The following is a 57671-nucleotide window of genomic DNA, read 5'->3' as shown; positions in this document are numbered from 1 at the left end:
TGCGGTTTTTTCCCACACATATTGGCGATTCTGTTCAACCCAGTGCCAGTGGCGCAGTTTACGCTCTGAACTGATGGTATCCACCACCAGAGTTTTGGCATCCTCAACTTTACCATTGCGGCTCACCAGTAAACGCACCTGGGTATCAGCTTTACCGGTCAGCAGGCGATAGATATTGTCATCAGCAGATAGGTTTTCACCGTCGATGGCATGCAGGGTGTCACCCTTCTGAATATCAATGCCGGGCACGGCCAGCGGGGCGTGAAGATCCGGATTCCAGCGCTCACCGCTATAGATTTTGCTGAACTGATACTGGCCATTTACTATGGCGAAGTCGGCGCCCAGCATGCCTACCTTGATTGGTTTCTCTTTATGACCGTCGCCACCGTAGACCACGTTATGGCCCACCTCCATTTCGGCGATCATCTCGCGGATCAGCCAGTTCAGGTCTTCGCGACGACCCACATGGCTAAGCAGTGGCAGGTATTTGTTATAGACCTTCTGCCAGTTCAGGCCATGCATATTGGGGTCGTAGAAATAGTCCCGTTCATTGCGCCAGGCTTCAGCAAATATCTGCGCCCATTCCTGTCTGGGGTCGATCAGCGCCTTCACCGCAGCGGTTTTCAGTGGCTCGGCTTTAATTTTCTCCGCCACCTTGGCAATGCTGAGTTTGTTGTCTTTTCCGGTTAACAGCAAATGTTTGCCGTCGGCCGAGGCGCTAACAGCAAAGACTTGCTTTTCAACGTCTTCAACCTTGCGCTTGTCCATATTAAAGCGTTTTAACTCGGCGTCGCGCTGGGGGCTGCCGTCACTGTCAATGGCGGCACCGGCCTGGCTGTGTTCGACAAAGTACAGATTGTTATCGTTACCCACCGTCAGGCCGGTATAAAAGCGCTGGTCCACCGGCAGGGCCACGATACGTTGCTGCACACCGGCCAGATCGACGGCCTTGTCAGCGCTTTTATCCTGCTTATCTTCGGGCTTATCGTCTTTACCTTTGTCGGCACTGGGATCCCGGGCGTCTTCATCCGCCAGCTTGGGCAACAGCGGCGATTTGCCTTGTTTGTCCAGTACCACCGCATATAAACCGAAGCGCTGCGGTTTTTCCTGGGTGCTCATATCCAGGAAAAAGGCCGTAGAGCCTGCATTGGTAGATGAGGCAAAGTACAGATATTGACCGTCTGGGCTAAAAGCGGGCAGGGCGTTATGGCTCATGCCGTCGGTGACTTTATGCTGCTTGCCAGTGGCAATTTCGTATATATACAGATCGGCAAAATAATTGGGATTACGCTTGGTGTAGGCAAGCAGACGACCGTCGTTAGACACCGCCGTGTCAAAGCCCAGCATGCTGATATCTTCCATCACTTCGGTGCGCTTGCCGCTGTCCAGGGCCATCAGCCAAAGCTTCTGGCGGGAATCGGAATACACCAGATGTTTACCGTCGCCACTGATATGGCGCAAGCTGACATCTGTCGGTGTGTCGGTGGCGGCAAAGCGACGACGTTCCTTGCCGAATTGGTCGGCCACCACAATCTGATAACGGCCATCCTCGTCGGTGATATACACCAGTTCATCACCTGTGGCTGACCACAGGCCGTCCCGCTCGTTATACTGGCTGCTGTTGGTTAAGTTTTTGGTGGCGCCATCTTCCACCGGCACGCTGAAGATCTCGCCCCTGGCGCTGATCAGTACCCGTTTGCCGGTGGCAGATAATACTGCCTGGGTCATCGACGGCATGGCGTCTTGCCACTGTGTGCGCCATTGCACCAGATCCGCATTAACACGGATATCCAGTTTACGGCTGCGACCTTTTTTGCCGTCCAGTACATATAACTCGCCGCCCATGGCATAGATAATGTCTGTACCGCTGGCGTCGGCGCTGGTGATATCCCAGTCCTGGTTGTCGGTAACCTGGTTTAGCTTGCCTTTATCAAAAGCGAATAACTGGCGGCTTTTATTGCGGTCAGACAGGAAATACACCTTGTCACCCACCCATAGAGGGTTAGTGTCACTGAAATTGCCGTGGGGAATTTCCTGGTAGCTATGGCTTTTCAGATCGTAAATCCACACCGGTGGTGTGGTGCCGCCGCGGTGATTGCGCCAGCCACTGCCGCCACGATGGGCCGGTTGATGGGGATTGTAGGCCAGATAACGGCCGTCTTCAGATAGATCTGCATCGCCCACGGTGGCACGCATGACCTGCTCAGGTAAACCGCCCGACACTTTCACCTGATAAAGTTGGCCGGTGCGGCCGTTGGCGGTTTCACGGTAAGAGGTGAACAGCACAGATTTACCGTCCTCTGACCAGCCCACCACGTCGTCTTTGCCGGCATGCCAGGTCAGGCGCTGTGGCTGCCCGCCCTGGGTGGGGATGATGTACACATCCTGGTTATCGTCATACGCGCCGGTATAGGCCAGCCATTTACCGTCCGGGGAAAAATGCGGATGGTCTTCGTCTGCCGCGTGGGATGTCAAACGGGTCACCCCCTGACCGTTTCGGTCTGCACGGTAAATATCACCGGCGTAAACAAAGGCGATATGCTCTTTACTCAGGGTGGGGGATTGCAGCATTTTGCTGCCGGATGCAGCCACTGTCGTGCTGGCAATCAGGGGCGACAGCGAGCCCAGCAACAGGGCCAGGGTAGTCTTTTTCATATTGTTATATCCTTTAGATCAAGGCGCTGTGAATACATCTGGTTTGTAACTTTATATCAGTCGATTAGTACTTGCTTGGCGAGCAAATTGCAACAGCCAGGGCATCCTGATTGGGTTACAAGGTGTTAATCTCAGCAGCCGCTGCGCCGCTGTTTACAGCCTTGACTGCAATACTGTACCTGCTCCCAACAGGCATGCCATTTTTTGCGCCAACGAAAGGGCCTGTGACATTGCGCACAGATTTTTACCGGTAAGTCGGTCTTTTTTACTGTTTTGCCATTACGTTTCATGAGCCTGGGCGCACATGGCGACGCAATATGCGGCTGGCCTGGCGCCTGACCTCCGGGCGTTTTCGCCAGGCCCACAGCAGCTCCCGGGCGGCTTTGGCGCTGTGCTGAATGTCCACCAATGGCAAGGGATAGTCCTGACCCAGTTGAACCTGATACATCTGCTGCTCCATGGCTGTCATCAGCCAGGGCTGGTGAATGAGTTCGTTGGGCAGGGCGGCCAGTACCGGCAGCCATTGACGGATAAACTGGCCGTCCGGGTCCTGCTCCTGCGACTGTTTTACCGGGTTGTAGATACGTATGGTGTTGGTGCCGGTCACCCCGGCCTGCATCTGAAACTGTGGGTAATGAATGCCAGGCTCAAAGTCCAGAAATAGCCTGGCCAGATGCTGTACGCCCAGTCGCCAGTCCAGCATCAGATGATGACACAGAAAGCTGACCAGCATGGCCCGCATACGGAAATTGATATAGCCGGTGTGATAAAGACAGCGCATGCAGGCGTCGACCAGCGGGTAACCGGTGTTACCCTGTTGCCAGGCTTTCAGGCGCACCGCTACGTCAGGCCCCTGCAGGTAGGGCAGATGCTGGTAGCCAGCGTTAATGTGTTCAAACTGCATGCTACATTCACTTTCAAATTTCTGGATAAAGTGGCAGTGCCAATGCAAGCGTGACGACAAAGCGCGAAGGGCATAACGCCAACCCGGTCGTTGCCAGTGCTTTAGCAAATGTTGGTAGCATTGGCGCAGACTGATATTGCCCCAGGCCAGATAGGGGGACAGCCTGGAACAACCTTCCCGGCTGCGCAGTGGGCTGGAGATCGCCTTGGCATAATCCTGACCACGTCCGGCAAAGAAGCTGTGCAGGGTTTGCCATGCCTGACTTTCACCACCGGATTGAAAATGTGCAGCGGCTGTTTGCCAGGCTGACGGGGCGCTGAAAAACGGCAGACTATGATGGGCTGGCTGCACCTGAGATAGCCAGGGTATAGGCTGCAGGTCAACGTCGGCCTGGGGTTGGCGCATCACTTGCTGCCAGGATTTGTCCCAGTCCTTGCGATGAGCAAGGCCTCGAATCACGCCGCCAGACTGAAATTGTTGCCATGTTATGTTGTTGTGCTGACACCAGCGGGCAAGGGCGTTGTCGCGGGCAAAGGTATTATTCAGGCCGGTTTCCTGGTAGCTCCAGATATGCCTGATTTGATAATGCTCCGCCAATTGCGCAAAGCAGTCCAGCGCGTCACCTTGCAATACCCAAAGTGCATCTTGTGGCAGGCGTCTGGCCATATCTGCCAGGGACTGATAGATAAAGCGCCAGTGGCGGATGTCATAATGGGGATCATCCAGCAGCATAGGTTCAACAATATACAGCAGCAGTACCGGACAGGGCGACGTCATCGCCTGTTTTAGCGGGGCATGGTCAGACAATCTCAGGTCGCGCTTCAGCCATACAATATTGATGGATGGTTTTGCTGCCGTCATTCGGATTCCCTGCCGGGCTGGTTGGCATCAGTGTCAGGTAAAGGCCAGTCTGCAGCATCCTGATGATCCAGTTGCGGATCACAATCCTCGCCGCCCCAGCGACGGATAAATTGCCCCTGTGGGTCATACAAACGGCCTTGTTTGTGTAAATCGAACCAGCGCCCACCACGGGGATCGGCGCCCACCCCCGCCAGATACTGCCAGTTACCCCAGTTGGCTGCCACATCATAATCGATTAACTGTTGCTGAAAATAGGCGGCGCCGTAGCGCCAGTCGCCCTGCAATTCATTGAGCCAGCAACTGGCGGCAATTTGCCTGGCGCGATTACTGATATAGCCGGTTTGGTTGAGCTGACGCATGACGGCATTCACCAGCGGGTAGGGCGTGTTGCCCATACACCATTTTGCGAAGCGCCCGGCGTGAAAACTGGTCAGCGGAGGCTGGCTATGGATACCGGCAAAGCGGAATACCTGGCTTTGGTAACGCTGCAGGTACCAGTGGAAATATTCCCGCCACAAAAGCTCGAATTTTATCCAGTAGGTAGACTGGTTAGCGCCCTTGTCCTGTTCAAATTGCCGCAGACGTTGCCAGATCTGACGCACAGATAAGCAACCAAAGGCCAGCCAGGGACTGAATCTGGTGGAAGATTGTGGACAGTCGAGGGCATTGCGGGTGTCTTTGTAGGTCAGCGGTGCATCGGTATTGAAATAAGTATGCAGATGGGCAGCGCCAGCCTGACAGCCGCCCTGAAACGCCAACGTATTGCCGGGCTTGCCAGCACTGCTCAGCGTCATTTTCTGCTCGGGCGCAGCAACTGGCGGCGGCAATAAGATCACCCTTTCCACTGGTGGCACAACAGAAAACAGCGGCTCCACAAGCTGACGAAATGGGGTGAAATGCTTTGGCAGGTCAGTCAGGTCAAACGGCAGTTGTGACCTGTCAAATAGCGTATGTTGCCAGCTGGTCTGAAAATCCACCCCCATTGCTGCCAGCTTCTGAGCCAGGCGGGCGGTCAGAGCTTGTTCATACACACCAAATGGCGCACTTTGCCCCACCAGGTTGATTTTTCTGGCCTGCACAAAACGGCAGACGGCTGTCAGGGGCTCTTCTTCCAGTACATGCAGATGCTGCCCAAAAAGTTGCAGTGTCTGCTGTAACTGGCTCAGGCTTTGCTGTAAAAATCGCCTGGCATGTATGCCTTGCCCACGGCAGGTATAGCGACCGGGTTGCTGGTCTTCAGGGTCTGCGATATACAGGCAGTCCAGCCGGTCCACCTGACGGGCAATGGCGGCAAGGGCCTGGTTGTCCTGCACACGAAGGTCGCGGGTAAAAACGAAAAGTCCATGTTTCATTGGCACTGGTATTCTCATTTATTGTTGCTAATACTGATACGCACAACAGCGCAAAACGATCGTTTCGTATGGATGGCAGTGAAAATGGATTTACCCGCAGATAAAAAAATCTTCTTATACAGTGGCTACCTGTTGTGGATTCTGATGCTGATTCTGGTATGCGGCTGGTTTATAAACCGTCATACCGATGAACATTGGAACTGTTACAGCGAAATTGTCCAACGCAACGTTTCACCACAAGGTAACAGGCTGGTGGAAATAGATTTGTTTGATTGTGGCGGCGCCACTACAGACTATGTGGGCCATGTCAGATTACGAACGACAAACGAGGATGAGGGGGTAAGCATACTCAAATTTGCGGGCAGACCCGATGAATCCGGGCTGACCCTGCAATGGCTTAGTAATGATAAGCTGTTAGTCAAGGTCAGCAGTATTCACAAACTTAAAGCGCTGACCCCGGAAAATAACCCTTTTTCGGGGCTGCATATTTGCTATGAAATTGACCCCGCCCCTCAGGTTTCACGTTGCAACTAGAAACTTACTCAGCGATCAGCACTTCCACCCCGGCTGTTTCCAGGGCAACGGCCAGCTCTCCTTCCGGTGCCTGATCACTGACCAGTAAATCAATGTCGGCAAAATCTGCCATATGCACGGCCCCGGCTTTATTAAATTTACTGCTGTCGGCCAGAATCACGGTTTTGCGGGCCAGTTTTAGCAGTGAACGCTTAAAGTCGGCCTCCTGCAAATTTAAATCCAGACAACCCCGCTGCGCGTCCAGTGCACTGATGGACAGAAACAGCAGGTCCGGGGCAAAGCGACGGGCCTGACTGATGGCTTCCTGATCCAGGGCGGCGCGGTAGTCAGTGTCCATCTGCCCGCCAACAAACACGCAGCGCCAGTCATTGCGGCCCAGCACTTCGCTGGTGATATCCAGGGAATTAGTGACTATCTGCAAGCCTTTGGGCTGATGCAATGCTCTGGCCAGCCAAAAGCTGGTGGAGCCGCAATCGATAAACACCGTCATGCCATCCTGCACCAGCCCGGCGGCCTGGCGGCCAATCTGCTGCTTTACCTGGGCATGCATATTGATGCGTTTTTTATAGCTGGGTTCCAGCAGCGCGTCGGGCAGGCGCACGCTGCCATGCATTTTTACCACATTGCCGTTTTTTTCCAGGTGGCGGATGTCCCGGCGGATGGTTTCCATTGTGACATTCAGACGTGACGCCAGCTCACTGACCGAGCTGGACTGTTGCTGGCGCAGAATATTCATCACTTCTATCAGGCGTTCGGCGGTGTTCACAGGGCTTTCCTTAGGTGTATTCCAGGCCAGTATATCGCGATATAAAAACAACTCAAAACAACATAAAACAAAATAAAACAACGTAAAGCAATAAAAATATAATTTTTTTGTCATCTTTGCTTGGTAAAACCTTGCCCCGTGATCTCACACAACACTTAAGGAACACAGATGCACAACAAACTTGCTCACTTTGCCTTGTCGGCGCTGGCCATGGGGTTAAGCCAGGCCGCCCTGGCTAATGACGATGCCGCCAGCGCGGCGGACAACGCCAGCATTGATGAAATTGTGGTGGTCGGGCAAAAACAAACTTTTGCCACCTCTCACGTTTCCCAGACCATGATTGAACGCCAGGCTGCGGTAGCGTCGGTGAACGATGTGCTGAATGAATTACCCGGCGTACTGGTGACCCAAGGGGATTACTTTGGTGCGTCGGACTGGCTGACGGCGATCTTTATGCGCGGTTTTAACACTGGTGGTGGCGCCAATCAGATAGGTACAACCATCGACGGTTTGCCTAACGGCGGTTCCAGCTATGGTGGTGGCAGTAAAGCCAACCGCTATATCGATGTACTGGAGCTGGAAACCGTGGAAGTTGGGCAGGGTACGGCTGACATCAGTTCCCGTTCCAATGAAGCCCTGGGCGGAACCCTGAACTTTATCACCCGCGACCCGCTCAACGAGCAGGCCATGCGTCTGGTGACGGCCTTTGGTGATCAGGATGCGCGTAAATACTACTTCCGCTACGATACCGGGGAAATCGCGGCCAATACCCATGCCTTTGTCAGTGCGTCTTCTTCCTCGGTGAAAGACTGGATTAATAATGCCTCTACCGTGACCCGTGATTATGGGCTGGCCAAGATCACGTCGGAAATTGACGGCTTTAAGCTAACGGGTTTTATCTCTTACAACGATGCCAATGAACACGAGTTTGAAACCATTTCTTTGCAGGATTACAACAACAATCCTCGCAATGATGCGCTGCATATGACCTGGACAGATATTCCAGCGGTTAATGAATATTATCGGGATGGCTGGCGCGCCCTGCGCGAAAACACCTTTGCGTATGCCAAAGTGGAAAAAGATTTCGGTGACTGGGATTTCCAGACATCGGTATACAAACACCGTATGAAAGGGCGGGGCGACTGGGTGCCACCTTATCTGGTCAACATCAAGGATGACGGTGAGGGGGCGCCGCAGTCAGAGTTTTTGGGCGGCGAAACCCAATACGGTGGTAAGCAGATTGACCGCTTTTACTTTGTTAATCCCGACGGCAGTGCGGCCATTGCGGATGAAAACTGTGTGCCTACTCATGGTTTCAGCAAAGACTACGACCCGGCTTGTTATGCCGACAATGTGTTGCCGGTTATGTCTTACCGCCATTCCCACTATACCAATGATCGCCTTGGCCTGACCGCTGACGTGGCGTATCACTTCAGCACCGGCAGTATTCACCATACAGTGCGTGGCGGTATCTGGTTCGAAGATGGCGAGTCATCCAGCACCCGCGACTGGCACAAAATCAGCAACGTACTGGTTGGCCCGGCGTTTGATGCCAAACCTTACTGGGTGCAGTACATCAGTGAGTACCAGATAGACGAATTTATGTATTACCTGGAAGAAGTGGCAGAAATAGGGGATGTTACTGCCCGTCTGGGGGTCAAGAAATTTAAGGTGGATACCGATTACCATCAGCCCATCGGCCAGGATCCTGCGGTTTCCAATTCTTCCAGCTCTGATCCGCTGATTTCATTTGGCCTTAATTACATAACTCCACTGCCTGGACTGGAAGTGTTTGCCGGCTATTCAGAAAACTTCTCAGCCATCAGCAAGGACAGGGTTGGTGGGTCTACCAGCGAAGAGCTGTCGCGGATTGAAGCCGAAACAGCCGAGAACATTGAAGTAGGGCTGCGTTATGAAGGGCGTGATCTGCAGTTTGCCATGACCTATTACGATATTGCCTTTGAGAACCGTATTGTATTTATCGAAGATGGCGCGGTCACCGGCATTGACTATCTGAGCCAGGTGGATGGGGTTTACTACAACCTGGGCGGTATCGACAGTAATGGTTTGGAAATGTTGGCGTCGTACAATCTGGGTAACGGTTTCAGTTTGTCGGGCTCGTACACCTACAACAAAGCAACCTTCGTTGGCACGGGCTCTGCGGCGCTGGACAAGGAAGCGAAAGTGGTACCAGGTAACCGTGTGCATGGTTCACCCAAGTCGCAATTTGTATTAGCCGCCGATTATATGGGCGAGATGATGAGTGCCGGTATGTCGCTGCGTTTCGTTGGTGACCGATACATCAATTACGACAATGCCGAAGTCGCGCCGTCCTATACCGTGTCTGATCTGTATGTTGGCGTGGATCTGGCCAACCTGTCGGACAACTTTAAGGGATTGTCGGCCAGATTAAACGTTAACAACCTGTTTGATCAGGAATTTATCAGTGGTGTATACAGTGGTGCGGTATTCCCGGCGGCACCGCGTACCGTGACTTTGTCACTGACTGCTGACTTCTAAGTAGGGTAACAAATAGGGCTGCGTTGCTGACGCACCAGCCCTGTGTGGTTTTTCGTTCACGCCGGATAGCGTGGCAAATGGAGTGAATTATGAGTGGTATCAGTCGTCGGCAGTTTCTGGCCGGCAGTGCAATGGCCGGGCTGGCAGCAACCTATCCGCAAATCGTCAGGGCGCTGAGTATTCCTGCCAAAGTACAAAGCGGGACAATCGAAGACGTGCAGCACGTGGTGATTTTGATGCAGGAAAACCGCTCATTTGATCATTACTTTGGCACCATGCCCGGCGTACGGGGTTTTTCTGATCCTTATCCGGCACCGGCCAAACCCCTGCCAGGCCAAAGTGAACGCAATGTGTTTACTCAGGTCAACTCCATGCACAAAGGCCCCGCCCAGCTTGGCCCCTTTGCCCTGAATACCCGCCAGACCTTTGCCCATATGCGTCTTGAGGGAACGCCGCATTCCTGGCCTGATGCGCAACATGCCTGGGATCATGGGCGCATGGATAAATGGCCCGACGCTAAGCACTTACATTCCATGGGATACTTCGAACGCGAGGATATTCCTTTTCAGTTTGCCCTGGCGGATGCTTTTACCTTGTGTGATGCCTATCACTGCGCTATGCACGCCGGTACCAATCCCAATCGTTTGTTTTTATGGACCGGGTGCAATGACGGGGGGGCCAGTGGCGGTGGCCCGGCGGTGGGCAACTCTCATGATAATCTGCCCGAACACGACGGGCCTGCGGCGTCCTATACCTGGATGACCTACCCTGAGCGCTTGCAGCAAGCGGGTATCGACTGGACCATTTATCAGGATATGGGGGATAACTTTACCGACAACCCGCTGGTGGGCTTTAAGGCATATCGTGACGCCTCCGCCGGGCAGCCGGATGCAGAGCCTGAATTGCTGAACCGGGCGCTGACCACCCGCGCTCTGGACAGATTAAAAGCCGATGTACTGGCAGACAAACTGCCAGCGGTGTCCTATGTGATTGCCACGGCCGAAGGTTCTGAGCACCCCGGCCCGTCCAGTCCGGCACAGGGCGCTGCCTATACTGCGGATATGCTGGATGCCCTGACGGCCAACCCAGAGGTCTGGGCTAAAACCGTGCTGTTTATTATGTTTGATGAAAACGACGGCTTTTTTGATCATGTGCCGCCTCCGGCTCCGCCATCGCCGGATCCAAGCGCTAAGGACGGCTATGCCGGTTATTCGCAAATTTCCACCCAGGGGGAATACCATCAGCATCCGGATAAACACAATGCCAAATTGGACAAGCCCGAACTAAGAGGGCGGCCTTATGGGCTGGGACCAAGGGTACCTGCCTATGTGGTATCGCCCTGGAGTCGCGGCGGTTATGTCTGTTCTGAGGTGTTGGATCACACCTCGGTTATCCGCTTTCTGGAAGCCCGCTTTGGGGTGATGGAGCCCAATATCACGCCGTGGCGGCGGGCGGTAAGTGGCGATTTTCTGAGCGCCTTTGACTTTGCTAACCCCAATAAAGACAGTTTTCCTGCCTTGCCTGCCCCCTATCAGGATGCCCTGCGCGCTGCGCAGTATAAGGAACGCACCTTACCGCCTATTCCTGAGCAAACAGCCGCCATCGCCCAGCAGCCTGGTCATAAGCCACACCGCCCTTGTGTTTATGCGCCGGAGGTAACAGAGCACCTGACGGCCGACAGCCTGGTCTTAACACTGACAAACAGCGGGTCCCGCGCGCTGGTGGTTCAGGTATATAACCGGCTGGATCTGGATGCCATTCCCAGACGCTATACCCTGGCAGCCAAAGGCAGCTTACAGGCCGACTGGCCGCTGCTGCACGGCAGGTACGATTTGCAGGTGATGGGGCCGGAAGGGTTTCACCGGCGCATCAAAGGGGGCACTGCGCATCCGTATCAGGTGCAATTGCACGCTGAGCGCCATACGCTGCGGCTTAACAGCAGTACTGAGGCCCTGCAATACCGGCTGGGTCAGCAGGGCGAGTTTAAAACCCTGGCTGCGAATAAGGCTCTGAGCATAAAAGCGGATGCAGACCGCCGCTATGATCTGAGCGTACAGGATACCGACGGGCATTTTATTCGTCAGTTTGCCGGGCGGTTACCGGGTTAGTGGCAAGCCCGGCCATGTAGAACGCAGCCATTCTGGCTGGGGAGTGGGCAACTGAAACGGGCTTTTGCTCAGGCTTGCTGCCGGGGGAAAACAGCGCTTGGGCCAGTTGCCTGCCCATGCGCTGAATCTCTGTGGTTTTACTCTGTCGCCGGGACTGAAAGTTGTTAAACAAAGTGGCAGTGCCTGGGCTGTCTTGCAGCAGTTCTGCCAAAATCCACGCATCTTCCAGGGCCTGACAGGCCCCTTGCCCTGACGTTGGCAGCGAGGCATGCGCGGCGTCACCAAGTAAAAGCACATTGTCGCGATGCCACAGTGTGAGCGGCTCAATATCGTGCACAAAAATAGGCTTAATACTGTCTGGCTGGGCGAAGTTCAATATCGTGCGTACGGTTTGCGGCCAGTGTGCAAAGCGTTTAGCTAAGCCGGATTGCTGTATGCTTAACGCGTCCTGGCAATCTAATGGGGTTGGCCAGGCTGCAGCCCAATAACACTGGTTGTTACTCACTGGCACTATGCCAAATCGCTGAGCATTGCCGCAAAAATCCACAATATCCGGCTGGTTTAGGGTTGCAGACGGGTACTGGCTGATGCCAATCACATTAACGAAGCCCTGATAAACTGCCCTGGCTGTGGGGGCCACATACTGACGTGCTATCGAATGCATACGTCCGTCTGCACCAATAACTAAATCATATTGCTGGCTCAACACTGCTAATCTGTCTGCATCTATTGCATGGCTGTCGGTAATCTCCACCGAGGTTTTCGCCAGTGCCCCGACTAATATACCCATTAAGTCCCGGCGCAGAATGGTCAGGCTGGGATAGCCAATAAGCTTATCCAGTTCTGTTACTGACAATTGGCCAATATCATCGCCCTGCGGGCTGAATCTGCGCAGCCAGTGTGGCTGGCAGGACGCTGTGCGGATCTGTGCTAACAAGCCCATTGCTTCCAACACAAAAGTGGCATTGGGCCATAAGGTCACACCCGCGCCCATTTGTTTGCCTAGTTGTCGGCGCTCAAAAATATGTACTGAATGGCCCTGGCGTGCTGCCAACAGCGCAAAAGCCAGGCCCGCGATCCCAGCACCGATAATGGCTATGTTGTTTTTAGCTCGCATTGTTTTGTGTTCCTGGTAGCTGATAGACAGGTGGGAGTATTAATCAGCCGCCAGGTGAGATAAATTGCGGTTAAATGGTTTGATAATCCCATTAGGTGGGCCAATTGCTGGAAAAATTGGAACTGGCCTGGCTGATAAGCTTTCGTCAGGTGTTTGAGGTAAAAAGTTTTAAGCAGGCGGCAAGTATCCTGAATCTGCCATCGTCGAATGTCAGCAGACATGTTGCCCAACTGGAGGATGCTGTTGGTCTGCGTCTGCTTGAACGCACTACCCGCAGAATGGCTGCGACCGAAGCCGGTGAGACATTATACCAACAAGTGGTGCCGCTTCTGGATAGTATGGACAGTGCACTGCTTGAAATGAGTGCGGCTGGCAAGACAGTGGCGGGACATCTCAAAGTGCTGATGCCGGATTTACCATTGTTGGGCAAATGGCTGGCTGAATTTTGCTGTCAGTACCCGCTGCTGAGCTTGAGTTGCGATACCAACCTGGCCCCCACACAGGGGTTGGAAGATGGTGTGGATCTGTTATTGCAATATGGCCGGGGGCCGCTGCAAAGTAGCGGCTGGGTGGCAAAAGAAATTGCACGCTGGCCAAGTATTGTGGTTGGCGCACCGCAGCTTTGTCAGCGCTACAGCGCGCAGCTTAGCCTGAATCAGCTTAAATTTTTGCCTTGTATTACCAGTTTGAGTGCACTGAATGGCACTCCCTGGGTGTTTAAACAAAACGACTCACAGGCCGTCACTGTGCCGGTGTATTCCACGTATCGGATCAACAGTGCCCATTTAGCCAAAGAGGCGGCGCTGGCGGGGCTGGGTTTTGTCATTTTGCCTGAATTGAGTTGTCAAACCGAGCTGCAGCAAGGTTTGTTGCAACGGGTTGTACTGGAAAAAGTACCAGAAGATTTAGTGCTCTATGCCATCTTTAACGGCCGGGACAAAACACCCAGAAAGGTCACGGCCTTGCTGGACTTCTTAATGCAGAAGTCAACCGGGTCGAACCAATCGGATTGGGTTGCCTGGTCCAAAGGCCAGCATCAGTCTGGAGCGGATTAAAAAATCAATAAGGAGATGAGATCTTATGTATAAGCGTACCCCTTTCAGGCCTTCCTGGCTGCTGCTGGTGGTGTGTTACATCTGTGCGGCCGGTTTGCCAGCCGCTCCACAAGCGCTTAACCCAGCACCTCTGAATATTGGCCAGAGTTTTATGTTGTCGTCCACTGTGCTGGGGGAGGAACGCCGGATAAATCTGTATTTTCCAAAGGCCTACTTCGAACAACCTGATCAACCGCTGCCGGTGTTGTATATGCCGGATGGCGGCGTGCATGAAGACTTTGTGCATATTGCCGGCCTGGTGCAAATTGGTTCGCTAAACTGGACTACCCGCCCGGTTATTCTGGTGGGAATTGAAAATACCGACAGAAAACGCGACCTGACCGGCCCCACAGAAGATGAAGAAGACAAGAAAATCTCCTCTGTGGTGGGCAAGTCTGCCGAATTCAGAACCTTTCTGCGTCAGGAGCTGATTCCCACTATTGAGCAACATTATCGAACCACCGCTGAGCGCGGCATTATCGGTGAATCCTTGGCAGGTTTGTTTGTGGTGGAAACCATGTTGCTTGAGCCGGACCTGTTTTCCAATTACATTGCGGTGGATCCAAGCCTGTGGTGGAACCAGGCGGCGCTGGTTAAACAGGCCGGGGAAAGGCTAAAAAATGGCGGCCACCAGGGCCTAAGAGTGCACCTGGCGGCCAGTAGCCAGCAGGGGATTGTTGAGCCAACCCGGCAGCTCGCTGGTATATTGCAACAAGCACCGGGTCTGGACGCATCCTTCACAGAGTTTCCTGATGAAACCCATTTGTCCGTTTATCATCCTGCCGCATTGAATGCGCTTCGACTGGTGTATGCCCGTGAATAAAAGGTCAACACCCTCTAATCACACAGAAAAGGAAAAACATGAAATATTTAAGCCTGGTAGTCAGTCTTGGCCTGGTTATGCAGCAGTCTGTACAGGCTGAGGAAGTAAGTCCGTGTATAGAGGGTGATGCCTGTACCCTGGCGCTATACAGTGAAACTGCCGGGCAATGGCAATTTATTAACTCCGAACGGGCTAAACAGGCATTTGCCCCTTATTCCACTTTTAAAATAGCCAATACCCTGATTTTGCTGGAAAGTGGCCAGGTGAATACAACGGCACGCTATCAGATTGACCTGAATCGCTATCCGGCTCAGGATTGGTGGTTTAAAACCTGGCGGGAACCAGATCAAAATCTTAAATCTGCTTTTGATTATTCGGTATTGCCTCTTTACCGGCAATGGTCGGCGGATTTGGGCCGGGCGGCTTACGAACAATTTATCCAGCAATTCAGTTACGGTAATCAGGATGTGTCTGGCCCGGTGGACGGCTTCTGGCTGGGTGACAGTCTGCAAATCAGCGCGGTGCAGCAAGTTGAGTTTTTGCGTAAATACCAACACCAGCAACTGGGACTGAAAGCCTCAACCTATCGGGATTTTTCACCTATTTTTCTACAGCGACAGGACAAACAGGCCAGGCTGTTTGCCAAAACCGGCGGTGGTATGCTGGCTAAAGGACAGGCCCGTGGTTGGTATGTGGGCATGGTAGAAAACCAGCAGGGTATGCATTACTTTGCTTTTAATATGGATGCCGACAGTTTTAAAAGCCTGGCAGAAACCCGCATTAAAAAAGCGTTGGCCAGCCTGCAGAGCCTGAAAGTAACAGTGCCTGAATAGATTTCACCTCAATGCTGAGCTTTGCATGCCAAATCAGACCACAATAAGGTTTGCATGCACAGGCTCAGCGTGCCTGGCTAGCCCTGTTTTTTTATCTTGTCTTCCAGCGTCCTGAGCTGATCAGAGATATTGCGCAGTCGCACAATAATGTAGATCAGTAGCAAGGGGGTAAATAGTTGAAACAGCGCCACAACAATATAAGAAAAAGCGCCCAGCATAGCCTGACTTTCCATATCGATATTACTCCGTTGTTGATTCGAGGTATTAGGGATAGCTTATATACCTTAGTCTGTCTACTACCTTAATACCTCAACAGTCTCAGCGGCAGAGGTGTTTATCTTTGGCCATTTTATCAATTAAGCATTGAGCCCAAAAGGATCGTCAATGCTGTGGCTGGGCTTTGTAAACCAGCGCGGGCCTTGCTCTGTCATATAGAAATGATCTTCCAGGCGTACTCCGAATTCATTGGGCGCGACAATCATCGGTTCATTGGAAAAGCACATGCCTGGTGCCAGCGGCAGGGTGTTACCACCGACCAGATAAGGCCATTCGTGAATATCCATGCCAATGCCATGGCCGGTGCGATGGGGCAAACCCGGCAACTGGTAGTCCGGGCCCAGACCACTTTGTGCCAGCGCCTGTCTGGCTGCTTTGTCTACCTCTTCACAAGCCACGCCCAGTTTGGCGGCGTTAAACGCGGCGGTCTGGGCCTGCTGCTCGGCATTCCATAGTTCGCGCTGACGAGCACTGGCCTCGCCAAACACATAAGTGCGGGTAATATCCGACAGGTAGTCATGTACCTTACAACCGGTATCAATCAGCACCATATCGCCTTGTTTCAGATGCTGAGCATGTTTTACCCCATGAGGAAAGGAGGTGGCCACACCAAACAGCACAATACAGAAGTAGGAGCCCGGCGCGCCAACCTGCTTATGGGCCTGATGAATAAACTGCTCGACTTCGGTGGTACTGATACCTTCGCGCAGAATACTGGCAGCGGCCTTATGCACTTCCAGAGTCATATCCATGGCACGTTGCATCAGGGCAATCTCGGCCGGGGATTTGTGCATACGGCAATGGGCGGTAACGGCTTTGGCGTTGATTAAACTCAGACCCTGCTGTAACTGGTTGATACCATCAAAAATAAAAAACTGCGCGCTTTCATCGATGCCGATGGTAGCTGGGGCCTGAATACCCATTTTCTCCAATACCTGCAGAAACAGCGCATAAGGCGATTCATGTTCATGCCAGGGGTTAATCTTGCCGGGTATCTGCATAAAGTCATTCAGGCTGCCAATTTCAAAGTGGGGGGCAATAAATTCCAGCTCGCCCTTGGCTGGCAGGATAGCGCCTACCATGCGTTCGCTGGCGTACCAGCGCAGACCAGTGAAATACATCAGGTTGGTACCGGCATTCAGATAAATGGCATCTATGCCATTGGCCTGCATATAAGCCTGAGCCTTGGCGATACGAGCATGAAATTCCTGGATGCCGATAGGCTGCAGGTCGGTGGTCATATCCGATAAGGTGGCCAGCGCCTGTTCCGGCGTTTTGCCACCGATACCTGATGTGTTAAACATGTTTTTCTCCTGTCAGTTAAAACGACTGATGCAATAAGGCTGCATATCAATGTCGGGCTGTTGGCCTGCCACCAGTTGCGTGATTAACCTGGCCGTAACGGCGCCCTGGGTTAGTCCTAAATGCTGGTGACCAAAGGCCAGGTACAAATGCTGGTGGTTGGGCGCCTGACCCAGCACCGGCAAGGAGTCCGGCAGCGACGGACGCATACCCATCCAGCGGCTGGCCATCTGGGTCTCAGGCAAGTCCTTCAATAGTGCCTTGGCGTGTGGCAACAGGCAATCGGCCCGCCGATTATCCATTTCCCGCTCCAAACCGGCAAATTCTACTGTACCGGCCAGACGCAAACCGCCGCTCATGGGAGTCATAATAAATTTACGCTCCGCCGAGGCCACTGGCCGACTGATAGGGTTGTCGACCGGCAGCATCAGGTGATAGCCGCGTTCGGTATCCAGCGGCACTCTATAGCGAAGGGGGGCCAGTAATTTTTTCGACCAGGCGCCAGCGCAGAGCAGCACTTTGTCAAAGTCCTGAATACCTGCCTGACTGCGCACTTTAACGCCATGTTGATGATGTTCAATTGCCAGCACATCCTGCTGCAACAATTGACCGCCTAGGACGATAAAGTGCTTGGCCAGGCTCAGGCATAAGTGTTCCGGGTCGAGGCTGTGTCCCACCTCTTCAAATAAAAAAGCCGATTGCACCCGCTCCGACAATGCTGGTTCCAGGGCCAGAGCTTGCTGGCGGTCCAGCCACTGCAGTTTCACGCCTTCGGCTTTAAATGCCTCGAACTCACGTTTAATCTGCTCTGGCTTGGTGTCTTCAAAGGTCAGCAGACTGCCGTTTTTTTCCAGCAGGTGGATTAAACCGGCTTCGGCCAGCAACTCATCATAAGCGGGCAGGGCCAACTGATTTAATGCTTTCAACGCCTGAGTATGGCGACGAAAGCGTTGGCTGCGCATATTCCAGGCAAAGCGCATAAACCAGGGCATGGCGCGCAGCAGATAAGACCAGCGAATTCGTAACGGGCCAGTGGGGTTGAGTAACATAGACGGCAGTTGCATCAGCAACCGTTTATCCGCCAGCGGGAAGACCTGTTCGGTGGCAAAATGCCCGGCATTGCCGTAAGAGCATTCTTTGGCAATACCTTTGCGGTCAATTAAGGTCACGGCGAATCCTTGTTTTTGCAGCGACAAGGCGCAGCAAATACCGATAACACCAGCGCCGATAACGGCGATTCTTTGCGGCTGTTGCATGGGATTACCTGATAAAAAAGCCTTGTGGAAAGGGATCTTGCGCATGCAGCATAAAGCGGTGCTCGCCGGTGATATAAGCCTGGCCCGACACTCTGGGGATCACGGCCTGAAACGGCCCGAAGATCTGCTCATGGCTGATACTCACCGACATGGTGCTACCAATAATGCTTTCAATCTGAATCGGTGCGCTGCCGCTCCAGGCGGTTTTGTACCTCAGCAGCGCGGCCCGGCCACTGACGCCGGTACCGGTGGGGGAGCGATCCAACTCACCGTCGGCAAAGATGCAAACGTGCCGCGAGTGGCTGGTTGAATGTTCAACCTTATCAGAGGTGAAAATCACCCCATACAAAAAGCCTAAGTCGGCTTCTTCAGGGTGTATTAGCTGATGCCTGGGCATAATAGCCTGCTTCAGGCGGCGGCCTATGTCTATCAACTGCCTGGCATTGGCCACGCTGCAGTCCAGCCCCAGTTTATCGGCATCAACGTAAGCATAGTAGGCACCGCCAAAGGCGATATCGTAGTCCACCCGGCCAACGCCGGGCAGCTCAATATACTGATGGGTGGCTTCGACAAACGAGGGCACGCAATCAAAGCTGGCATTAAGCTTATCCTGTTGCATTTCAGCATAAGCCTGAATGCGCCCGGCCGGAGCATCAATGCGCACTGTGGCCGGGTGGGTCAGCGAGATTGCACCGGTTTCGGCCAGTGCCGTCACCAGGGCCAGGATGCCATGGCCGCACATGCTGGAATAGCCTTCATTGTGCATAAACAACACGCCCATATCGCCATCCACGCTGACCGGCTCGGTTATCAGCGCCCCGTACATATCCGCATGGCCCCTCGGCTCATACATTAATAGCTGGCGCAGATGATCCAGGTTGGCCATCAGATAACGACGTTTGGCCAGCATGCTATTGCCAGGGATCGTTGGGTAGCCTGACAACACAATACGCAAGGGTTCACCTGCGGTATGTAGGTCCAGGCAATGCAACTGTGGATAGCCGCGCAGGTTTTCGGGGCGGACTTGCATAAAGTTCCTTGCTGAAAATCGATATATTGAATATTGTATACAAAATGCATATGATGCAAGAAATTTTCACCAGCAGAGGTAATTCACTATGTCTATCAACTGGCAGGGCGTGTATCCCGCCGTCACCACACAATTTAATAGCGACGACTCCATTAATATCGACAGTACCCAACGTATGTTGGATGAGCTGATTAAAGACGGGGTAAACGGCATCATTGCCTGTGGCACCGTCGGCGAAAACTGCTCACTGCGCGCCGATGAAAAGCGTACTGTGCTGCGCGCCGCCAAAGAAGTAATTAATGGCCGGGTGCCCTTGATTAGCGGTGTGGCCGAAACCACCACCCGTTTTGCCATGGAGTTTTGCCAGGATGCCGAGAAAATCGGGGTCGATGGCGTGATGGTTCTGCCTGGCATGGTGTATCGCTCCACCGAACGTGAAGCCATTCATCACTACCAGCAGGTTGCCCGTAATACCGCGCTGCCGATTATGATCTACAACAACCCGGTCACTTACGGGGTGGATATTGGTATTGAAGGCATGGGGATATTGGCCGAAGAGCAGAATATTGTGGCGGTTAAGGAGTCCACCGCTGATACACGTCGTATCACCGAGCTGTTTAATGCCTTTGAAAATCGTTTTACCGTCTTCAGCGGCGTAGACGATATCGCTCTGGAAAGCCTGATGCTGGGCGCGGTGGGCTGGATTTCCGGTCTGACCAATGTGTTCCCCCGTGAATCTGTGGCTATTTATAAACTGGCCAAGGCCGGTCGCTATGCCGAAGCGCTGGAGATCTGGCGCTGGTTCCTGCCGCTGCTGCGTCTGGATACCATTCCTACCCTGGTGCAATGCATTAAATTTGCCGAGCAACTGGCCGGTCGCGGCGTTGAGCATGTGCGTGCGCCCAGACTGCCACTGCCACAAGACGAAAAACAGCGCATTCAGGCCATGTTCGATAGCGGGATGCAAAACCGTATCGACCTTAGCAAATTCAACCTGGACTGACGTATGCGTAAAGGGACGTTTTTCTGCATCGACGGCCACACCTGCGGTAATCCGGTCAGACTGGTGACCAGCGGTCATCCCGATCTAAAAGGGCAGACTATGAGTGACAAGCGCCAGGACTTTCTGGCCCATTATGATTGGATCCGCCAGGCTCTGATGTTTGAGCCCAGAGGCCACGACATGATGTCCGGCTCGTTTTTGTATCCGCCGGTGAGCGAAGATGCGGATGCCGCCATCCTGTTTATTGAGACCTCTGGCTGTTTGCCTATGTGCGGACACGGCACCATCGGTACTGTTACCTTTGCCCTGGAGCAGGGTTTGCTGACACCCAAAGTGGCAGGGCAACTGCTGCTGGATGTACCCGCCGGGCAGATCCGGGTGGAGTATCAGCAGCAGGGCGATAAGGTGGAGTGGGTGCGGATTTATAACGTCCCGGCCTATCTGGCCTACCAGGATATTCAGGTGAACGTGCCTGGCCTGGGCGAGCTGACAGTGGATATCGCCTACGGTGGTAACTTTTACATTATTGTTGAACCACAGGCGAATTTCCCCGGCATTCAGCACTGGTCGGCGGCGCAAGTCCTGCATTTTAGCCCGTTGGTCAGGCAGGCAATTAATCAGCAACTGGACTGTATTCATCCGCAGGATGTCACGGTATGCGGTGCCTCGCATTTGCTGTGGACCGGGCAGCCGAAAACCCCTGGCTCTCATGCTGCCAATGCGGTGTTTTATGGCGACAAGGCCATTGATCGGTCCCCTTGCGGCACCGGCACCAGCGCCAGAATGGCGCAGCTGTATGCCAAAGGTCAACTGCGGGTGGGCGAAGATTTTGTGCATGAAAGCTATATCGGCAGTCAGTTTGTCGGGCGGGTGGAAGGGCTGAGTCAGGTCGGCAATTACCCGGCAATTCTACCCAGCATTCGCGGCTGGGCCAGGGCCACCGGACAAAACTGTATCTATGTGGATGACAGCGACCCTTATGCGCTGGGATTTCAAGTTATTTAGTGTGCCATCAGAAGGATCCGGGCTGTTTCAGGCGGGAAACAAATCAGAGGAGAACGACATGAATTTAACAGGTAAGAGTCTGATTGCAGGCAAATGGTTGGGGGAAGAGAGCCAGACGGTATTTTATGCCTTTAGCCCTGCGCGTAATGAACCGATGCAACAGGTGTTTTTTAATGCCAGTGCTGAGCAAACAAAACTGGCCTGCAGCGCTGCCCAGCAAGCGTTTTTAGCCTACCGCCGCACGTCAGCGGCCCAGCGCGCGGCCTTTTTATGTGCTATTGCAGATGAAATTGCAGGACTGGGTGACGCGCTGCTTACCCTGACCCACGAAGAAACCAATCTGCCTATGGCCAGACTGACGGGGGAGTGCGGTCGCACGATGGGGCAACTGCGCGCATTTGCCAGCCATTTACAAAACAGTTCAGTGGTGTTGCTGCAAGAACAGGCTGAGCCGAATCGCCAACCTTTGCCCAAATCGGCGTTTACCTTAACCCGACTGCCTTTGGGGCCGGTGGCGGTATTTGGTGCATCAAACTTTCCTTATGCCTTTTCTACCTTGGGCGGTGATACGGCGGCAGCGCTGGCGGCCGGTTGTCCGGTGGTGGTTAAAGGTCACCCGGCTCACCCCGGCACCAGCGAATTAATGGCCCTTGCCATTGCCAGGGCCATTGAAACCTGCGGTATGCCACCTGGGGTATTTTCCTTGCTACAAACCAATCAGGTGGACTTGGCTCATCAGCTGGTGGCCGACCCACATATTCAGGCTGTGGGATTCACCGGCTCTTTGGCCGTGGCCAGGCATTTACAGCGCACTATTGCCGAGCGTGAACAACCCATTCCTTTATATGCTGAGCTTGGCAGTGTTAATCCGCAGGTGTTGTTACCAGAGCAGATGGCCGAGCGGGGCGAGGCTCTGGCTGAGCAGCTTTGCCAGTCGCTATTAATGGGCAATGGTCAGTTCTGCACCAGTCCGGGTCTGTGGCTGGTGCCAGAGGATAATGCAGCGTTTGCCGCACGGGTTAAGGCATTTTTGGCAGAGCAGCCGTCAGATACCTTGCTGACGCCAGGTATTCTGCGTACTTATCAAAGTCAGACCCAGTCGTTGGCCATGAATAGCAAGTTAAAACAGCTTGGCTTAGGGCCCTTGCAGCAACCATATCATGCTCAGGCCATGGTATTTGCCGTTAGCGCGGCAGATTTTCTGGCCAATCCGCAATTACAGCAGGAGGTGTTTGGCCCTTGTGCCCTGATGGTAAGTTATCAGGACCAGACACAACTGTTAACGCTGATTGCGTCGCTGGAGGGGCAACTCACCGCCAGTGTGCATGGCAGCGCCGGGGATATTGCCCAGGCTGATGAAGTAGTGGAGGCGTTAAGCTATAAAGTCGGGCGGCTTATTTATAATCAGATGCCAACCGGCGTCGAGGTGTGTGCGGCCATGAACCATGGGGGGCCTTTTCCGGCCTCAACCGATGTGCGCTCCACTTCGGTGGGGCTGCAGGCAATGCAGCGCTTTTTACGCCCACTTTGCCTACAGAATGCATTCTGAAGGCTGCGTAGCCCGTAGCCCGTAGCCCGTAGCCCGTAGCTAAACTATGCTGCCACGGAATGGCAGCCAATCAATCAGTGATAGCGCTACCACTGGCGCTTGGATCCATGATCGGTATAATGTATGCCATATGCAGTCAGGGAGCCATCATGGCCATAGAACATAAAACTCGCACCCAACTTGTGGTGGAAGCCATACGGGAAAAGATCCTTAACGGTGACATTAAAGCTGGCGAGCCGTTGCGTCAAGCGGCGCTGGCAGAAGAGCTGAATGTCAGCCGTATTCCGGTCAGAGAAGCCCTGTTGCAACTGGAGGCCGAAGGTCTGGTGAGCTTTGAGGCACATAAAGGTGCCACGGCTACCGAATTATCTGCAGCACAGGTGGATGAGATTTTTGAGCTGCGTGCGCTGCTGGAAGCCGAGCTGCTTAAATATTCCATCGGTAAACTTACGGAACAAGACTATGCAGAAGCTGAGGCATTACTTAGCGAGTTGCAGGCAGCCATGGCCAACGGCGACAGCTATCTGGCAACCGGCAACCTGAATAGCCGCTTTCACGCCAAGTTGTATTGTCGTGCCGACCGGCCACAGACCGAAGAGCTGGTCAGCATGCTGAATAAGAACTCTGAGCGCTATGTGCGAATGCATATTATGCTGGCTGGCGGCATCGATACTGCGCCGGATGAGCACAAAGAGCTGTTGGAACTTTGTCGTGCCGGTGACAGCAAGAAAGCCTGCAGTTTTCTGAAAAAACATATTGTCAGCGCTAAAGATGACATTAAGACCTTGCTGCTGAAATTGGAAGCGAAGGGCTGATTTATTCATTTTCGGCCCGATATTGTGGTCTGTTCCTTTAACCTATAACCTTGCCTGCATTTCGTCGGATATGCATGGAACAAGATGAAGCGCATTTTTGTTAGCTTTTTTTCATTTCTGTTTGTCTGGGCTGTTCAGGCTCAGGACGCTTCGTCATTTTACGAGTCAGCGGTTAAATATCAGTTTGCTGGTGATCTGGATAAAGCCGAAATAGAGCTCAAAAACAGTCTGCAGCTTGACCCGGAATTTCTTCCGGCCCGGGTGCTATTGGGTAAAGTGCTGTTGGAGGGCGGTAAAGCGCTGGCGGCAGACAAGGAACTTAGTTTTGCCTTGTCACGTCAGGCCGATCCCAGAACCGTCATCCTCAGTCTGGTACGTGCCAAGTTGCTGCAAAGTCAGTATGCACAGGCGCAAGCACTGTTAACTGACCATCCTCAGCTACAGGACAGCGCTGAATATTTCTATTTGCGTGGTTTGCTGGGCCTTGAAAAGGGTCATAAGGACAACGCGGAGCAGGATTTTCATCAGGCCCTGGCGCTGGATTCAAGGCATGTGGAAAGTCTTACCGCCCTGGCCAATATCGCCTTGTCCAGGGATGCACTGCAAGACGCTGAAACCTGGCTGGAACGGGCGCTCAAGGAGCAACCGGAGCATTTCCCGGCGCTGTTGTTGCGGGCTCAGCTATACCGTATGTATGGGCAAACGGAACAGGCCGCAGCGCTCTATGACCACGCCATGGCGGCAAAGCCGGCTAATGAGCAGGCCATGCTGGGTAAGGCCAGTTTGCTGGTTGATGACAATCAATTGGCAGCGGCGTTACAACTGGTTCAGCAGTTTCGTGAGCAGCATCCGGATAACCCCTATGCCAAATTAATGCATTCAGCATTGGTGGCGCAGCAAGGGGATGACAGGGAAGCCAGGCACCTATTAACCGACATTCAGCATCAGCTTTCAGCCATTGACGACCGGGTACGTAAACTCCGTGAAGTCAGCTTTCTTGCCGCGGTGGTGGATTATGCCAGCGGTAAACTGGATTCTGCCCTGATCAAATTCGATGATTTTATTCATACCTACGGCGCGACCGCCGCTGCCCATCGATACCTGGCGATGATTGCGCTGCAGCAGCGCAATCTGAAAGAAGCCAAACGGCAGGTGGACAAATCCCTGGCCCTGTCTGGTCAGGATCCTGATGTGTTTGTGTTGGCAGTGACCATAAATCAGGCCGGCGGCGATCTGGCCGCAGCCTTACAAATGGCAGATAAAGGTCGGCAGCGTTTTCCGGCCCATCAGGGACTGCTGGATGCCACCGTGCAGGTGCTGATTGCTGATAAACAATTTGCCAGGGCGCTGGAACTGCTCAAACAACAACAGGGCGAGGATATCCGCAGTCGTACCTTGTTGGGATTCTTGCAACTGCAAAACGGCATGCTGGAAGATGCCCATCACACCACTCAGGCACTGCTGAATGACTATCCCGGTAAAGTGGAAATTCTGCAGTTAGCCGGGGAGCTGTCGCTCAGGCAAGGACAACCCCAGCAGTCAGAAGCTTTTTTTAATGAAATTCTACGCTTAGCTCCCGAGTTTAATGCGGCCCAGTTGGCCTTGGCTGGCATTTACCTTAATCAGGGTAAGCTGGATAAAGTGGAGAGCAGTTATATCCAGTTGCTGCAACGCAATCCGCAGGATGCCACCACAGCAAAACTCTATGCCGACCTGGCCATTCAACTTGGCCGTACAGACAAGGCCATGGCCCTGCTGGAAAGTATACAAGACCAACAGGATGAACAAGCCAATCAGGTCCTGCTGGAACTCTATATGCAGCAGCAGCGCTGGATAGATGCCAATACCTTGCTGGAACAAATGATTAGAAAGCGCAATCTGGACGAGAAGCTGCTGTACACCCGAGCCAGGCTGGAAGAAGCGCAAGGGTTGAAGGATAAGGCGATCTCCACCCTTAAAGCGCTGTATGGACTGGCCTATGATGATCCGGTTAAGTTGCACTCAGTGGCACATAAGCAGATCGATTTGGCAGAGTTAGGCGGTGCTGAGAAAACCCTGAACAGACTTAAAACTTTGCTGGGCGAACAGGTCGATATCTATTTGCAGGCACGTATGGCCATGGCCAGAGGGCAAGCCGATAAGGCCATCAGCATTTTAGATAAAGGGTTGGCCAGCAGCCCCGACAATGCCAGGTGGTTGGAATTGAAGGCTTATGCATTGAGGGCGACTGGTGATCTTGCTCAGGCGCAGGCCATTGTCCAGGCGCTTTATCAGCAGCAGCCCTTACGCGGCCATATGCAAACACTGGCGTCTCTGTACACCGAGAATCATCAAACTGATCAGGCGTTAACCTTGCTTAAGCAATGGTTGCGTGAACACCCTCAGGACAGTTGGGCGGTAGCCCAGTTGAGTCATCTTGCCATGCAAAGCGGTGATCAGACACTGGCCATTGATACACTTAAGGCCTATCCGCAATTACAGGACTCGCCGGTATTTTTGAACAATCTGGCCTACTACCTGATTGACTCAGATCTCAACCAGGCCCTGGCCTATGCAAAACGCGCCAATGAGTTGGCACCCCAGGTGGCGCAGTTTAACGACACGCTGGGCTGGATTTATGCTAAGTCTGGGAAGCCCGAGCAAGCCTTGCCATTGCTGCGTGAAGCGCAGGTGCGTGACAATGATAATGCACAGATACTGTATCATCTGGCTTACACTCTGGCCTTGCTAGGTGAAATACAGCAGGCAGAAAGTATGCTGAAGAAGGCGCAACAACTGGCTGAGGAAGCCGATTTAACCAGGCAGGTACTGGCGATACTGGGTGAAAACAGTCGTGGATAGTGGTTTTACCTGACAGCGTTGTCAAGCTCACAACTTGCTGTATAATTGCGCAAAATTTAACAAGGGATAGCGTATGAAGTGGTTAAGCGCCGCAGTTACTTTGTTATTCAGCCTACCCGTGCTGGCTGGTCCTATCGACTTTGGTCAGGCTAGTGATTACAACGTATTTGTTAAGCAGAATTTTAAGGCAAACAGCTCTGATACTCAGGGGCGGGTTGCTGCTGGTGGTGATGTCATTGTTGAAGGCGGTTACGATATCGGTTTCAAGATTGACGCCTTTGGTATGGGCTCAGGTCCCAGTCTGGTGGTGGGCGGCAATGTCCGCAAATCTGGCGGTGGCCATTTGAATGTTTACGAAGACGGTGTGCATCAATCACCCCATAGCGGCAAGTTAGCCTATGCCGGTACGGTGAGTGGCAGCAATATTGAAGCAACACTGGTAAAAGTGGATAAAAGCCAGTTACCGGTGGATTTCGACAGTGCCTTTGCTCATTTGAAACAGCTTTCCGCTGAGCTTGCCAGCCGCACGGCCAGTGCTTCGACTGAACATAAGTGGAGCCGACTGGACTTCAATCCTACCAGCACACCTCCAGATAATGTCTATGTGTTTAATGTGACACAAGAGCAAATTAACGCCAGTACCGACTGGTTTGTTAATGGTGTGGCTGAGAATGCCACTATTATCTTCAATATCAGTAATCCTAACGGCATTGCAGGAAAAGACTGGAATGGCTGCCCGGCAGGGGACAGTGGCTGCGTGCAACTTAGCCAGCACAAAGTCTATATTAACGGCAAAGCCACTAGCGATTATTTCCAGGAGCATAACCTGGATGGCAGATTGCCCAGCCAGGTACTGTATAACTTTGCTGGCGCCAGCAAGGTCAATATCGCTACCGATGTATTTGGTTCCATTCTGGCACCGGATGCGGCGATTAAAACCGGCTGGTCGCCGGTTTGGGGTCAGGTAATTGGTAAATCCTGGGAAGGCAACGGCCAGATTAACTATGATCCATTTGAGCCGGTTGGTTCCACCCCGCCGCCGAATCCAATCAGCGAGCCGTCATTGGCCATGCTGTTTGCATTATTGGCAGGATTGCTGTTATGGCGGCGCAGCACGCCGGTTAGCTGCCAGCCAGCACTGGCCTGAAAAATAAGATGATAAAAAGCCGCTCCCGAAGCGGCTTTTATGTTCAGGATGAACGGTATGCCGTGGGTTCATGGATGAACAGGAGCGGCGATGTTCAGGGATGGACGGGCAGATAACTGCTCCTGCGTAATCTGCACTGTTACCATCCATGGCAGGCGTATGCCGTGGGTTCATGGATGACCAGGAGCGGCGATGTTCAGGATGGACGGGACGAAAAATTACAAGCTACGTCCATGTAGCAGCTTACCTGCAAAGCAGGCCAGCTAAAGCTGTTCTATAGTGCTCCCCGGCTTTGTCTCCCGAGTCGCTTTACCTCAGTCGCCCTGCGTCCTCCATCCCTGGAGTCGCGTGTTTTCGGTACTTTCTTCGCCCGTGGCAGACATATACTTTAGCCGGTTACCCGTAAGCTGTTGGACTAAAGTCCAACCCACTGTAGGTCGGACTTTAGTCCGACAAAGTTCGCTCTTAGCCTGGAGGCTGAATTTGAACAAAATCTATACCTGAAAGATAAACAGCTCCAGGTTCTCGCACCAATACCGATACTTCTGTCTGGATACTGCCGCTTATGGCGTGTAAAAAAATAGTTAAATATATTGTATACAATATATTGAATTCTTTGTTGTGTTCGTTTTATCATCAGTCGGGCCGGTTTCACCGGCTAACAAACAACAACAAGGGAAACCCAGATGAACAAGCAAACAAGATGGCAACGCAGCTTACTGGCCGCCGCGGTGGCGAGCTGTCTTTGTACCCCACTCGCGCAGGCCGCCAGCGACACCTATGGTGAAATGCGCGGCGCAGTGATGGCCAAGGGCACAGACCTGGCCAATGCACAGATTACCCTGGTGCACGACAGTAAAGGGATCGTGCGTAAAACCACCACCAATGCAGATGGTGAATTCAGTATTAAGGGCCTACCCGTTGGCAGCTATACCGTCACTATCAGTAAAGACGGCTACCAAAGCGCGTCGGTGAGTAAAGTGGAAATCACCCTGGGCAATGCTGCCGATCTGGGTGAGGTCAACCTTGCCGACAGCAGTATGGAAGTGATTCAGATCTCAGGCAGTGCTGTGGCCAAGATTGACTTTCAGGGCTCGCAACAAGGGGTCAGTTTCAGTGCGGTAGATTTGTCTACTATGGCCATAGGTGAGAATTTGACGGATGTGGCGACCCTGGCACCCGGCAATGCCATTGGCGATAGCGATATCTTCTCCGGGATTGGGGGCTCTGACGGCCGTCTGGTCAGCTCGGCTGGTGGCTCGGTGGCAGAAAACGGCTATTACCTGAATGGCTTTAATATTACCGATATTCGTTACAACGCGATTATCTCGGAGTTTCCCTGGGAAATAGTCGACCAGATTCAGGTGATCAATGGCGGTATTCCCGCGCGCTATGGGCGCACAGTGGGCGGCGTCACCAACATGGTGTCGAAAACCGGTGATAACGAATTCCGCTTCGGTGTGAAACTGGACTGGGAACCCGGTGGCATGGGGGGCACCAAGCCAGATTTTAACTATACAGACCGCAACGGAGAAGGTTGGTACAACCATGCCCGCCACTCAGAAGACAGCAGCGATCTGATGGAGTACAGCTTGTATGCCAGTGGCCCGATTATTCAGGATAAAGCATTTTTCTATGTGCTCTACGCCCCGGCCAGGAACCAATATGAGTGGGCCGATGCCGGTGAAGGCGATACCACCTTTACCTCTCGTGACGTGGACAAAGATTCGCTGTTCGTTAACCTGGACTGGCAAGTAACCGAAAACCACAGCCTGACCCTGATGCATTTGGATGCCCAGCGTGATACCACAGACTATCAGTACCAATGGTCGGCGCAAACCGGCCGGGGCGACCTGGTGGTGGATATTGATGGCTTGGACCGCACCTTTGAAATCGATAACAAGCTGACCATTGTTAATTACACAGGTTACTTAACCGACGACCTGTCAGTAATCGCTAACTACGGCAGAATGAAAACCACCAACGATGGCCGTTTGGGCACCTCGGATCAGAATAGTTTATATGACTGTCGCACCGGCAGTTGTGCACTAGCAACTGATACTTTTGGTAGCTATGCGAGGCTGGAGGAAGACACCCGGGATACCTTCAGGGTCGACTTTGACTGGGTGATAACCGATGACCATACCCTGTCGTTTGGCTATGAACAGGATGATATCAACGCCAAAATCGACAACCATGGCCACGGCCCGGATGATCTGGATGAATTTGGTCTGTCCAAACATTACTCGACCATGGAAGTGTGGCGTGCATCCACCGACCGTACCCGCTGGTGCTCGCTGGGGAATGCCTGTGTGGATGGGGAATTTACCATGCCAGCCGGTGACTACCTGTATACCCGTGAATTTACCAAGAAAGCTGATATCGACGGTAAATTCTCTGCTTACTATGTTCAGGATAAGTGGCAGGTGACCGACCAGTTGGTTGCAACTTTTGGTGTGCGCAACGAAGCCTTTTCCAATACCACCAATAATGGTGATAAATGGATAGATATGGACAACCAATGGGCGCCCCGGTTAGAGCTTAACTATGATATTGACGGCAACCAGAAAGTCTTTTTTAACTATGGCCGTTACTATCAGCCCGTGGCATTGCGGGTAAGTGAGCGCTTCGTGGCACCGGAGTTTGATATTCGTACCTTCCGCACCGCCAACCTGGATAACGGCCAACTCAGCACCGGTCCGATTCAGGGCGTGCAGATCGTGGGTGACGGTAATGTCCGGCCCGGTCAGATATTTGCCGATGCTGACCTCAAACCTATGTATCTGGATGGCTATAACCTGGGCTATGAAGTGGTGCTGGATGACAACTGGTTGCTTGGCGTCACCTACACCTATCGGGATTTGGTGCGTTCCATTGAAGACTCACAAGTGGATGGTTTCGCCGGTGAAGGTGGTTGGGGCGTGTTGCAATGGTGTGCCGATAATAACAAGGACTGCAGCGGTTTTGCCGATGTGGCAGGGCAGGTCTGGAACGGTGGTTCGGCCCGTTTGCTGAATCCCGGTCAGGATCTGACCATCTGGGAAGACTTCAACGGCGACGGCACGCTGACTCAGGAAACCATTCCTGCCGCCTATCTGGGTTACCCCGAGGCAAAACGTAAATACCACGCCCTGACTTTTACCTTTGACGGCGAAGTGACCGAGCAATTCCATATTGCCGGGTCCTACACCTGGAGTCGCTCTGAGGGTAATACCGAAGGCTTGGTGCGTTCGGATAACGGTCAGCGCGACCCTGGCTGGACCCGCGCCTTTGACGAACCGCAAATTGTAGAGGACGGTTATGGTCGTTTGCCCAATGACAGACCGCACAATTTTAAGCTGTGGGGGGTGTACGAACTGAGTGAAGATTTAACCGCGTCTTTCAATTACAACTTCTATTCGGGTCGGCCTATCAACCACTTTGGTTACCACGAAGATTTACCAGGCTGGGATGCAGAATACTTCCGTAAGGATGAGCAAGCGGTTCCCCGTGGCACTGCCGGTCGCACCGAAAACATTCAGACCTTGAATCTGGGGCTGAATTACTTTGTGGAGCTGTTTGGTGGTCAGACACAATTCAGTCTGACGGTATTCAACCCGTTCGACTGGGACAGAGTGACAGATGTACGTGAAATTGGTGAAACCTCGTCAATTCAGGATCTGGCCGACGGCCAACCTTTGACTGCCAATGACAATGCCCTGTGGCGCACGCCGTCCAACTGGCAGGCACCGCGTTCGGTGCGCTTGTCGGTGCGCTACGATTTCTAACTTTCCCTGACTGAAACTCCGGGGCAGCCCGGTTCGTTTCCCGCAAGGGCCATGTTCAATCTCCTGTCATGGCCCTTTTTTATCGGCTTTTTTTGTTTGTTTGCCCCGAATATCCTCCTATAGCCGAACTTCGCTTGAGTTTCTTGTTGTATTTGATAATAATTCGCATTTTTGGAGGGGCCATGCAAGGGATCAGAGGTATTTTTTCTGCACCAGCCACCGGCATTCTGGTGCGCATCGGCAGTGCTACGGTATTAGGCTATCTGGCCACCGCGGAATGTGCAGTACTGATTGCCGCATTATTACCTTCCGCGCCCTTGTCGTCAGTACTGACAGCCATGCTACTGTCGTTCCCGTTGTTTACTGCATTGATTATGTGGAGTTTTCATGTTCCCCGCGCCTGGCGGGCGCTGACGGATCTCGGTGGGTTTTACCTGGCAGCGGCATTGAGTAACTACCTGTTGTTGGGAGCGTTGGTATGAAAGGCAGTTTTTTTCGCTCCATGACCTGGCTGCATACCTGGGGAGGTTTGCTGGCCTGTTGGTTATTATTTGTGGTGTTTTTTGGCGGAACGTTAAGCTATTTCCGTTACGAAATAAGCTGGTGGATGCAGCCCGAAAGCCATGGCGTGGTGGCTGAGCCGGACCAGCAGCAGGCAGTGCAACAGGTTATATCGGTACTGCAGAGCAAAGCACCGGATTCACCGCTGTGGTTTATCAACTTAGCGGATGAGCGCAATCCACTGACTTACTATGGGTACCGGGAAGCCCCGCAACCGGGTCAAAAGCGCGGCCGTTTTGTCGACGGCTATCTATTTGGCGATAGTCAACAGGATGGTATCAATCTACGGGATACCAAAGGCGGCGACTTCTTCTACCGTCTGCATTTCGACCTGCACTATATGTCGGCGATTACTGCGCGCTGGATAGTGGGAGCGGCCGCCATGATTATGTTGGTTGGACTGGTCACCGGCATAGTGATTCACCGGCGTATTTTCGCCGATTTCTTTACCTTTCGAAACGGCAAGGGCGCCAGAACCTGGCTGGATTTGCACAATATCAGTTCGGTACTGGCGCTGCCTTATCATCTGATGATCACTTACACCGGCTTACTGACCCTGATGTTTTTATATATGTCGGCACCAGTAGATAAAGTCTATCCAGGCGGTCGTGCGCAGTTTTTTGATGATCAAAATCCCACCTTTCAATCTGTTAAAGCCGCTGGCCAGCGGCGTAGCGAGCCATTGCCGATACAGGATTTTATTCAGCGTTTTAAGGCCGAAAAGCAGGTGGAATCGGTCAGCCGCATCAGTATTAACAATCCGGCCGATGAAAATGCCACGGTGACAGTATATGGCCGCGAAGCAGGCCAGATAGCCCATTATGCCCGTTCCACCTTATACAATAGTCAGGGTGATGCACTAGGTAGCAGCCGCGAAGCAGCGTTTTATGCACCAGAAAAAACCGCCAATACATTAATCGCCTTACATACGGCTAAGTTCGCCCCCTGGCCGCTACGCTGGCTGTTTGTGCTGGGCGGGGTGCTGGGCTGCATTATGGTGGCCAGTGGCGGGGTTCTGTGGGCCAGACGTATTGCCGAAAAACGCCTTAAAGCCAATCAGCCTATGGGCTGGAATCTGCGTCTGGTGCAAGCCATGAATCTTGCCACTGTGGCAGGGCTACCGCTGGCCAGTCTGGTGTTTTTGTACCTCAACAGGTTACTGGCGGCGGACTTTGACGGGCGGCGTGAATGGGAAATGCATGGCTTTTTTATCTGCTACCTGCTGGTTTTTCTGTTTGCTCTTTATCAGCCCGGGCGACGGGGCTGGGCCTTTGTCTGGATGCTGACCGGCGGCATGGCGCTGGCGTTGCCGTTACTGAACCTGCTTACTACTGATTACCATTTGCTGGCCTACCTCGTTAATGGCCAATGGGCATTGGCCGGTCTCGAACTTATCGTACTGGCAGGCGGCTTAATCGCGCTTTGGGGAGCCAGGCATTGCTTGTCCAAACCAGGTATTGCGCACCAGCAAAATGCCCGGCCCGGCAGTTATAAGGTGGTAACCCAATGAGTTACCTAATGGTATTTAGTTTGTTGTGTTTATCCATGAGCTATTTTGCCACCGGCCAATTCAGCCATTTTCGCGCTGTGCACGGTGTCAAACTCACAGGCACAAGGCGACAACGCCAGTTGCTCAGTGCCTGGGGCATTCTGTTTGGTGGTTTGCTGGCTGCCTGTCTGGTGAAAGGTTTTGCCCATGGCAGTCTGATCTGGATTGGGCTGCTGACCCCGGCGGCACTGTTTGTGCTGCTGATATTGCAGCAACGTTCCACCTGGCTTCAGCGTATTCGGGTTGTGGCGCTGCTACTCTGCCTTTTCAGCCTGATAGCCCTGCTGTACGCCGGATAGAGATTAAATAGAGGTAAAAAGGAGCTGGCGGGCATTGAGTGAACGTGGGCCCGAACGTTAGGGTGCGGCTTTTGTTTTGCCAAAGGAAAAGCCATGCTTCAGCGGATAGTGCCATTCGGCCTTGCTCTACTGCTTTGCGCCTGTCAGATTACCCAGCCTGAAATAGCCAATACGCCACTTAAAGGTCAACAGGACCCGGCAGATTATCAATATCTGATGCTGGATAACGGCTTAAAAGTGTTGCTGGTCAGCGATGCACAGCTTAGCAAAGTATATGGGGCACTGAGTGTTGAGGCTGGCTATTATCAGGACCCGCCCGACATGGCCGGACTGGCGCATTTATATGAACATATGCTGTCCAAAGGTTCGCAAAAATACCCTGACCCGGCTGAATATAAGCAATTTCTGGCAGAGCAGGGCGGGCGCTCAAACGCAGCCACGTCGGCCTTAATCACCAACTACTATTTCGAGGCGGCCAGTGACGGTTTTATTCCGGCACTGGACAGATTTGCCTGGCAGTTTGTTGGCCCGCTTCTGCCTGCACAGATGGTGTACAAGGAACGCAATGCGGTACAGGCCGAGTTTAACTTAAAATACCAGGATGCCTTTCGGCGCAAACGGGAAGTGATGCGTACCCTGTTTCATCCAGAGCATGGCTACCGCAAGTTTTCCACCGGCAATCTGGATACCTTACAGGATCGGACAGAGAAAACCTTGCATCAGGCGCTGGTAGATTTTGGCCAGGACTATTATTGCAGCTCGCGCATGGCATTGGTGCTGGCCGGGCCGCAATCTATGCAGCAACTGGGTGAGCAGGCAAAAAGTAAATTCGGTGCAGTGCAGGACAATTGCCGCAAGACCCTTAATCAGCAACCCGCGCCCTTGCTTGCAGACGCGCCGCGCCAGGTGGAGATTAAAACGCTGCGCAAGCGTTCTTATCTGACCCTGAGTTTTCCTTTACCGGTTAATCAGGCCAGCCGCGATACCCTGGCAATACCTTACACCCAATGGCTGCTGGCCAGTTACAATGACCAAGGACTGGAAGCTTATCTGCGTGACAAGGGCTGGATCCAAAGCTTGTCGGCCAGTGACAGTGAGTTGGATAGCCGCCATGCGCTATTCAACCTGAGCTTTAATCTCACCGGTGCCGGAATGAAAGAAGAAGCCGCGATTATGGCGGCGACCTTTGCCTATGTGCAGCAGATTCGCCATCAGGCGTTGGATAGCAAGGTATTTGAGACTTTTTCATCCCTGTCGGCGGCGCAATTTCATCAGACCCCCGAGCATGCCGATGCCAGCAGGGTAAGAGCATTGTCCAAAGCCTTGTTGCAACGACCTGTTCAGCAGTTACTTAGCCAGGACAGCCTGCCTGTGGCTTTTAACCCCCAGGCGCTAACGGATTTCTGGTCGCACTTCAATGCGCAGAATATGCTGGTTATTCGTGAAGGCAGTAAGCTTAACACCCAGATGGTCGAACCTATTTATCAGACGGAGTTCCGGTATGCCGCCATACCGGACTGGCAGGCTCAGCCGCTTGATTTCAGCCTGCCCGGTTTGTCTGACTATTTTGCCGCCAGCACTGAGGCGTTGGCGGTAACCGAGCAAAAAGTAACGCATCAGCCAGGGCTGGCCATTTGGCAATTACCCGCCAGGCGGGATAAAGACAGTTACACGGCCATCACATTGTATATTGACCGGCCTACCACTGCCGCTGACTTTTCTGCCCTGAATGTGCTGTTCGAGAAGCGTCTGCAATTGCAACTGCAGCAGGTGATTGAACGGGCCAGCGCAGCAAAGATTCAGGCATCGGTAACCGCGACCAGTAGCGGCATGCGCATACAAGTTAAAGGGCAAAGCGGTAACTGGTCAGCACTGTTTGCGGATATGCTGGCAGGCTTGCAGCGACCTGAATTGGATGACACGGCCCTGCGTCTTACCTTAAAGCGCCGAATTAACAGTCTGGCCGGCTTTGTCCAGGAGCGACTCAGCAGCCAGGCTGACAGATTGCTTAGTTATCAGTTGGGTCGAGCCAGTTTAGCGCAAGACGACCTGGCGTATCTGCAAAAGATGAGCGAGGGCCACTACCGTGGCTTTACGGCTGCCTACCTGCATGATGCCTATCTGAGCCTGATCACCTATGGTCCTTTACAAACAGAGCAGACACAACAGCTTATCGCTGCCGTGCAGGGGCTGGCTGAACATAACAACCTGGCCTCTCACAGGCCAATTGACAGCAAGCCTTGGCCCGAGGAACACCACCAGCATCCGGTTGCCGGCAGTGACAGTGCAGTGAAACTGATGCTAGTGCCAAAGGGGCAGGATGTGCAGCAACAGGCCATGGTGGAACTGCTGGGCAGCATGCTTAAGGCACCGTTTTTTCATCAATTGCGTACCCAGGAACAATTGGGATACCGGGTCTCGGCGCTGGCCGCAGAGCGGTATGGCAAGCGCCATATCAGCTACTATGTGCAGTCGCCGGTAACATCGGCGCAGCAGCTCCTGCAACGCATTGCACATTTTAACCAGGTATTTATCGCGCAAATTGCATCCTTGCAGCCAGCCGAATTTAGCAAGTTGCAGCAGAATCTGGTCAGTGCCCTACAACAACAGCAGATAAACAGCGGTGATATTGAAGCAGATTTGCGCAGCCATATTCGCTATCAGCGCGATTTGGAACATCATCAGCAATTATTGCATGCCATTGTAACTATGCCGTTACCGGCCTTTCAGGAAATGGCCACGACATTGCTTAACAGCCAGTTAAGTGGGGTGTTACTGCAAAATCATACTCAGGCGGGCACAAGCGCTAGTTTAGCGGCAGATCTTTGATTCTTTTGATATCCGACTGGGCCTTAATGGTGTTGTTAAACAGCAGGCGCTGGCGTTTGCTGTCCAGGCTCAGTGAACTGTACGCCACCACGGCAGACAGAGGCAGGCGCATTATGGCAGCCACCGTGGCATTTTCTGCGTCAAATCGCTTGATATCAGTATGGCGGGCACCAGGGTCGGCAAAGTAAATGTCGCCACTGTCGGCCAGGGTCCAGGTGTATCTTGTGCCGAAGTGGTCCGGCGCGATCAACAGTTTGGGTTGCTTTGAACCGGCAGCCATACTGTACAGGCCGGGTTCAGAGCGGGAATAAATCAGCGTATCATCTGCCAGCATAATACCGAAAACACCGCCATCTTCGGTCAACTGGCTGACGGGCCTGTTATCCAGCGGAAACAGATAGAGCTGACGCTGTTCTTCATCATAAACCGATGCTACCAGTGCCTGATCATCTGCCGTCCAGGTGGGGCGCTGATGAGTCTGGTAAGGGCTGGGCACGCGGATCAGGCGTTTGCTATCCACATCCACAATCATCAGTGAGTCGCCTTTGCCGTTAGCATTGGCGGCCAGAAAAGCAATGCGCCTGCCGTCGTGGGACCAGCGCGGATACAATACCGAGCGTTTTAAGTGGGTTAATTGCTGGCGCTGGTTGCCCTCAGCATCAGCCACCCATATTTCATAATGGCCGGATTCATTGGAAAGATAAGCAATCCGGTCTGTGGCCGCAGAATAATCAGGGTACTTATGGTTGTAGTCCGATTGTAGTAAGGGGAAAGGGCTGGATGGCAGCTCCTCGGCCACAGGCAGGTAGGCTATTTGATAAAACTCGCTGCGGGTCTGAAAATACAGCCAGGGTACCTGCTTGGCAAACGACGGGTAACTAAAACCCTCGATATTCATGGGCGTAGACTCACCGCTGTGAATATTCAGCAAAAAGCCCGAGCGGGCATCCGCCCGTTGTACGCCATACACCAGATGTTTGCCGTCCGGATGCCAGCTAATCCCGACAATGTCTGATTCCCCTTCGGTGAGTTGTCTTTCCTCGCCGGTGGCCAGATTGCGCAGATAGATGTTTTCGGCAAACCGGCTGATTCGGCGGCTGATGGCCAGTTGACTGCCATCGGGTGAAAAGGCTAAATCCCGGTCACGCATATTGCATTCATTCAGACAGGTGGGGGCAGACTGACTCTCGTCGTTGAGGTTTTTAATATAAACCGCCGGGGTATCTGCCACACCTTCCAGGCCCCAGTAGGCCAGCACGCTGTTATCCGGGCTGATATCCAGGTAATGTAAATCACCACCCAGCGGGCACTTGCCCACCACTTTTTCCTGCAGGCTTTCAACCTCCAGCCTGATCACCTGGCAGGTTTCCAGATCGTCATTTTTACGTCTGAAAAACAGAAACTTGCCTGTCATATCCCAAACTGGTCGTCCTTCATTGGCTTCATCAAAGGTCAGTTGCCGGGCGGGTAGGTTCGTCTGTCTGGCATCCTGCAGGTACAAATCCATGCTGCCGTCTGAGCGACGCCATTTAAAGGCAGTAAATAAGCCATCGGGCGATGGAGCAGGGAAAAGCTCCATACCTGGCTGTTTGGTAATGATATCGGGTTGGATAGCGGCTATTTGCTCTTGCGGCCACCACCAGAACAAGCCAACAATAAGCAGTATTATGCCTAAGCCCGACCATCCCCAGACCGGCATCCGCGGTTTTCCTGCCATGTCTGCGGCGGCAGGTACAACGGCTGGCTCTGCCTCAAATTCGGGTTGCACCAGGAGCTGATAACCACTCTTGCGAATGGTTTGAATACTTTCACTGCCATCCTGTTGCTTAAGCGCCTGGCGTAAATGCCAAATGGCATTAGTCAGGGCTTTTTCGCCCACATAACCATTGCCCTGCCACACATGTTCAATCAGTTCCTGACGGGGCACCACGCGGGGATAATGGGATGCCAGATAACACAATACTTCGATAAATTTAGGCTGCAGGCTGTGCTTCTCGCCATCTGGCAGATAAATGGCACATTCCAGGGGTTCGACCCTGAACTCACCAATGGTAAAGGGAGCAGATTGAAGCATCAGACTGATTTCTTAGGCATATTCAAGTGGTCGGGCAGTTAGATGGCAATCTAGCGGATTGCTGGCGTGCCCGCAAACACAATAGCGTGAGTAAATGTTACTCCTCATGAGTGAACTTATCAACATATTGATATTAAAGTAAAAACTTCAGAATAGAGATTAAATAGAGATAGAAGTGGGGAAGAATAGAGTCAGGCTGTGTTGTGCTTGTTAAGCGGGTTAAATAAAAGGAAACATCTGCTTAATCTGACCAACAAGTCGCAGAAATACAAAGACCCGTAAAGCACACATAGTCTAGGGACATAAACCAATGAAAAAGAAACTCCTGACCCTTGCCATCCAGGCCGCTGTTTTTAGCAGCGCTTCGGTCATGGCGCAACAAGTTGATGTTACCCCCACCCAGAGCAGCAATGCCGCCCAGGTTGAAGAACAGCAAGTTAAGGAAGTCGAGAAGATTTCCGTGACCGGCTCACGGATTAAACGTGACAGTTTTTCCATGTCTACGCCCATGATGATGATGGGTAAGGATGACCTGGTAGATTCTGGCATTGGTGAACTGGCAGATATTCTGGTGGATGAAATTCCCTCCATCAGTGCCGGTTCCAGCAATACCAACTCCCAAGGCAGTGTGCAGAACACCGGCTTATCTACTATTGATTTGCGTGACCTGGGTACCGACCGTACCCTGACACTGATTGACGGTCGCCGCGCAGTGTCTAACAGCTACAGCGGTAACTATATCAGTCTGGCCACTATTCCTGCTGCCATGGTAGACCGTGTCGAAGTGATCACCGGTGGTGCCTCTGCCGTGTATGGTTCAGATGCGATTGCCGGGGTGGTCAACATTATCACCGAAAACAACAAGACTGGGTTTGAAATCGATGTGCGCGGCGGTGAAAGTACCGAAGGCGGCGCCCGTGAGTTCACTATCGATACTGGTTATGGTGCCAGCTTTGCCGATGATCGCGGTTATCTGTATGCAGCCGTTACCTGGGACCGTCAGTTTGGCTTACTGGCCTGGGACCGTGACAGATCGCAATATGAGTCAAGCTTTGATTACGACGCAGAGAAAATGTGTAACGCCAACAATACTATTGATGGCGACCAGTGTATGCGTGATATCACCATGGATGACTGGCGTGAGCGCAGCAATGATATTTCTGGTGGTCGTTTTGAAAGCAATAGCTGGTGGTACGATGCCGACAATAATCTCAGGGAAGATTTCAAAGAAGAGCGTGACGGCTATGATACCTACGAGTGGGACATTCTTAAGATCCCCGTTGACAAGCTGGCTAGTGCCCTGAAAGTAAATTACGACCTGACCGATGACCTGCGCGGTACTTTCCAGATACATTACGCTAAGAACAAGTCCGGCCGCACCAACTCACCTGAAGGACAGGATTATAACGACGATGAGTTGCGTATTAATCCATTAACTGGTGCATCGGAGTTAGTCATGCCAGGCACCATCAGCCCCGACAATCCATTCGTGCCCGCTGTGATAGCGGAAATGGCTGGCAAGAGTGTCACCTGGGATCGCCGTTTTGACGAGGTGGGTAACGTTATTACCGAGAATACCCGTACCACCATTCGCACATCTGCCGGTTTACAGGGCACGTTGTTTGATGGACAGTGGGACTGGGAAGCTTCGGTGGGTTATGGCAAGTTTAAGCAGGAGCAACGCCGTTTTAACGAAATCAGCATTACCAAGCTGGCGCTAGGCCTGGATGCGGAATACGCCGCCGACGGCACTACTATTCAATGTGCGGATGAACAGGCCCGTGCTGCAGGGTGTGTACCAGTAAATATCTTTGGAATTAATAGCATTACCCCGGAAGCGGCCGACTATATTCGTGCCAATCCTTATATTAATACCGACATTACCCAGTTCAACGCACAGGCTTTTATGGCCGGTGATTTGTTTGAAATGCCAGCCGGTATGGTCGCGGCGGCCTTTGGGGTGGAATATCGTCGCGACACGCAAAAAGTGGACACCGACGTTGCCTTGCGTGGCGAGGCCATCACCTTTAACGATGTACCGCCATTCTCTGGTGAAGTTAAAGTGTGGGAGGCGTTTGGTGAGGCAACAGTACCGCTGCTTAAAGATGCACCAGCCGCCAAGCGATTGGATTTAGACCTGTCCTTGCGCCTGGCTGACTACAGCCAGAAAAACATTGACCTTATGTCATCCTATCGCGCCGGTCTGATGTGGGAGCCGGCCGAAGGTTATGCAGTGCGTGCCAACTATGCCAGAGCCCAGCGTGCGCCTAACATCACTGAGCTGGTATCGCCACCAAGAGGCGATTACAACAGCTACTCTGATATTTGTGACGGCGTAACCGCAACTTCCACAGACGCAGGCCACGAAGCTTGTCGCCAGGAACCGGGTATTGCCAATGCCATTAACCTGTACGGCGAGTTTACCGACGGTAACACCGGCTATTCACCCAATGCCGGTAATGAAAATCTGAAAGAAGAAACCGCAGATACCTACACCCTGGGGATTACAGCCGCACCGAGCTTTATTGAGAATTTCAATATTGCTCTGGATTACTACGACATCACCATTAAGGATGCCATTACCTCCATCGGCAATGAAGAGATCCTTAAAGAGTGTTATGACTCTTCCGTGCCTTTTGGTGAAGGTAACGCTTTCTGTGGTGAAATTACCCGTGACTCAGAAGGGAATATCACCCAGTTGATTCAGCGCCAGTTCAACCTGGCAGAAGAAACTGCCAGAGGCTACGACATCTCCATGGCATACAAATATGACCTGGACGATCTAGGGGCGTTGTCATTCAACCTGAACTTCACCCATGTGATTGAGCGTTCGGTTACCTATGAGGGTAACGATGGTCTGGAAACCCTAAACTACAACGGCGAGCTTAGCAGTGGCGTGTTTACCGACCGCGCTACAGCCTCGGTGACCTGGCGTTATGATGACCTGCGTATTCGCTGGAAAACCAAGTACAAAGGATCAGTGGTCGATGATCACGGCCGGGTTGAGGACTGGGAACTACTTAAAGCAGAAAATCAGGCCAAACTGGACGCGGGCACAGGCGGTATTGCCAATCCTGAAACGCCCATGTATCTGTTCTATGGCTCCTACATCACCCATGACTTGTCTGTATCCTACAATCTGGAACTGGACGGTGGCATGGATCTGAAGCTTTACGGTGGCGTGCGCAACGTGTTTGACAAAGAAAGTGCCTTTGTTCCTAACACCGGCGATATTGTAGAAACCGGTGATGGTAACTACGAAGGTGAATACGACGGCGGTGTCGGTCGCTTCGCTTACCTGGGGGCCGAAATTCGGTTCTAACAACCTGATCTAATAATAGGGCGCGTTTGCGCCCTTTTTTATGTCCAGGGATGGACGGTATGCCGACGTAGCAGGAGCACTCGTCGGCGATGTCCAGGGATGGACGGTATGCCGACGTAGCAGGAGCACTCGTCGGCGATGTCCAGGGATGGACGGGCTGAAATAGCCATGCAGTCAATTATTGAAACAACGGGTCCTTAAGCATTTTGATGTCGGATTGGGGAAACTCCGTCTCGGTAAACAGCAGTCTGGCGTGGTTGGCATCATAAGTCAGCGGGCTGTCCGATTCGACACTGGCACTTGGGATCTGCAGCAGCACAAGGTTTTGTCCGTTGGCTAAGTCGTAATGCCTGAGTTGCTGATGCTGATTGTTGGCCTGCATAAAATACACACCTTGCTCAGACAAGGTCCAGCTATAGGGATTACGGAAATGCTGTTCTTCCAGCAATTGCCTGGTTTGCCCGCTGTGAATATCGGTTTGCCATAATCCTTTGCGCTGCACGCTGTAAATCAGTTTGTCATTGTCCTGCATTATGCCGTATTCGCCGCCGTTAAAGGTCAGGCGCTGCGGAACACTGCCATCCTGTCTGAACAGATAGATATCGGTGTGGTCCTGATTGAATACGGCGGAAATAATGCCTTGGTCATCCAAGGTCCAGGTTGGTCGATTGTGGCCCTCAAAAGGGCTGTCCAGTGCCGAAATGCGTTTAGTGGCCACATCCACCTGGTAAATGCGATCGCCTTTGCCATCATCGTCTGTGGCCAGAAACGCAATGCGCTGGCCGTTGTGTGACCAGGTGGGATAACGGCTGTTGCGTTTCAAATGGGTCAGTTGCCGCCTGTTGTTACCAAACGCATCAGACACCCAAACCTCATAATGGCCGGTTTCGTTGGAAATAAAGGCAAGCTGATTGGTTGTTGCTGAATAGTCCGGATACTTATGATTGTATACGGACTGCAAAACCGGGTAGGGGGCACTGCTGATTTGGGCGTCAACCTGCACTGATGCTATCTGGTATTGTTCACTGCGGTGCTGAAAGAACAGCCAGGGCTGGTTGCGGGCAAAGAATGGATAACTCAGGCCTTCTATTTCCAGCGGATACTGGCGCTGAGTGCGCAAATCCAGCATAAAGCCGCTGCGCACATCTGCACGTTGTACCGCGTATACCAAGCGTTGGCCATCAGGGTGCCAGGTCAGCCCGACAATATCTTCCTCACCTTGGGTTAACTGCCGGGTGGACTGATCTGACAACCTGACCAGATAGATGTTTTCGTTAAATTCATTGACTCTGCGGGTCAGGGCCAGGTGCTTACCGTCGGGCGAAAACGCCATATCGCGATCTTTGTATCCACAGTGTCTGGCGCAGGAAAAACGCACGGGGCTGGCATTTTTATCCTGCAGATCCAGAAAATACACGCCAGATTGCTCTGCGTCCGGGTCGGAGCCGTAGAACGCCAGGGTTTTATCGTCAGGGGAGATATCAATGTAATAGTAGCCGCCGCCTATGGGGCAATGGGTAACAAAGACTTCCTCGTAGTTCTGCATGTCCATTCGCACAATATCACATTGGGCTTTACTGCGGTCCTTGCGGCTGAAATACAAAAAGCGGCTATCATGGCTCCATACCGAATGGCCTTCAGAAGCCTGATCATAAGTTAAACGCACGGCGGCCAGTCCGGGTTGCAGCAGGTCACGTTTAAACAGGTCCACCTGGCCGTCGGCGCTCACCCATTTATACACCAGATAACGACCATCAGCCGAAGGGGAAGGGAACAGCTCCAGTCCCGGTTCAGTGGTCAGCGCCTGGATGCTGCGCTGGGATGTTTGCTGGCTGTGATTCAATAGCCCGAAGCTGCTAATAAACAAAATAACCAGCACAGCGGCGGCCAGCCATGGCCATAAGCGGCGGGCAGATGGTCTGGTGGTGTGCTCTGCCGGTGAGGATGGTGATGACAGACTATCTGGCGCAATGAGCAGCCGATAGCCGGTTTTGCGCAAGGTTTCTATCACCTCATCCTGCATACCCTCTTTGAAGATTTGGCGCAGATTCCAGATCACATTGTTGAGGGCATTTTCCCCCACATAGGTATTACCCTGCCAGACTTTGTCAATCAGCTCCTGTCTGGATACCACCGCCGGGTGAGCGTCGGCCAGGTAAATCAGCACCTCAATCAGTTTGGGCTGCAGGTTTTGTTTTTCTCCATTATTGAAATACACAGCACACTCGCTGGGCACCACCCGGCAGTTGCCCAGTTGGAAAGAATTTCGCATGGATATCAGGCCTGTTTTTCTGGCGTAACGGGTTGAATGGCAATAACACCACTCTAACCAAAGGGCCTGGGATCATCAATCATCCTCAATACATAGTGCGGTTAGCAAAAGTTACAGTGGTATGTTTAACTATTTGATAAATATGCATTTATTTATGAAAGAGATTAAAAAGAGGTAAAAACCAGATAGCAGAGGCAAAAACGAGCCTGGCCAGATTGTGCGAAATTCCATCGGCAACTAAAACGGTGTCAGGCAAGAGATATTGCTAAGCATCTTTGCCTGACGCAACAAGTTGAACACATTCACACATCATGGGACCAGAAAAATGCATAAGACCATCCTGACCCTGGCTATACAGACCATACTGCTGGGAAGTTTACCGGCAATGGCTCAGCAGCAGGAAGAAACCCAGAGCGCGCCGCAGGTCGGAGACGCCGAGCGTATCTCTGTCACCGGCTCGCGTATCAAGCGCGACAGCTTTTCTTTTGCCACGCCCATCGTCAGTCTTGACCAGGACGCTATTATGGATACCGGCCTGGGTGAACTGTCAGAAATTCTGGTGGAAGAAATACCGGCCATTGCCGAAGGTGTCAGTAACACCAATTCTCAATCCAGTGTGCAGAACACCGGCCTGTCTACCATTGATCTGCGCAACCTTGGCACCGACCGTACTCTAACGCTGATTGATGGCAGACGGGTGGTTTCGAACAGTTACAGTGGTAACTACGTCAGCCTTAGCACCATTCCCAGCGCCATGGTGGAAAAGGTTGAAATCATCAGTGGTGGTGCATCCGCTATCTATGGCTCTGACGCCATTGCCGGGGTGGTGAATATTATTACCCGCAATAACAAAACCGGCTTTGAACTGGATGCCCGTCGTGGTTATACCCCGGAAGGGGGCGGCAAGGAATTCACTCTGGATGCGGGCTACGGCGCTGATTTTCAGGATGGTCGCGGCTATCTGTATGTTGGCGCAACCTGGGACAGACAATTTGGTCTGGCCTGGGGCGACCGGGAGCGGGCTAAGTATGAATCCAGCTTCGATTACGATACCGAAAAAATGTGTAACGCCAACAACACTATTGATGGTGACCAGTGCATGCGCGACATCAGTATGGATGACTGGCGGGAGCGCAGCGACAATACCGCTGGCGGTACCTTTGAAGGCGACGACTGGTTTTACCATCCGCAGAATGGCCTGACCGAAGGCTTCGTTGAAGAGCGTGACGGCGCCAATCTGTCGATATACGAACGCCTGAAAGTTCCCAGTGACCGAGTAGCTGCCGCGTTTAAAGTGAACTACGACCTGACCGACGATGTGCGGGCCAATTTCCAGGTGCAATACAGCAATAACCAGTCGCTGAACATTAAGGACCCGGAAGGGCAGGACTACAACGACACCGAACTGGTGATCGACCCAATTACCGGCGAAGCGTCAGAACAGGCAGCGGGCAGTATTTCTCCCGATAACCCCTTTGTGCCTGCCGAAATTGCCGCGACTGCGGGTAGCAGTGTGAGTTGGGACCGGCTGTTTGTGGAATTGGGCAATGTGATCACCGACAACGAACGGGAAACCCTGCGTACCTGGGCGGGCCTGCAAGGCACCGCGTTTGACGGTAACTGGGACTGGGATCTGTCGGTAGGCTATGGCAAGTTTAAGCAGCAACAACTACGCCGCAATGAATTGAATATTCTGAAGCTGCGTCAGGCGCTGGATGCCGAATACGCTGAGGACGGCAGCACTATTCAATGTGCCGACGCGGATGCCAGGGCTGAAGGTTGTGTGCCGGTCAACATCTTCGGTTATGGCAGTATTAGCCCCGAAGCCGCCGACTATATTCGTGCCAACCCCACTATTACCACCAATATCAGCCAGTTTAATGTGCTGGGCTATATGAGTGGTGACTTGTTCGAATTGCCGGCCGGCATGGTATCCACCGCCTTTGGTGTGGAATATCGTAAAGATAAGCAGGACCTGGATACCAGCGAAGGACACAGATACGGCGGTATTACCTTTAATCTGGTACCGAGTTTTGCCGGTGACATTGATGTGTGGGAAGCCTTTGCCGAAGCGAATGTGCCGTTGTTAAAAGATGCACCACTGGCCAAGCGCTTATCTGCCGACTTGTCTCTGCGTTTGGCTGATTACAGTCACAAAAATATTGACCTGATGGCCAGCTACCGGGCCGGACTGATGTGGGAGCCCATGGACGGCTATATGTTGCGTGCCAACTACGCCAGAGCCCAGCGTGCTCCCAATATTACCGAATTGTTGTCGCCCCCTCGTGGTGACTATGACAGCTTTGCCGATATTTGTGACGGCACTACTGCAACCTCTACCGAAGCAGGTCATGACAACTGTCGGTTGGACCCCGGCATTGCCAATGCCATTGCTTTATACGGTGAATTCGAAGATGAAAACTCGGGTTATTCACCCAATGCCGGTAATGAAAATCTGAAAGAAGAAACGGCTGACACATACACCTTCGGGATCAGCATGGCCCCTGCGTTTGCACCGGGGTTGCAACTGGCGGTGGACTACTACGATATCGAGATCCAGGATGCCATTGAAGAAATCGACAATCAGAAAATCCTGGAGCAATGCTACAACTCGTCACTGGCTTATGGTCAGGACAATACCTTCTGCGGTGATATCAGTCGTGACAGTGAAGGCCAGTTGATGCAGGTGATGCAACGGGTATTTAACCTTTCTGAGGTACGTACCCGCGGTTATGACGTGGCGCTTGCTTACCAGTATGACCTCGGCGACTGGGGCAGTCTGAAGTTTAAGGCCGATATGACCCATGTTATCGAGCACTCCAAAACCTTTGAAGGCAACGATGGGCTGGAAACCCTGAATTACAAAGGGGAGCTATACAGTGGCATCTTTGACGATGCAGCAACAGGGTCTATCACCTGGCGTTGGCAGGACTGGCGGGTGCGTTGGAGCACTAAGTTCAAGAGTGCCATAGTCGACTCGCATGAGCGGGTGGACGCCTGGGAAAAACTGCAAGCCGACAATCAGGCTAAGTTAGATGCGGGCGATCCTGACGCCATCGCCAATCCCGAGGTGCCCATGTATCTGTATTACGGCAGCTATGTGCGCCACGACATCTCGGTATCCTACGACCTGGAATTTGACAACAGTACCGACCTGCGTTTGTACGCCGGGGTTAGGAACCTGTTCGATAACCAGGGGCCCTTTGTTGCCAATACCGGCGACCTGTATGAGTCCGGAACCGGCAACTTTGCCAGTGCCTATGGTGGTGGTATCGGTCGTTTTGTTTATGCCGGCGCTGAGCTGAAGTTCTAATCTGGCGGGTCGGCAGGAAACTGCCGACCCTGAATTCATTGCAATTGGAGTCAGTATGAATTGCAAAGTGCTGTTGCTTGTTTTGCTGTTGGTTGGTTGTTCGGATTTGGTCAGTGACGATACCTTGACGGACGGCCCTTATGTGCAAATGCAGGTGAACCAGTGGGAAGCCCTATGGGTGTGCCAGGGGCAACGAAAAAGTTACCGATTCCCGCCCCCGGTGCAGGACATGTCCATTGAAAAATGCGGCCAGGCGGCCCAGCTTAGCCCATTGCCAGCATCGCGGCCCGACGTAACCTATCCAGCGGCGGAAAAACTGGCGGTCATCAGTGATATTCACGGCCAGTTTGACCTGTTTAAACGCCTGCTAGTTGCGCATCAGATTATGGATGCCCAGGGTAACTGGCTGTTTGGCGAAGGGGGGCTGGTGATCAGCGGTGATGTATTTGACCGCGGCCCTAAGCAAACCGAAGCGTTGTGGCTGATTTATCAGTTACAACAACAGGCCCAGGCAGCCGGTGGTAAGGTGCATTTTCTGCTTGGCAACCATGAAACCATGGTGCTTAACGGCGATCTGCGTTACCTGCATGAAAAGTATGAAAAAGTCGCTAACCTACTGAATCGGCCTTTTGCCAGGCTTTATGGCGAAGACACCTTATTGGGCCAATGGCTGCGCACGCGTAATGTGCTGGTTAAAATCGGCGATATGCTGTTTTTGCATGGTGGCCTGCACCCAGAGCTGGCCAGGGAAGGGCGTACCCTGGCTGACATCAACCAGGTGTTTACCGGCCAACTGGTGGAAGATCAGGACCAGCCAAGACAAGGTTTCGCCCGCTATCTGCATAAAACCAACGGACCCATCTGGTATCGCGGCTATTTTAAAGACCCGCAGGCCTCGCAGCAGGATATCGACTTACTGAAACAACATTTCGGTGTTGCCCATATCTTAGTCGGCCATACCACCCAGAAACATATCCGCGCTCTGTATAACGGTGACGTTATCGCCATCGACAGCGGTATCAAAGGTGGTGAAAGCGGCGAAATTCTGCTGGTGGAAGGACAAAACTTTTACCGTGGCTTATTGGGTGGTGGTCGTGTGGCACTTTAAAAAGATGGAATTAGCATATAAAGAACGTATAAGTCCTTAGTAGCATCTTTACAAAAAGTTTATTTCCCATACCATTGCCCGCATAGTGCTAAATAGTCACATGGTAATGTGACTATATTTGATAGGGACATCATGCGTCTTACTGAAGCTGCCTTTGGCTTAGCGGTTTTTCTGATTACTTTGCCTGTGGTAGCGGAGCAACTTCCTGACGTCACTTACCAGTATTCCCTTGGTCAGACCACTTTAACCGGTACTGCTAGTGATCCTGATCACCCAAGTCGAGTGCGTATAGGCACATGGGTTAATGGTGTATCAACAGGAACTATTTTTGCCAATAATGGCACGTTTTCTTACACCATTCCCGCTGCTTACAGAGATGGGCAAAATCATTCGCTAATGCTCTATGCAGTTGATATAAAACCAGATGGAAGTGCTCCTGGTAATCCATATCGTACTGTAGGTCCAATTACTATTCGGGCGCATCCTAAGCCTACCGCTAGCTTGTCATGGAACCCATCAAGGGTTACTTACAATGGTTCGTCAACGCTGACCTGGAGTTCAACTCACGCCACGTCCTGTGTGCTGAATGGGCAAAGCAAGCCTGCAAGTGGTAGTTCGGTTGGCACAAATCGTGTAGAAACCCGCACAGATTCGCTTTACTGTGATGGTCCTGGCGGGCGCTCGGTAACGGCAACCACCACATTAACAGTGGACCCTTTAGCCCCCGTTTCCATCAGTGGACCAAGTAATGTTGTTCAGGGCAATGAAGTTAATCTTTCCATTTCAGCGGTATCCGGGGCTAATCGATACGAACTTTTTAGGAACAATACCTTACTTAAGTCATTAACGTCATCAGGAGTGTTTACGCGACGGGAACTTTCCACCGGACGAGTTTCATTCAAAGTACGGGCTTGCGCGCAGACATGTGGACCATTTGGTAACAGTGTCAATGTCACTATTAGTCCATTACCCACCTTTGTGTCGCTGGAATCTTTAGAATACGTGCCCAACCCTGTATTTGTGGGAGATGGGCAATATTTTTCTTTTAGATATAAAAATGTCCAGCAGTGTGTAGCGGAAGCCAGATTTAACGACAAGCTGACTACGGATATCGTGTATGTAGCCAAACAATTCGACCCCAATGGCGTGCCACTAATTAAATCCGGTATCTATCGCTGGCCTTCAAGTGGAACGAAGCTCCGGGATAAGGCAGAGAGTTGGGTTCAATCGGTTACCTGTATCGATATTAACGGCCAATCTCGCAGATTATCTGTCACAAATAATGTACAAGCCAGAACTGTGCATCTGGAGGGGTTAAAATATGTTCCAAACCCGGTATCTGTTGGTCAAGAGCAGTATTTTACATTCCAATATAAGAACGTGAAGACTTGCTATGCTGACGCGGATCTTAATGCAAAAGTTAATATTGATATTGTTTATGTTCCAAAGCAACTTGACGCAGGTAATAACCCCATTGCGCAATCCGGAGTATACCGTTGGCCGGCGACAGGTGGGGTTAGAAGAGCCACCGCAGAAGTCTGGAAGCAAGTTGTCACTTGCGAAGACCTACAGGGCGGGAAACATATAGTAAACGTGGTCAATCAAGTGCAGGGCCAAAACGCAGAGCCAGCAATTACTAACTTGGCCTATGCACCAAGAGTGGTCAATATTGCTGATCAGAATTCTACTAAGGTTCAAACCTTTTCTTTCGGCTATGCCAACATTACATCCTGTCAAGGTCATTGGTCAGAACATACGGATAACACTGCGGATGAAACGGCTAAAACCACATATATCCCTGCGGTACTTGATGAAAATGTTCTCCCCACGTTACAAAGTGGCCACTATGAATGGACTTCTCCCCCAAGAGACAGCGCAAAGTCTTGGTTACAAAACGTCACTTGCGGGCTTCCAGATGGAGGGGTTATCAGTAAAAGCGTCAGAAATTATCTAATGTCCTTTTCGTTATCAACCAATACCGTGATGTTCGGTCAGGAGATCATGGCAAATTGGCATGCGCCCGGAGCAGCGAGTTGTGCAGTCAATGGGGAGGGCCAGGAAACAGGGGGGCAAGTTGCTTACCCCATGCGTATCTTTGAAGTAGGCCAGAAAGAGATAAAGTTTTCCTGCTCCGACGATGCCAATGAGACACTATTCGAGGTGCGTGAACAAGTGAATGTAACCACACTACCTGCACCAGAAAATTTAAAAGTTAGGCACTGAATAATTTGAATTAACGCCTGCACAAGGGAGTTTAAATGCGAGTATTACCACGTTTCTTGGCGCTGTTTTTTATTGGAACCGCCACTTTCCCTGTGTTGTCCGCGGACTTCACCTTAGTGTGGGAGCCTGTCACAGGAGCAAGCCATTATAAGGTGCAGGAAAAGGTTAACGGCACCTGGCAAGACGCCAGTAGCAGTGCCCCTTATCAAACGGCGTTGTCATTTGCCGTTAAAGGGCGAAACACCGGCAAATTTACGTTTCGGGTTGGTGGATGTGTTCAGGAACCTGGTGTGGCAGTGCACTGTGGCGAGCAGGTAGCAGTATATAGCAATGAACTTACTGTGGATGCCAGTAAAAACACCGGCGAACGCCGGGTGATATTTGTGCATACGGATTTATTGGGGAATCCTGCTGCTGAAACTGCTCCAGTATCGAACTAATGATATTTTTTTAAGTTTTAAAATGGTTGAGTAAATATGTTTAAGTTCAGGAATGTAGTTTTAGGGATGATAATGTTTAGTTCATCATTTCATTCCAACGCGGATGATTTTTTTCTTGAATCAACATTGATTGATAGAATGAAAAAATCATATGAAGTAACACCTTATTCTCCTGATTTTTTGGGCGATAAAGTTGACCTTGCCAGCGGTACATTAAAGTTTGAAAATGTCGATGTGTCTATTCCTGGTAATTTTAATATACCGGTGGAATTTCGGCGTGAATACAATGTTTCTGTTGGACAAAACTCTGCAGAGTATAGTTTAAATGAAGAAATGGCCGGTTGGCGGCTGTCTGTCCCCGAAATAACAATACAGCTAGCCGCTGCTGCGACAGATAGAAGTGAAGATCATTATTTTTTGCCCACTGGCTTTTCAACTAATAAAGAGTGTTCAGGGGATATAATTCCTCGAAGAATAGAGATTATCCCTTATCCTAAAGGTCAAACAACAAGAAACTTTATAGCTGCTGAGGCATACTCATCTGGATTTTCTCTAAATATACCTGGGTTGCTTAATACTAAGCTTATTGGCACTAAAAGGACTAATGAAGATCCAGATGGGCTTCGACCTATTGACGATATCAGATTTTTTACGGATAGCATGTGGCGAGTAAGCTGTATTGCTCAATCGGACGGAACTGGTGAGGGCTATTTAGCAGAGTCACCACAAGGAACTAAATACTATTTTGATGTTGTAACGGTAGACTATGAACGACCTTTAGATCATTCTGGGAATATTTCCCATGCAATTTATCATTTTAAAGCCAGTACGATAGAAGATAGGTTTGGTAACTGGGTTAAGTATGTATACAGTAACCAAGGTAAGCAATTAAATAAAATTCATAGCAGTGATCTTCGTCAGATTGATATTGCTTATGACCAAGGTAAGGTCTCGACTGTTACCGCCAATGAAAAAATCTGGACTTATAATTATGTAAATAACAAGCTTGATTCAGTAACACTGCCAGGTGAAAAGCGATTCTGGAAGTATAATTTGAGTAAAATTATGAATGACGATATTACTCAAAGCTATTTTAATAAACCCTGGCAATGCAGCACCGACAAATTATACCCTTCAAAAGGATCACTCCCCGCAATGCAAGTAACCCATCCCAATGGGTTAGTTGGTACATTTGCTCTGGACTGGAAAATACATGGTAAGACCGAAGTAGATGCAAATCCACATCCTGATTCTTTTACAGTGGGAGATATCAGGACAACAGGAGATAGGATAGGTAATCGAAGGTGCTCTTATATTATTAGTTTGATAGAAAAAAGATTTTCTTCTGGTGAATATTGGAATTACAGTTATTCTGAGAATCATGGACGTTATTCTGGATCAGAATATATTTCATTGAGTGATTCTGAGGACAGACTTAGAGCTGTGGAATATTCTGGCTTATTGCCGGAAATGCAATTAAGTGGCTCTAATCTTCCTGAGAATATTAGTGGTAACAGTGCAGACTATAAATATACCAAGCTGAAACTGAAAAATGGTAGTTATATTAAGTATTTTTTTAATCGAAATACTAATAGCCCTAATTATGAACAACTGATGGCTGAGCAGCACTTTACCGGTTCTGAGGTTCTTCAAAAAGAAGTGTTAAATGAATATAAGTTTATCAATATAGGTGCCGGTATTGCTGTTCCTCAAATTGATGCTTCTTATGCAGGTCGTGTTGTTTTAAATTCAGGCATTAAAAATTACATTTACGATACTGTAGATGCTAATGTTAAAGATAGCTTTGAGATAAAAATTTCTGAAAGAGACAGTTACCTTTTCCCTACACTTACCGAAGAAAACGGTACATCTGGAAAGCGGTACACCAAAAGGTCCTATTTACATGATACAGATAAATGGGTCGTAGGGTTGCCAAAAGGCATTTATACCTCTGTATCAAACCAGTTTTCTTCCACGGCAGATGTATACTACACCTATTATACCACTGGGCAGTATGCAGGTTTGAACCTATTGGCCGAGGAGAAACGTCATGGTCAATGGGTTAAGAAGTTTAAGATTTATCATGACGATGGTAACGTAAAAAGAGTAGAATATTCAGCACCGCTGAAAGATTCCGCCGGCAATAACACTGACAGTTACCGGTATAAAGAGCTAAACGACTTCTACCGCGGAATACCCAGAGAAGAAATATTCTCACCCAGATATGCTGGCGGTATATCGCCAAAAATTATAGCTGATGTAAATTGGTATGGCCTAATTGAGAGAACAAAAGATGCCAACGATGCTGTTATTAATTATAGATATGATGAAGAAGGGCGTATAAGATTAGTTGATCGAGAAGACAACTTTCTTGATTCCGTATATGTTTGGGTTGATGAAGTAACAAGAGTTTCAACTGGATTACCACCGAATAGAATTATGTATCAGTGCTCCGTTGATATTAATGCGGGCGAATGTATTAACGATACCATTGTCAACGAAAGAACGGAGTACTTCGATCATCTTTTGAGGCTTAAAGGCGTTAAAGAGACGGATGTTACAGCTAATTTAGTTAGAAATAAGGCGTATTCTTACAACCAGCTTGGTCTTAAAACTTATGAATCTTATTGGTACGATACAAATGCTCTTGGTGGTACTCATTACTTATTTGATTCAATAGGGAGATTGAGAAGACAGTATCTAAGTAATGACAACTCTATTGAGCAGAAATACGACTATTTAGCTGGCAATAAAATAAAGGTCACGGACGCTGAAAAAAATGTCACGACCACTACCTATCAGGCCTATGGCAGCCCTGCTTATGACCAGGCGGTTAAAATAGAATCGCCGGAAAGTGTCACCACCGATATCGATATCAATATTTTTGGCAATATCAACTCAATTACCCAAAGTGGCAAGGGTGCCAACAATAGTACCGTCAGCCACACCGAAGCACGCCGCTACAATGCCCAGCAACAGCTGTGTCTGGTGATACGGGGAGATGTGGGTACCACAGCGTATCAATATAACGACCTGGGCGAAATGACGTTGCAAGCCCAGGGGGTGACGCCAGGCAATGTTGGCTGCGGGTTTAGCTATACAAACGAGAGCAAACAAAAAGTTGAGTTTGTTTATGACAATCTGGGTGACCTGTGGAAGGTGAATTATGCCGACGCTAACACCCCGGACATTACTTATACCCGGGATGGTAATGGCAATGTGCTAATGCTTAAGGCAGGCACAGTTCGTCAAGAATATCACTACAATAGCTTAAATCTGCTAGATGACGAGACCTTAACGGTAGACGGCAAACGCATCGCTGCCAGTGCAACGGCCTTCTCACTGGATTACACCTACGACAGCTTGGGCAATGTGAAGAGCCTGACCTACCCCGATGGTGATGTAATTAGTTTTGCGCCGAATGCCTTTGGCCAGCCAACGCAGGCGGTGGGCAAACGTGCCGGGCGCACCACGGACTTCACCTATGCCTCGAATGCAGTCTATTATCCCAATGGCAGTATCGACAGCTTTAACTACGGTAATGGCTATCAGCATAAAACCACACTGAATACACGTAATGTGCCGTCAGATTTAGAGGACTTTAAAGGCACAACCCATGCCCTTCGATATGGTTATCTGTACGACAACAACCTGAATATCACCAAGCTGACCGACGGCGTGCATCCGACCTTTAGCCTCACTAGCCTGACGTACGATGGTTTAGATAGACTGACAAGTACAGACGGTGCTGACGATATTGGTAAGAGCAGTATCAGCTATGATGGGTTGGGTAATATCCTGAGTTATAGCAGTAAAGACCGTAACTTAACCTATAAATACGATACCGCCAGCAACAGGTTGTCGTCGGTGGCAGGTATGACAGGTAAGTATTCCACTTTTGCCTATGACGACAGAGGCAATATTTACAACAATGGTGCTAAAACCTTTACCTATAACCGCGCCAATCAGTTGGTCAGCAGTAACTCAAGTTTTTCCTATCTGTATGACGGCCATAACCGCCGGGTAAAACAAACCGACAGCAAGGGCACCAGTTACAGTCTGTATAGCCTGGATGGCACCTTGCTGTACCGCGAGACCGACCAGGGTGGGATTAACTATATCTACCTGGGTAAAAAGCTTATTGCTAAAGACGGCGTGATCCCTGAGGACAGTGGCACCCAGCATTACCGCCCGTACGGTGAAAGTATTGAAGGGGCAATAGATGATGTGGGCTATACCGGGCATAAGTTTGATACAGACTTGGGTTTGAGTTATATGCAGGCACGATATTATGATCCAGTTATCGGGCGTTTTTATTCGAATGATCCGGTTGGATATACTGCTTCAAATCCAGTAATGTCCTTCAATCGTTATTTGTATGTGAACAACAACCCTTATAAATATACCGATCCAAATGGTGAATTCTTAGATGCCATTCTTGATATCGGCTTCATAGCATATGACCTTTACGACATGGCAACTAACGGTGTTAACGCAACTAATTCTGCGTCTCTAACTGCTAATGTTGCTGGACTGATGATTCCGGGGGCTACTGGTCTTGGCTTAGGCGTAAGGGCGGGTGATAAAGGTGTCGATGCAGCAAATGCATTGCGCAGAACTTGTTGTTTTGTTGCTGGAACTCAAGTGTTAACTGAAGACGGCTACAAGAACATTGAAGATGTTAAATTAGGTGAAAAACTGTGGGCCAAAAATACTGAAACAGGTGAACAAGACTGGAAACCTGTTACAAAGGTATTTATCGAACCAGATCGAGGTATTTTTGAAATCAAATTAGTTGCTGGCGATGGATTTGAACAAAAAATTCAAGCAACAGATGACCACCCTTTCTATGTCATTGGTAAGGGTTGGAAACAAACTATTGAGTTAAAAGTCGGTGATAAGATTGAAACCGATGGCAATGGAGCGATGGAAGTTGTAAGTGTTATCGATGAGCAAAGACTTGATTTAACTTATAACTTTACTGTGGCAGATTTTCATACTTATTACGTCACCAAAAAAAATGTCTTAGTACATAATTGTAATTTGGAACTGAAACCCGGTGGTCTTGGAAATAGTACAAAAGGCAGCGATGATAAGGTCAAAAATACTGTTATTGATATCATCAATAGTGGTGACAAAAAAGCGATGGAATGCGCTTCATGTAAGTTAGGTGAAAGCTTAAAAACAAGAAGGGCGGATCAAAAAAGACAGACCAATAAAAGAAATAAAACGTATCAAGATCATAAAAACAGAATTGATTTGGAACAAGATCTTAAAGACAAGTTGGATAGATATCTTGAAATAAAATGACTGACTCAAAATTTGAATTAAAGAAAAAATCATTTACCCAATTAAGGGATGAGTTTCTAGCTGGAAACTATGATGAAAGTTGGGAAGAGCATAACTTGGCAATGAACGAGCTTCACAATAAATTGGAAGATGTGTCTGACTTAGTTCCCTTGCTTGAGTCTGGTAGTAAGCATTGTCAATATGTCGCTGCCTACATTGCTGCTCAAGAGGGAAATGGCGCAGCTAGTATATTTCCGTATGTATTTCCTTTGATTAATTCTGCATGGTCGGAGGTTCGAGATGAAGCTTGTGATTGTTTTTTGAATTGTACGGAGGACCCAGCTCATTATTTGGCTTTGTTAAAGCTATTGGAAGACGTAGAACAATCAATTAGGTTGCGTGTAATCACAATAATCTTTGGCTTAAGTGACAAAGTAATCGAAGGTATCTATAAGCTTACCAAAAATGTTGATAGCTTAGCTGATATTGGATTAGGAATGAGAATCTTAATGGAGGGCTATGAACAGAGCTTAGCTCAAGAATTTATTCAATTTAACAATTTTGAAAATAACAAGGCTTCTGTGGTCTGTACTTATGTGGCAGCGTATAAACATTTGGGTGACTCACCAGAGTTCAAGAGCACAATGAATAGGCTTGGTGAATCGGATATTTCAAAACACTATCACATATATTTTGAAGAAGAATAGTCGTATTTGAATCCAAAGCCCCGCCCTTCTGGTCATTTGCTGAGGAGCGATCGATTCCTTAGTCATATGGTCATTTGCTGAAGTGTGTATAAGGGACTAAGGTCAGAAGACCGAAGGACCCGGACAT

At 51.1% G+C, this 57671-nt stretch carries 36 protein-coding genes (1 of these 36 cut by a window edge); 24 read left to right on the top strand and 12 right to left on the bottom strand.

The features are described from left to right. The 4 genes from CSR04_RS11585 to CSR04_RS11570 form a co-directional block, all read right to left on the bottom strand. Window positions 1-2655, bottom strand: the 5' portion of a protein-coding gene (locus CSR04_RS11585) for a S41 family peptidase (RefSeq protein WP_102796456.1). Its footprint begins 615 nt before the window's first position; the window shows 2655 of its 3270 coding nt (coding positions 1-2655); its start codon is at window positions 2653-2655; its stop codon lies off the left edge, out of view. A 131-nt stretch (window positions 2656-2786) separates the two neighbouring features. After that, window positions 2787-2945, bottom strand: a complete 159-nt coding sequence (locus CSR04_RS11580; RefSeq protein WP_102796455.1) for a DUF2256 domain-containing protein — start codon at window positions 2943-2945, stop codon at window positions 2787-2789. Further along, the gene (locus CSR04_RS11575; protein WP_102796454.1) at window positions 2942-4420 is read right to left on the bottom strand and encodes an FAD-binding domain-containing protein; all 1479 of its coding nucleotides are present in this window, start codon (window positions 4418-4420) and stop codon (window positions 2942-2944) included. Before CSR04_RS11575 ends, CSR04_RS11580 begins: the two co-directional genes overlap by 4 nt. Then, window positions 4417-5772, bottom strand: coding sequence for a DASH family cryptochrome (locus tag CSR04_RS11570; RefSeq protein ID WP_245921559.1), 1356 nt, complete (start codon window positions 5770-5772; stop codon window positions 4417-4419). Before CSR04_RS11570 ends, CSR04_RS11575 begins: the two co-directional genes overlap by 4 nt. Between CSR04_RS11570 and CSR04_RS11565 the strand changes: the two genes are divergently transcribed. Continuing rightward, window positions 5764-6306, top strand: coding sequence for a hypothetical protein (locus tag CSR04_RS11565; protein ID WP_172449316.1), 543 nt, complete (start codon window positions 5764-5766; stop codon window positions 6304-6306). The genes CSR04_RS11570 and CSR04_RS11565 overlap by 9 nt on opposite strands. A gap of 4 nt (window positions 6307-6310) precedes the next feature. Here the strand turns inward: CSR04_RS11565 and CSR04_RS11560 are convergent, their stop codons facing one another. After that, window positions 6311-7072: a DeoR/GlpR family DNA-binding transcription regulator gene (locus tag CSR04_RS11560; protein ID WP_172449334.1), complete on the bottom strand. Its 762-nt coding sequence runs from the start codon at window positions 7070-7072 to the stop codon at window positions 6311-6313. A 168-nt stretch (window positions 7073-7240) separates the two neighbouring features. On the opposite strand from CSR04_RS11560, the gene CSR04_RS11555 reads away from it, so the two are divergent. Beyond that, entirely contained in the window at window positions 7241-9592 is a 2352-nt protein-coding gene (locus tag CSR04_RS11555; RefSeq protein ID WP_102796450.1) for a TonB-dependent receptor, read from the top strand. A gap of 89 nt (window positions 9593-9681) precedes the next feature. After that, entirely contained in the window at window positions 9682-11700 is a 2019-nt protein-coding gene (locus tag CSR04_RS11550; protein WP_102796449.1) for a phosphocholine-specific phospholipase C, read from the top strand. Here the strand turns inward: CSR04_RS11550 and CSR04_RS11545 are convergent. Further along, complete coding sequence (locus CSR04_RS11545; RefSeq protein WP_102796448.1) at window positions 11666-12817, bottom strand: FAD-dependent oxidoreductase; 1152 nt, start codon at window positions 12815-12817, stop codon at window positions 11666-11668. The genes CSR04_RS11550 and CSR04_RS11545 overlap by 35 nt on opposite strands. A gap of 104 nt (window positions 12818-12921) precedes the next feature. On the opposite strand from CSR04_RS11545, the gene CSR04_RS11540 reads away from it, so the two are divergent. Genes CSR04_RS11540 through CSR04_RS11530 form a run of 3 tightly spaced genes read left to right on the top strand, consistent with a single transcriptional unit; the run spans window position 12922 to window position 15567 of the window. After that, window positions 12922-13872, top strand: coding sequence for a LysR family transcriptional regulator (locus CSR04_RS11540; RefSeq protein WP_102796447.1), 951 nt, complete (start codon window positions 12922-12924; stop codon window positions 13870-13872). Window positions 13873-13897: 25 nt separating this feature from the next. Continuing rightward, a complete protein-coding gene (locus tag CSR04_RS11535) occupies window positions 13898-14734 on the top strand; it encodes an alpha/beta hydrolase (RefSeq protein WP_102796446.1) in 837 nt (278 codons plus the stop codon). A gap of 38 nt (window positions 14735-14772) precedes the next feature. Next, window positions 14773-15567 (top strand): penicillin-binding transpeptidase domain-containing protein, encoded by a 795-nt coding sequence (locus tag CSR04_RS11530; protein ID WP_102796445.1) that lies wholly within the window; start codon window positions 14773-14775, stop codon window positions 15565-15567. A 77-nt stretch (window positions 15568-15644) separates the two neighbouring features. On the opposite strand, the gene CSR04_RS24940 is transcribed toward CSR04_RS11530, so the two are convergent. The 4 genes from CSR04_RS24940 to CSR04_RS11515 form a co-directional block, all read right to left on the bottom strand. Continuing rightward, entirely contained in the window at window positions 15645-15800 is a 156-nt protein-coding gene (locus CSR04_RS24940) for a hypothetical protein (RefSeq protein WP_172449333.1), read from the bottom strand. 123 nt (window positions 15801-15923) lie between these two features. After that, on the bottom strand, window positions 15924-17147 hold the full coding sequence (locus tag CSR04_RS11525; protein ID WP_102796444.1) for a M24 family metallopeptidase: 1224 nt from the start codon (window positions 17145-17147) through the stop codon (window positions 15924-15926). A 12-nt stretch (window positions 17148-17159) separates the two neighbouring features. Continuing rightward, entirely contained in the window at window positions 17160-18401 is a 1242-nt protein-coding gene (locus tag CSR04_RS11520; protein WP_102796443.1) for an NAD(P)/FAD-dependent oxidoreductase, read from the bottom strand. Between the two features lie 4 nt (window positions 18402-18405). After that, the gene (locus CSR04_RS11515) at window positions 18406-19431 is read right to left on the bottom strand and encodes a proline racemase family protein (RefSeq protein WP_102796442.1); all 1026 of its coding nucleotides are present in this window, start codon (window positions 19429-19431) and stop codon (window positions 18406-18408) included. An 88-nt stretch (window positions 19432-19519) separates the two neighbouring features. Here CSR04_RS11515 and CSR04_RS11510 point away from each other — a divergent pair, with 88 nt between their 5' ends. The 11 genes from CSR04_RS11510 to CSR04_RS11455 all read left to right on the top strand — a co-directional run bounded on the left by CSR04_RS11510 (window position 19520) and on the right by CSR04_RS11455 (window position 36796). Then, complete coding sequence (locus CSR04_RS11510) at window positions 19520-20434, top strand: dihydrodipicolinate synthase family protein (RefSeq protein ID WP_102796441.1); 915 nt, start codon at window positions 19520-19522, stop codon at window positions 20432-20434. A gap of 3 nt (window positions 20435-20437) precedes the next feature. Next, the gene (locus CSR04_RS11505) at window positions 20438-21439 is read left to right on the top strand and encodes a 4-hydroxyproline epimerase (RefSeq protein ID WP_102796440.1); all 1002 of its coding nucleotides are present in this window, start codon (window positions 20438-20440) and stop codon (window positions 21437-21439) included. A 58-nt stretch (window positions 21440-21497) separates the two neighbouring features. Further along, complete coding sequence (locus CSR04_RS11500) at window positions 21498-22988, top strand: aldehyde dehydrogenase (NADP(+)) (RefSeq protein ID WP_102796548.1); 1491 nt, start codon at window positions 21498-21500, stop codon at window positions 22986-22988. Between the two features lie 149 nt (window positions 22989-23137). Next, window positions 23138-23803, top strand: a complete 666-nt coding sequence (locus CSR04_RS11495) for a GntR family transcriptional regulator (protein ID WP_102796547.1) — start codon at window positions 23138-23140, stop codon at window positions 23801-23803. A gap of 84 nt (window positions 23804-23887) precedes the next feature. Then, window positions 23888-26644 (top strand): XrtA/PEP-CTERM system TPR-repeat protein PrsT, encoded by a 2757-nt coding sequence (prsT, locus tag CSR04_RS11490; RefSeq protein ID WP_102796439.1) that lies wholly within the window; start codon window positions 23888-23890, stop codon window positions 26642-26644. Between the two features lie 73 nt (window positions 26645-26717). After that, window positions 26718-27791, top strand: a complete 1074-nt coding sequence (locus tag CSR04_RS11485; protein ID WP_102796438.1) for a choice-of-anchor A family protein — start codon at window positions 26718-26720, stop codon at window positions 27789-27791. A gap of 686 nt (window positions 27792-28477) precedes the next feature. Continuing rightward, the gene (locus CSR04_RS11480) at window positions 28478-31558 is read left to right on the top strand and encodes a TonB-dependent receptor (RefSeq protein ID WP_102796437.1); all 3081 of its coding nucleotides are present in this window, start codon (window positions 28478-28480) and stop codon (window positions 31556-31558) included. Between the two features lie 182 nt (window positions 31559-31740). After that, window positions 31741-32040 (top strand): iron transporter, encoded by a 300-nt coding sequence (locus tag CSR04_RS11470; protein WP_102796435.1) that lies wholly within the window; start codon window positions 31741-31743, stop codon window positions 32038-32040. After that, window positions 32037-33629, top strand: a complete 1593-nt coding sequence (locus CSR04_RS11465) for a PepSY-associated TM helix domain-containing protein (RefSeq protein ID WP_102796434.1) — start codon at window positions 32037-32039, stop codon at window positions 33627-33629. Before CSR04_RS11470 ends, CSR04_RS11465 begins: the two co-directional genes overlap by 4 nt. Beyond that, window positions 33626-33967: a DUF3325 domain-containing protein gene (locus CSR04_RS11460; protein WP_102796433.1), complete on the top strand. Its 342-nt coding sequence runs from the start codon at window positions 33626-33628 to the stop codon at window positions 33965-33967. Before CSR04_RS11465 ends, CSR04_RS11460 begins: the two co-directional genes overlap by 4 nt. A 93-nt stretch (window positions 33968-34060) precedes the next feature. Then, window positions 34061-36796 carry an insulinase family protein gene (locus CSR04_RS11455; protein WP_102796432.1) on the top strand — a complete coding sequence of 912 codons (2736 nt, stop codon included), beginning with the start codon at window positions 34061-34063 and terminating at the stop codon, window positions 36794-36796. Here CSR04_RS11455 and CSR04_RS11450 read toward each other — a convergent pair. After that, window positions 36774-38870 (bottom strand): winged helix-turn-helix domain-containing protein, encoded by a 2097-nt coding sequence (locus CSR04_RS11450; protein WP_102796431.1) that lies wholly within the window; start codon window positions 38868-38870, stop codon window positions 36774-36776. The genes CSR04_RS11455 and CSR04_RS11450 overlap by 23 nt on opposite strands. Window positions 38871-39180: 310 nt before the next feature. Here CSR04_RS11450 and CSR04_RS11445 point away from each other — a divergent pair, with 310 nt between their 5' ends. Further along, on the top strand, window positions 39181-42192 hold the full coding sequence (locus CSR04_RS11445; protein ID WP_102796430.1) for a TonB-dependent receptor domain-containing protein: 3012 nt from the start codon (window positions 39181-39183) through the stop codon (window positions 42190-42192). Between the two features lie 178 nt (window positions 42193-42370). On the opposite strand, the gene CSR04_RS11440 is transcribed toward CSR04_RS11445, so the two are convergent. Further along, window positions 42371-44464: a winged helix-turn-helix domain-containing protein gene (locus tag CSR04_RS11440; RefSeq protein WP_102796429.1), complete on the bottom strand. Its 2094-nt coding sequence runs from the start codon at window positions 44462-44464 to the stop codon at window positions 42371-42373. Between the two features lie 325 nt (window positions 44465-44789). Between CSR04_RS11440 and CSR04_RS11435 the strand changes: the two genes are divergently transcribed. The 6 genes from CSR04_RS11435 (at window position 44790) to CSR04_RS11410 (ending at window position 57544) form a co-directional block, all read left to right on the top strand. After that, window positions 44790-47777 carry a TonB-dependent receptor domain-containing protein gene (locus tag CSR04_RS11435; RefSeq protein WP_102796428.1) on the top strand — a complete coding sequence of 996 codons (2988 nt, stop codon included), beginning with the start codon at window positions 44790-44792 and terminating at the stop codon, window positions 47775-47777. A 55-nt stretch (window positions 47778-47832) separates the two neighbouring features. After that, on the top strand, window positions 47833-48885 hold the full coding sequence (locus tag CSR04_RS11430; RefSeq protein WP_102796427.1) for a metallophosphoesterase: 1053 nt from the start codon (window positions 47833-47835) through the stop codon (window positions 48883-48885). A gap of 132 nt (window positions 48886-49017) precedes the next feature. After that, complete coding sequence (locus tag CSR04_RS24745; RefSeq protein ID WP_146027163.1) at window positions 49018-51108, top strand: hypothetical protein; 2091 nt, start codon at window positions 49018-49020, stop codon at window positions 51106-51108. 35 nt (window positions 51109-51143) lie between these two features. Beyond that, window positions 51144-51548, top strand: a complete 405-nt coding sequence (locus CSR04_RS11420; protein ID WP_102796425.1) for a hypothetical protein — start codon at window positions 51144-51146, stop codon at window positions 51546-51548. Window positions 51549-51620: 72 nt separating this feature from the next. Beyond that, the gene (locus tag CSR04_RS11415) at window positions 51621-56858 is read left to right on the top strand and encodes a polymorphic toxin-type HINT domain-containing protein (RefSeq protein ID WP_172449332.1); all 5238 of its coding nucleotides are present in this window, start codon (window positions 51621-51623) and stop codon (window positions 56856-56858) included. Then, a complete protein-coding gene (locus tag CSR04_RS11410; protein ID WP_102796423.1) occupies window positions 56855-57544 on the top strand; it encodes a hypothetical protein in 690 nt (229 codons plus the stop codon). The genes CSR04_RS11415 and CSR04_RS11410 overlap by 4 nt, the downstream gene beginning before the upstream one ends. Window positions 57545-57671 lie beyond the last annotated feature (127 nt).

Origin of the sequence: Bowmanella denitrificans, from assembly GCF_002887595.1 — a bacterium.
In the GTDB taxonomy this organism is placed as follows: Bacteria; Pseudomonadota; Gammaproteobacteria; order Enterobacterales; family Alteromonadaceae; genus Bowmanella; species Bowmanella denitrificans.
Note: the sequence above shows the minus strand (reverse complement) of the source record. Positions and strands in the feature narration are given on the sequence as shown.

What these genes read in the sequence shown, in the direction of transcription:
- CSR04_RS11580 (WP_102796455.1), bottom strand. Translation starts at nt 2,945, where the DNA reads ATGAAACGTAATGGCAAAACAGTAAAAAAGACCGACTTACCGGTAAAA.
- CSR04_RS11575 (WP_102796454.1), bottom strand. Translation starts at nt 4,420, where the DNA reads ATGACGGCAGCAAAACCATCCATCAATATTGTATGGCTGAAGCGCGAC.
- CSR04_RS11565 (WP_172449316.1), top strand. Translation starts at nt 5,764, where the DNA reads ATGTTTCATTGGCACTGGTATTCTCATTTATTGTTGCTAATACTGATA.
- CSR04_RS11570 (WP_245921559.1), bottom strand. Translation starts at nt 5,772, where the DNA reads ATGAAACATGGACTTTTCGTTTTTACCCGCGACCTTCGTGTGCAGGAC.
- CSR04_RS11555 (WP_102796450.1), top strand. Translation starts at nt 7,241, where the DNA reads ATGCACAACAAACTTGCTCACTTTGCCTTGTCGGCGCTGGCCATGGGG.
- CSR04_RS11550 (WP_102796449.1), top strand. Translation starts at nt 9,682, where the DNA reads ATGAGTGGTATCAGTCGTCGGCAGTTTCTGGCCGGCAGTGCAATGGCC.
- CSR04_RS11545 (WP_102796448.1), bottom strand. Translation starts at nt 12,817, where the DNA reads ATGCGAGCTAAAAACAACATAGCCATTATCGGTGCTGGGATCGCGGGC.
- CSR04_RS11535 (WP_102796446.1), top strand. Translation starts at nt 13,898, where the DNA reads ATGTATAAGCGTACCCCTTTCAGGCCTTCCTGGCTGCTGCTGGTGGTG.
- CSR04_RS11530 (WP_102796445.1), top strand. Translation starts at nt 14,773, where the DNA reads ATGAAATATTTAAGCCTGGTAGTCAGTCTTGGCCTGGTTATGCAGCAG.
- CSR04_RS24940 (WP_172449333.1), bottom strand. Translation starts at nt 15,800, where the DNA reads ATGGAAAGTCAGGCTATGCTGGGCGCTTTTTCTTATATTGTTGTGGCG.
- CSR04_RS11525 (WP_102796444.1), bottom strand. Translation starts at nt 17,147, where the DNA reads ATGTTTAACACATCAGGTATCGGTGGCAAAACGCCGGAACAGGCGCTG.
- CSR04_RS11520 (WP_102796443.1), bottom strand. Translation starts at nt 18,401, where the DNA reads ATGCAACAGCCGCAAAGAATCGCCGTTATCGGCGCTGGTGTTATCGGT.
- CSR04_RS11515 (WP_102796442.1), bottom strand. Translation starts at nt 19,431, where the DNA reads ATGCAAGTCCGCCCCGAAAACCTGCGCGGCTATCCACAGTTGCATTGC.
- CSR04_RS11510 (WP_102796441.1), top strand. Translation starts at nt 19,520, where the DNA reads ATGTCTATCAACTGGCAGGGCGTGTATCCCGCCGTCACCACACAATTT.
- CSR04_RS11505 (WP_102796440.1), top strand. Translation starts at nt 20,438, where the DNA reads ATGCGTAAAGGGACGTTTTTCTGCATCGACGGCCACACCTGCGGTAAT.
- CSR04_RS11500 (WP_102796548.1), top strand. Translation starts at nt 21,498, where the DNA reads ATGAATTTAACAGGTAAGAGTCTGATTGCAGGCAAATGGTTGGGGGAA.
- CSR04_RS11495 (WP_102796547.1), top strand. Translation starts at nt 23,138, where the DNA reads ATGGCCATAGAACATAAAACTCGCACCCAACTTGTGGTGGAAGCCATA.
- prsT (WP_102796439.1), top strand. Translation starts at nt 23,888, where the DNA reads ATGAAGCGCATTTTTGTTAGCTTTTTTTCATTTCTGTTTGTCTGGGCT.
- CSR04_RS11485 (WP_102796438.1), top strand. Translation starts at nt 26,718, where the DNA reads ATGAAGTGGTTAAGCGCCGCAGTTACTTTGTTATTCAGCCTACCCGTG.
- CSR04_RS11480 (WP_102796437.1), top strand. Translation starts at nt 28,478, where the DNA reads ATGAACAAGCAAACAAGATGGCAACGCAGCTTACTGGCCGCCGCGGTG.
- CSR04_RS11470 (WP_102796435.1), top strand. Translation starts at nt 31,741, where the DNA reads ATGCAAGGGATCAGAGGTATTTTTTCTGCACCAGCCACCGGCATTCTG.
- CSR04_RS11465 (WP_102796434.1), top strand. Translation starts at nt 32,037, where the DNA reads ATGAAAGGCAGTTTTTTTCGCTCCATGACCTGGCTGCATACCTGGGGA.
- CSR04_RS11460 (WP_102796433.1), top strand. Translation starts at nt 33,626, where the DNA reads ATGAGTTACCTAATGGTATTTAGTTTGTTGTGTTTATCCATGAGCTAT.
- CSR04_RS11455 (WP_102796432.1), top strand. Translation starts at nt 34,061, where the DNA reads ATGCTTCAGCGGATAGTGCCATTCGGCCTTGCTCTACTGCTTTGCGCC.
- CSR04_RS11450 (WP_102796431.1), bottom strand. Translation starts at nt 38,870, where the DNA reads ATGCTTCAATCTGCTCCCTTTACCATTGGTGAGTTCAGGGTCGAACCC.
- CSR04_RS11445 (WP_102796430.1), top strand. Translation starts at nt 39,181, where the DNA reads ATGAAAAAGAAACTCCTGACCCTTGCCATCCAGGCCGCTGTTTTTAGC.
- CSR04_RS11440 (WP_102796429.1), bottom strand. Translation starts at nt 44,464, where the DNA reads ATGCGAAATTCTTTCCAACTGGGCAACTGCCGGGTGGTGCCCAGCGAG.
- CSR04_RS11435 (WP_102796428.1), top strand. Translation starts at nt 44,790, where the DNA reads ATGCATAAGACCATCCTGACCCTGGCTATACAGACCATACTGCTGGGA.
- CSR04_RS11430 (WP_102796427.1), top strand. Translation starts at nt 47,833, where the DNA reads ATGAATTGCAAAGTGCTGTTGCTTGTTTTGCTGTTGGTTGGTTGTTCG.
- CSR04_RS24745 (WP_146027163.1), top strand. Translation starts at nt 49,018, where the DNA reads ATGCGTCTTACTGAAGCTGCCTTTGGCTTAGCGGTTTTTCTGATTACT.
- CSR04_RS11420 (WP_102796425.1), top strand. Translation starts at nt 51,144, where the DNA reads ATGCGAGTATTACCACGTTTCTTGGCGCTGTTTTTTATTGGAACCGCC.
- CSR04_RS11415 (WP_172449332.1), top strand. Translation starts at nt 51,621, where the DNA reads ATGTTTAGTTCATCATTTCATTCCAACGCGGATGATTTTTTTCTTGAA.
- CSR04_RS11410 (WP_102796423.1), top strand. Translation starts at nt 56,855, where the DNA reads ATGACTGACTCAAAATTTGAATTAAAGAAAAAATCATTTACCCAATTA.